Source organism: Weissella diestrammenae, from assembly GCF_014397255.1.
Classification (GTDB): Bacteria; Bacillota; Bacilli; order Lactobacillales; family Lactobacillaceae; genus Weissella; species Weissella diestrammenae.
This window is the reverse complement of sequence record NZ_CP060724.1, coordinates 288,358-346,028: the sequence shown is the minus strand read 5'-3', so window position 1 is coordinate 346,028 and position 57,671 is coordinate 288,358. Positions and strand designations below refer to the sequence as shown.

The window sequence follows — 57,671 nt, the reverse complement described above, 5'->3', positions numbered from 1 at the left end:
CAGAACCGTTTGCATCATTGAATGTCACTGATGAGGAAGGCTGGGTTGTGACAAACGATCAAATGGAAACAACACAACCAGGTGTTTTTGCTTTGGGCGATATTCGGCAGAAGACTTTACGACAGATTACAACGGCTGTTGGTGATGCAGCAATCGCTGGACAGAATGCATACGCATATTCTGAAAATGTAAAAATGGCAAAATTGACTGCAAAATAAAAAGGAAAAAGGCATCTACACATGACGCAAGGAACGAAAATTGTTGCTTCGGCGCACTATGTGCCAAAAGATATCATCTCAAATGATGATCTAACGGCAATTATGGATACCAGCGATGAATGGATTCAAGCACATACTGGTATCCAAGCGCGACATATGTCGTTGCAAGGAGAGAATACATCAGATTTAGCAACGCAAGCGGCAAAACAGGCACTTGATAATAGTGATTTAACCGCAGATGACATTGATTTGATTATTGTGACAACTTTTACGCCGGATGGGTTGGCACCGTCGACGGCCGCACTCGTACAAAGAAATTTAGGCGCGCATCATGCTTGGGCATATGATATTTCAACGGCGTGTGCAGGCTTTGTTTTTGGTATGAGTACCGCGGATAAATTTATTAAAAGTGGGCAATATAACCATGCGTTAGTCATTTCGGCAGAAGTGAATTCTAAAATGATGGATTTTAAGGATCGGACCTCAGCTGTATTTTTTGGAGATGGCGCAGGGGCAGTTATTTTATCTGGGACTGACATGGCCAATAATCAAGTCATTGGGGAGCAAATGCGGACAGTCGGTAATGCTGATGTTGTTCATTCTGGTCGGATTGCACCAATGAGACAGTTATCAGCTGACAATTACCCCACGATTGATGCCTTTCAGCAAATCGGGCGACAAGTGTTTGATGAGGTGATTTCAATCATTCCAGATCATGTTGAAACATTTTTAGCCACTAAGAATTTAGAACCAGCTGATATTGATTTTTTCATTACGCATCAGGCAAATTTGCGCATTATTGAACAAATTGCAGCGGCAATCAATCAACCAATGACAAAATTTTCAACCAATGTTGTGTACTATGGCAATACATCATCAGCAGGTATCGCAATGGCGTTTGATGAGTTAGCAAAAAAGGAAAAATTAATCGGGAAAAAAGTACTATTGACTGGATTTGGTGCAGGCTTTACCTATGGTAGTTTGTTATTGCAATTTTAAAATTGATACGATGAAATAGTAAAGGAGCGGTGACAGTGGATTATTATGAAATATTAGAAGCGCTTCGATTGGGCGAACGGCAAGAATTTGTATTGTCACATGATGACTTTCCATTATTTTATGAAGTATGGCGAAATTATCCATACCAAAATACGATTCGAGGCATCGCCGCACAAGGTGGGCAAGTGACCTATGTCCGGGCAGATGAAAAAGAGTAATCATCGATGGCTAAATTTTTATCGTTTGACGATGGTAAATTTGATCGTCAAAGCAAGCATTGCAGCTTGCTTTTTTTATAAGTGGGCGACGGTCATATGCGATGATGAGAGCACTGAATACAAAATAAATTGCTCTGAAATGTAAGCGTAAAAATGTCAAAGCTAGACTAAAGATTAAGTGTTTTTATGAAATCAAGTTGAGATACATGGTAAATGAGTGAACGTGAGATTTCTAAAAAATACGATTAAAAGATGATGAAAAAAGGCGTGGTTAAGCGCTATTCAATGCCGATTGTTCGCGTTTATTGAACATTTATCGAATAATATTGTAACCGTTTGCAAATAGCCAGCGATATCGGTATAATGATAGATATAAATAGAGCCAACGCTCTAGTTATTATAAAAAATTGTAATAATTACAAAAATCAGAGGAGCATGTCTATCATGGAATCACGTGAATTTCACATTGTAGCAGAAACAGGTATCCACGCACGCCCAGCAACTTTGTTGGTTCAAACTGCGTCAAAGTTCGCATCAAATATCACTTTGTCTTATCAAGGTAAGGATGTTAACTTGAAGTCAATTATGGGTGTTATGTCATTGGGCGTTGGAGAAAACGCTGACGTAACTATTTCAGCTGATGGTGATGACGCATCGGATGCGATCGCAGCTATTTCTGAAACAATGTCAACAGAAGGTTTGGCATAATATTTAATTGTCTTTGTTAATACCATACGAACAAATGAGGAGAATCTGATATGGCGCAAGTTATTGAGGGAATTGCTGCATCAAATGGTGTTGCGATTGCGAAAGCCTATAAGCTAGTGGATCCTGATTTGTCTTTTGATCAAGTCACAATTGATGATGTTCAAGCAGAAAAGGACCGCGTTAGCGCGGCCTTTTCTGTATCTAAGACAGATTTGGAACAAATTCGGGATAAAGCTGTTCAAAATATGGGCGCTGATGAGGCTGAAGTGTTCACGGCTCACATCATGGTTTTGGAAGATCCTGAGTTAATTGGTGGGATTGAAAATGCTATTGAAACAGATAAGATTAATGCCGAAGCAGCGTTGAAAAATGTGACGGATATGTATATCAGTATGTTCGAAGGAATGGCTGATGATAATCCATACATGGCTGAACGTGCGGCAGATATTCGAGATGTGACAAAACGTGTGCTATCACACTTATTGGGAAAATCATTGCCAAATCCAGCGCTAATTAAAGAAGAAGTCATTATTGTCGCCAAAGACATGACTCCTTCAGATACAGCACAATTAGATCGTCAGTATGTTAAAGGCTTTATTACAGACTTAGGTGGTCGTACGGCACACGCGGCAATTATGGCACGGACGCTGGAAATCCCAGCAGTTGTTGGGACGGGAAATGCATCATCATTAATTAATGACGATGATCAAATGATTTTGAATGGTTTAGACGGGTTCGCTATTGTTGACCCGACGGATGTCCAAACGCAAGAAGCCCAGGCTAAGGGAGCTGCTTATGAAGCTCAAAAAGCAGAGTGGGCTAAGCTAAAGAATGAACGCTCAGTTTCGGCTGACGGCAAGCAGTTTATTGTGGGGTCAAATATTGGAACCCCTAAAGATTTAACTGGTGTGCTTGAAAGTGGTTCTGAGGGGATCGGACTTTATCGAACAGAATTTTTGTATATGGATTCAGCCGAGTTGCCAACAGAAGAAGACCAGTTCCAAGCATATAAAGCTGTTTTAGAAGGTATGTCGGATAAGCCGGTGACTGTTCGGACGATGGATATTGGCGGCGATAAGAATTTGCCATACCTACCATTGCCAAAAGAAGATAATCCATTTATGGGTTATCGTGCTATTCGGATTTCATTGGATCGGACTGATATTTTCAAGACTCAATTACGTGCATTATTGCGCGCATCTGTTTATGGTGAACTTTGGATTATGTTCCCAATGATTGCCACAATTCAAGAATTTAGAGCAGCGCGTGATATTTTTGAGGCTGAAAAAGCTAAGTTGATTGCCGAAGGCGTTGCAGTATCTGATGATATTAAACTAGGAATCATGATTGAGATTCCGGCCGCTGCTTTGTTGGCAGATCGTTTTGCTCAAGAAGTTGATTTTTTCTCGATTGGGACAAATGATTTGATAGCTTATACAATGGCTGCTGATCGTGGTAACGAAAATGTGTCATACCTTTATCAGCCATATAATCCATCAATTCTACGAATTATCAAAATGGTCATTGATGCCGCACATAAATATGGCAAGTTTGTTGCAATGTGTGGTGAAATGGCTGGTGATCAAATTGCCGTGCCAATCTTAGTTGGAATGGGTCTAGACGAATTTTCAATGTCATCAACGTCTGTTTTGCAGACACGCGCACTGATGAAACGTTTAAACACAGTTCAGATGGCAGAACTTGCTGGACGGGCTTTGAATCTTGATACGAATGATGAAGTCAAAGCATTGGTTGAAGCTGAGGTTTATGCAAATTAAAACCAAAACTAAAACGATTGAATTTCGATTCAATCGTTTTTTAAAAAATAAATAAGCGTTTGGACGCACAAATTTAATTACTACATTAGTCGAAAGTGACATAGTGGTGAAGAATAGGCCGTGTGCGGTGGCACATCCTGTGGGGGAAATTAATCATGGAGATGATGAAACGACGACCATTAGTGGTAGCAAATTGGAAAATGAATAAACTACCAAGTGAATCGTCAGCATATATTAAACATATTGAAAAAGAGCTAATCCGGTATCCGGATGTCATTTCTGTTTTGGCAGGACAAGATGTGTTATTGCCAGCAATGTTAAAGGCAGCTAAAGAGACGTCAGTTGCTATTGGGGCTGAAAATATGTATTGGCAGGAAAAAGGGGCCTTTACTGGAGAAACATCGCCAGCTGCATTGGAGGACCTAGGTGTGACTTATGTTATTATAGGTCACTCAGAGCGCCGTAATTATTTTCGAGAAACCAATGAGATGGTGAATTTAAAGGCAATTGCAGCGATTGCGCACCGATTAATTCCAATTATTGCAATTGACGAACCCATTGTCCAAGGGGATGATAATGATCGTTCGCATTGGGTAGTGAATCAAGTCATCGAATCACTAGAAGGTATTTCAGCGCAACAAGCCCAACATGTCATTCTCGCGTATGAGCCTACCGCGGCCATTGGGAGTGGGCAGCCCATTACGCCAGAATTAGCTGAGTTTAGTCTACGACGGATTCGACTTACTTTAGCAGATATGTATGATTGGCCAACGGCAAATGCCATTCGAATTATGTACGGTGGGTCCGTTAAACCAAATAATGCACTTGAATTAATGCGCCAACCTGATATTGATGGGGTACTAGTGGGGGATGCAGCGCTGAATCCGGATACATTTCTTGAATTATGCCGATTAGCAAATGAAGCACTATTGGAAAAAATAAGTCAGCTAGACGAAATATAAATGTTAATTATATGGTATAATTTTCATGTGATGAGCTATCTGGCTCAAATAAAATTACTATTTTGAAGCGCGTAAGGAGAAGACAAAATGTCTGCAATTACTGATATTTACGCACGTGAGGTTTTGGACTCACGTGGTAATCCTACTGTTGAAGTTGAAGTTTACACTGAATTAGGTGGCTTTGGTCGTGGTATCGTGCCATCTGGTGCATCAACTGGTGAGCACGAAGCTGTTGAATTACGTGACGGTGACAAAGGACGTTTCCTTGGTAAAGGAACTTTGAAAGCCGTTGAAAATGTTAACACAATCATCAAAGAGAAGTTGGTCGGTATGGATGTTACTGATCAAGTTTTGCTAGATAAGACGATGATTGCTTTGGATGGTACACCAACTAAAGCTAAGTTGGGTGCAAATGCCATCTTAGGTGTATCAATTGCTGCTGCACGTGCCGCTGCTGATGAATTAGGAACACCATTGTACAACTACCTTGGTGGGTTCAATGCACACACGTTGCCAACACCAATGATGAACGTTATCAATGGTGGTGCGCACGCGGCCAATTCTGTTGACTTCCAAGAATTCATGATTATGCCTGTTGGGGCTAAGACTGAAGCTGAAGCTGTTCGGATGGGATCAGAAACTTTCCATGCTTTGCAAGCTTTGTTGAAGGAATCAGGTCATTCAACTGCTGTTGGTGATGAAGGTGGATTTGCACCTAACTTTGCTTCAAATGCAGAACCATTTGAATATTTGTTGAAGGCGATTGAACGTGCCGGCTACAAGGCTGGTAAGGATATTGCGATTGCCTTTGACGTTGCATCTTCAGAATTCTTTGATGCAGAACGTGGATTGTATATCTTGGATGGGGAACCTGAAAAGAAGGAGTACACAACTGACGAATTTATTGACTACCTATCAGCATTGGTTGATAAGTATCCAATCGTTTCAATCGAAGATCCACTTGATGAAAATGAATGGGATGCTTGGGTTAAGTTGACAGACAAGCTTGGTGACAAGGTACAACTTGTTGGTGATGATTTCTTCGTTACAAATACAGAGTATTTGAAGAAGGGAATCGATATGGGCGCAGCCAACGCTATTTTGATCAAGGTTAACCAAATTGGAACTTTGACTGAAACGATGGAAGCCATTGAGATGGCCAAGGAAGCTGGATACACAGCTATCGTTTCACATCGTTCAGGTGAAACTGAAGATACAACTATTGCTGACTTGGTTGTTGCTACAAATGCTGGTCAAATTAAGACTGGATCATTGTCACGTACTGACCGAATCGCAAAGTATAACCAATTGATGCGCATTGAAGATTTGTTGACGCCTACTGTAGCTGACTACAAGGGAATTAACAGCTTCTACAATATTGATAAGAGTGCTAAAGAAGCAATTATCAACTATTAATTAGTGAATTAAATTGATTTAAGACAGTCACGGATCAACCGTGGCTGTTTTTTTAATACTCTGTTTTCTTTTTTTATTGCTTAATCGTTGGGTGCGGTAAAGCGAGGGATAGCGTATAATAAAAAAATAATTTCAAAAATGGAGTGGCAAGCGTGATGCGCAAACAAAGACGAAGGCAAACCCAAACAACCATATGGGGCACGGTATTGGTAGTTGTAGTAGCAATTTTACTAAAAACTGTTGATGGGGAATTTAATTTTAGTAATAAAAATCGTTCAACAACTAATTACGCCACAAATCAATCGATTCGAGTTAATCAGGATATTGATTATGGATCGACCAGTGATTTGAAACCAGGTGAACAACTTGCGAGTTCTGTTTTATCAGATGAAGTAAAAAAGCAGTTAAAGGCGAAACAGATTCAGTTCAATGGTTCTGGGGCGTTTATCATTAATCAGAATCAAACCACATTGAAAACGGCTGTTAATTCAGCACCGTATGTCCAATTGAGTGCAATCGATTCGCTTCAAAGGCCTAAGGTTGCCAATGCTTGGTTGAACCAGACAACACGTCAATACCAAAATCGCCAAGCGACTGGCAATAATCGAACGATTCAGCCGGTTGGTTGGCAACAGATAAAACTTGGGGGACGTTATCAAGTTTTATATAACCGTGGTCATTTAATCGGATATGCAATTGCAGGTAATGCCAAAGGGTTTGATGCAAGTGAGGCCAATGTGAAAAATATTGCGACCCAAACAGCATGGGCCAATCAAGCATCTAATGGCGATAATCAAAATACCGGACAAAATTATTATGAAATATTAGTCCGCCGCGCACTTGATCAACATAAAAAAATTCGTTACCGTGTGACACCAATTTATGAACAAGATAATTTAGTACCGTCGGGTAATCAAATCGAGGCTAAATCATCTGATGGCACTTTAGTTTTTAACGTGTTTGTGCCAAATGTTCAACCTGGCGTTGCAATTAATTATCTGACTGGTGAAGGGAAAGTAGTCTCAGTCAAATAAAAAAACACTAGTCCGAATTGCTTTGGACTAGTGTTTTTAAATGATTGATGGAATATTAATGGCTAATAGCAATATTCATTGCGTCGCGTTCTGGGTACCCAGAAGAGCGTTTGTACAGATAAATTGCCATCCGATACAATCCACGCCAGAAACGTCGTGTAGCTTGTACAAAAAGGGTGAATAATGTAACGAAGCCAATGATTGTCAAAATAAGAAAGAACGAAATAATAAATAAAATTGCTGATGTTGAATACATGTGGTTGACCTCCGAAAAATTTCAAATTTAATAGTTAATGTTTAGCCTAATTAATTAGGTATGACTCAATTATATATTAGGTTAAAACTAAAATCAAGTGTTTGTTAAGTTTAACCTTGAAACGTGTTAAGTTTCAGTTTATAATGCTAAGTAATAACTGGATAAACAAATAAAGGGGTAAACTATGGCAGACTTAGACGGTAAAATTATTATGGGGCAAAATATTAAACGATTGCTCAAAGAAAATAATATGACGGCAGTTAAGCTAGCTGGTGTTGTTGGGGTTTCAACAGCAACCATTTCAGATTGGTCAAATGGTAAAACATATCCACGAATTGAAAAATTAGAGTTAATGGCAAATTTCTTTGGCGTTACTAAATCTGATTTGGTCGAAAATCAAGTGCGGACAGAGACAAGTGAATCTGCCGAAGAGCCAACGTTAATGGCTGCACATTGGGGCATTGATTTATCGGGATTGCCTTCAGATGAACGCCAACGTGTCATTGATCGGGCGAAGTCATATATTGAAGGTTTAATTACTGATTATGAGGATCATCATGCATAGCACTGCGTATGAAGATTTATTAATTCGAATTGAGAACGATTTAACACGAACAGGGCTCAATCCTGTTATTTCTGACACAGTCCCTTTACATGCAGAGACTGAGCTCGATGGTGTAACCTTTATAAAAGGGGAAAATGTTTTTATTTTTATTGATAAAGATTTAGATTTATTTTCTAAAGCGAAAACATTGGTCGAAGAGTATTTTCATGCCATTTCAGATATTGGCAATCATTTAGATTATGATAGTATTCGGGCTCACAACGATGAGGTAGAGGCCCGTGAATCCGTTATCACGTACATGACAGATGAAAAACAAATCATGACATTGGCACGTCGTTACGCTGATCAACAGTTTGGGGCGTGGGTACTGGTTGAAGAACTAGGCTACGACCCAAATTTTGCGAATGAGACAATTAATTATTATCAAACACGAGGCGTGATACCTTTTTAAATGTGATAGAATATTTTGGGATAAATGTGATATACTGTTATGTGTTGTAAAGCGCGCCTAGTGTAATGGATATCACGTGAGATTCCGGTTCTTGAGATGAGGGTTCGATTCCCCCGGTGCGCATCATATATTTTTGAAACCCCGTTGTATCAACATTAACGCTGATACAACGGGGTTTCTTTGTACCTATCAATTTCATACAATCTCACTGAATATCATCAAATACACATCTGATGTGTATTTACATGTGTATTTGAGAACGTCCTTTTTAGAAGTTTACCAAGCTCGTAAATATATCTGCGGTGGTATCTTTCATCTCCTGTGTGACGGCCGTATAGATTGATAGGGTGGTTTGCACATCATCTTGCCCAAGTTGAGATTGTAGCGGGGCTAACAGCCAACCTAGCTGAGCTGATAATATGACGAAGGTGCACCTGTTATATTAGATCATCAGGAGTGCACTAAAAAATGATCTAAAGTATGCCCGCTGTCTTCAGCAATTTTTTCTCGATTGCAAATACTTCGAATGCTATAATCATTAGTGAGGTGGCGTTGGCCAAAATAACACACGACCGTTAAATATGACTTAGGATATGAATTACTAGGCAGGTTGCAGGTGTGATTTTGTCAGCTGAGGGGCTGGTGACCATTTGGTGGTGATCGTCATAAAAATAGATCGATTTGACATGACAGGATTAATTTTAATCGTTAACAGATAAACGAATAGGTCAGTAATTTTAAAAGGAAAGAGATTTAATAATAAAATGAAAATATCAAATTTAATCGGTATGATGGCAATTTTTGCTGGACTATTGGCTTTTTTGATCGATAATATGGTTTGGGCATCAAGTGACGTTGAGGGTGTTTTAAATGGCTATTATATATTAATTCCATCAGGTGTAATTCTAATTATCGGCGGGCTTGCTGTTTTGGTTTTAAATTACATTCGTCACAAGAATGACTGAGATTCATGTGAAATGAGAAAATTGATGAATTACAATGAGAATAGTGGCGAATAACGTTGATTTGACTTGACTATTAACTGTTTTAATAATTTTAGATGCAACGCCCTTATATTGATTAAATATTAACTATGATGTGAATTTATGACAAAATTGTGAGAAAGATACATTCTGATAACATTTGCGTAAATGGACAGATGGGCGTAAAATATATAGATGTAAAAACGTTTACAAAAAATACTTGGAGGCATCTTAAACATGACTGTTAAGATTGGTATCAACGGTTTCGGCCGTATCGGGCGTTTGGCGTTCCGCCGTATCTTGGAATTGAAGAACACTGCGGATGATATTGAAGTTGTTGCAATCAACGATTTGACTAACCCTGCTATGTTGGCATACTTGTTGAAGTATGATTCAACACACGGAACTTTGAATGCTGAAGTTTCAGCAGACGAAACTGGTATTATCGTTGATGGTAAGCACTATACTGTTTATGCAGAACGTAATGCTGCTGATTTGAAGTGGGTTGCAAACGACGGTGTTGAAATCGTCTTAGAATCAACTGGATTCTACACTTCAGCAGAAAAGTCACAAGCGCACTTGGATGCAGGTGCTAAGAAGGTACTTGTTTCTGCACCTGCAGGTGATGTACCTACAGTTGTTTATGGTGTTAACCAAGACACTTTGACAACTGAGGATAACATTGTGTCTGCTGGATCATGTACAACACAATCATTGGCACCTTTGGCCAATGCGTTGAACAATGAATTCGGTATTGAAATTGGATTGATGACTACGGTTCACGCCTTTACATCAACACAAATGATTTTGGACGGACCTAAGGGGTCAAAGTTCCGTTCAAACCGTACAGCTTCAGCAAATACAATCCCTCATTCAACTGGAGCAGCTAAGGCCATTGGTCTTGTTGTACCAGAATTGAAGGGTAAGTTAGACGGTCACGCACAACGTGTTGGCGTTGTTGACGGATCAGTGACAGAATTGACAACTATCTTGTCAAAGAAGGTTACTGCTGAAGAAGTTAACGCTGCTGTTAAGAAGTACGTTAACGATTCATTTGGTTGGAACGAAGATGAAATTGTATCTTCAGATATCATCGGTGATACACACGGTGCAACATTTGACCCAACTTTGACTAAGGTTATCACTGTTGGTGACAAGCAATTAGTTCAAACTGCATCATGGTATGACAATGAATACGGATTCACTTCAAACATGATCCGTACTTTGTTACACTTAGCAACATTGTAAAATAGTAAAAAACAGGTGGTTGGGGGCGACTCGGCTACCTGTTTTTTATTTTTAAAACCGGATAAAAATGTTATATAATAATTCATGTAGTTAATAATTAAAGAAATAGAGGATTCTCCAAATGGCTAAGTTGACTGTTGAAGACTTGGAATTGAAGGGTAAGAAAGTTTTGATGCGCGTTGATTTCAATGTGCCACTCAAAGAGGAAAACGGTGAAGTGATTGTTTCAAACGACAATCGTATCGTTGCTGCCTTACCTACAATTAAGTATGTACTTGAAAAGGGTGGACGTGCAATTCTTTTCTCACATCTTGCTCGAATCAAGAGTGAGGATGATAAGAAGGGGCTTTCAATGAAGCCGGTTGCTCAAAAATTGGCTGATTTATTGGGTCAACCAGTTGTGTTTGTACCAGCAACAGAAGGTCCAGAATTAGAAGAAGCCATTAATAATCTTGAAGATGGGCACGTATTGGTCTTTGAGAATACACGCTTTGAAGACGTGGTTGATGGCGTAGAAGTTAAGCGTGAGTCAAAGAATGATCCTGAATTGGGAAAGTACTGGGCTTCATTAGGTGACGTATTTGTTAACGATGCGTTTGGAACTGCCCACCGTGCACATGCTTCAAATGCTGGAATTGCTGCTAATATTGCGCAAACAGCTGCTGGTTTCTTGATGGAAAAAGAAATTAAGTTCTTGGGTGGTGCTGTTGAAGCACCTGAGCGACCATTCGTTGCCATCATTGGTGGCGCAAAAGTTTCAGACAAGATTACCATCATTCAAAACTTACTCCAAAAAGCTGATAAAGTGATTGTTGGTGGTGGTATGGCTTATACGTTTGATGTTGCAAATGGTAAGTCAATTGGAAATTCGTTATTTGAAGAAGATAAGGTTGAATTAGCTAAGCAATTAATTGCTGAAGCAGGTGACAAACTTGTCTTGCCAGTCGACGCAATTGCAGCTGACGCATTCAATAATGATGCCGACACTTATGTTGCTGGGGATGAAGGTATCAAAGATGGTTATATGGGCTTAGATATTGGACCTAAGTCAGTTGAATTGTTTAAGTCAGTCCTAGCTGATGCCAAGACAGTAGTTTGGAACGGTCCAATGGGTGTCTTTGAAATGCCAAACTTTGCTAATGGTACATTGGCAATTGGTGAAGAACTTGTCAAGGTAACTGAGGAAAATGGGGCAACCACAATTGTTGGTGGTGGTGATTCAACAGCAGCGGTACAACAACTTGGCGTTGCAGATAAGTTGACTCACATTTCAACTGGTGGTGGTGCATCATTAGAATACTTGGAAGGTAAGACTTTACCAGGTATTGCTGCAATTTCAGAAAAATAAGAAGTATCGCGTTTGGACGTCTGATGCTTTGAAGTAAAATAAAACGCTTAGTGATGAACTCACTAAGCGTTTTATTTTATTGGCTAATATTTATTGTTGTGCCAGATTTAAGATTAGTTACCCCTGGATTGAGTGCTTTAAGTTGTGCTGTTGTCATGCCATTATTGTAAGCAATGCGATACCAAGTATCACCTGCTTGTACGACGTATTTGGTGCTTGCAGTTGTTGTCGTCGTTGTGCTTGCTGCAGCAGTGTCAGCGCTGGCATTATTAGCAACCTTGATCGTTGCACCTGCTTTTAACGCTGACCAAGTTACTTTAGGATTGAGCTTTGTTAATTCAGATAATGTCATATTATGAGCAGCGGCAATGCTAGCACCAGTATCACCTGCTTGCACTAAATAAGTTGTACTGGTCGTTGATTCGGTTGCACTGGGTGCCTTCTTGGACGCACTGCCACTAGTTTTTACGCTTTTCTTTTTTGAGGAAGAAGTTGCTTTTGAAGTGCTTGTAGCGGATTGGCTTGTTGAATGGTGATTAAGTTTATAAAAACCCCAAGTTAAGAGGAACGCGCCACCAGCTGTAACAATGAACACGGCAAGTCCAAGTCCAATCTTTTTTAAGCTATTGATGATAGTTTCTTTCATATTTTCGTATTCTCTCTTATTTTATTTTCTATAAGTTTATCATTGAATCTTTTTTTTAGCAGTCCGAATGGGTCAGCCTTAAATTGAATTTAAAGAACTTGATGAAATGCTAGCTATCTAGTGGGTTTAATCTAGCGTATAATTAAGGTAAAATAGACTAATTAAACAGAAAGTTTGGAGCTTTGGCATGACCGAAAAATTTACACCAACATGGTTGGTAAGCGCCATTTATAATTTAACACCAGAGCAGTTGAAAGCCCAGGGTATTAAAGCTGTGTTGACCGATTTGGATAATACGTTAATTGCGTGGAATAATCCAGATGGAACCGAAGAATTACGACAATGGTTAGCGGCAATGGCTGCCGCTAAGATACCAGTGATGATTGTTTCAAATAATTCGGCGACACGAATTGCGCGTGTTGCTGAACCTTTAGGATTACCATTTGTCTCGCGTGCATTAAAACCAATGACAAAAGGATTGAATTTGGCATTGAAGATGTTAAATCTTAATGCTAATGATGTCATTATGGTGGGGGACCAGCTGATGACTGATATTTGGGCGGCAAATAATGTTGGTGTTCGTAGCGTTCTCGTTCAGCCACTAATCGAAACAGATCAATGGAATACCAAAATTAATCGTTTTATTGAAAAAGGTGTTAAGAAGAGCATGTTGAAAAATCACCAAGAATTGAATTGGAGGGAATCTATTGATAACTGAAACGGAAGTGCAAGCACTTTTAAATGATGACTTAAGGTGCATCGGATGTGGTGCGTTGATTCAAACAACTGATAAAACGGCATTGGGATATACACCCATGTCTGCCTTGATTAAAGGCTTTGACCAAGAAGAAGTCCTATGCCAACGGTGTTTTCGCTTGAGACACTACAATGAAATACAACCGGTTGATTTGACGGATGATGATTTTAGGCGCTTGTTAGAACAAATTTCGGAGACAGATGCCCTCGTTGTCTATGTGATGGATGTGTTCGATTTTAGTGGATCCTTGATACCTGGGTTGCATCGTTTTGTTGGAGATAACCCAATCTTATTGGTTGGGAATAAAGTTGACGTTTTGCCACACTCGATTAATCGCGCCAAGATTCGTGACTGGATGCGCCAACAAGCTAATATAGCCGGCCTACGTCCAATTGATGTTCTGTTGACGTCTGGTAAAAATGGGGATGATGTACCTGCATTAATGACAGCGATTGAAAAATATCGTCAGAACCGATCGGTTTATGTGGTTGGCGTGACAAACGTTGGTAAATCAACATTAATCAATCAAATCATTAAAGATGTGACAGGTGATCGAAAAGAAGTGATTACAACGTCACGTTTTCCAGGAACGACCCTGGATCGCATTGAAATTCCTTTGGATGAAACAACTAATATTATTGATACGCCAGGAATTATTCATCAAGATCAAATGGCACATTATTTGGCATCTAAGGATTTAAAATTCGTGTCACCACAAAAAGAAATTAAACCACGGACTTATCAATTAAATGAGGCGCAAACATTATTCTTTGGTGCGCTTGGTCGGTTTGATTATTTGAAGGGGCCTAAAAGTGGTATCACAGCGTACTTTGAGAACAATGTGCCTTTGCACAGAACAAAGTTGAGTAATGCGGATCATTTTTATCAGCAACATGCTGGTAAGTTACTAACACCACCAGTACAAGAAAATTTGAGCTTGTTACCACCACTACGACGGTATGAGTTCAAAATAGCTGAAAAAAGTGATGTTGTGATTGATGGGTTGGGCTGGTTAACAGTCCCTGGAAATGTTGTAATTGCAGTATGGGCGCCACAAGGTGTATCCGTGCTCACTCGAAAGGCGATGATATAAAAAATGATTGAATTACGTGGTAAACAAAAACGCTATTTGCGTGCAGCTGCACACGATATGCGGCCATTATTTAGTGTGGGTAAACAAGGTTTAACTGAAAACTGGTTGGATCAGCTTGGGGAGGCCATGGAAAAACGCGAATTATTTAAAGTTAATATCTTAAGTAATTCAGACGTTACGCCTGCTGAAGTGAAAAGCTTTATTGAGCGGCAAACAACAATTCAAGTGGTTCAGACGATTGGACACACCTTAGTTTTGTTTGACCAAGCGACTCAAAAAGAAAATCGACACTATTCTGTCGCGGTACAAAAAATTTAAATTCATATCATACTGAGGTGGATGACATGTTAGAAACGGTGAAATTAAGCGATACTCAAATTCAAGTGAAGGTACAGCCTGATTTACAGTTCGGACAAGAACGCAAAAAAATTGGACTGTTGGGTGGCACATTTAACCCACCACATCTGGGCCATTTGGTAATTGCTGAACAGGTCGCATCTCAACTTGGACTCGATAAAGTCTATTTCATGCCGAATGCAAAACCACCTCATGTTGATGAGAAAAGTGCAATTGATGCTTGGGATCGCGCAAAAATGGTGAAAGCTGCAATATATGGCAATCAGCGGTTTGGTATCGAATTGTTGGAAGTTCAACGCGGTGGAAAAAGTTATTCGTATAATACTTTGCTCCAATTACGAATCGAACATCCGAATTATGATTATTATTTTATTATTGGTAGTGATGAAGTTGCATATTTACCGACTTGGTATCGAATTGATGATTTAGTTAAAATGGTTCAATTTGTTGGTGTTAATCGGCCAACGCAAGCAATCCCTGATACACCTTATCCAGTTGAATTTGTCACTGTTTCAAATTTAGATATTAGCTCAACAAATATTCGGCAGCGGATTGCAAAACATCAAAGTGTTCGCTATCTAGTGCCAGATTTAGTTGCTGCTTATATTGTAGAGAATGGATTGTATAGCAATGAATAAAGAATTAATTTATCAAACGCATTATTATCAAGGTACTCGCGATGAATTGAAAACAATTGTGGCTGCACACATGTCGCAAAGACGCTTTGAACATGTTTTAAGAGTAGAAGCGATGGCGTGCCAGCTAGCAAAACGGTGGCAAGTATCGATTGAACTAGCATCAGTAGCTGCCTTAACGCATGATTATGCCAAGGAACGATCGGATGCAGACTTCAAACAGATGATTATGCAAGAACAGTTGGATCCTGATTTGTTAAATTGGGGTAATAATATTTGGCATGGCATTGTAGGTGCTGAAATGGTAAAACAAGAGTTGGGTATTTTGAACCCAGACATTTTAGAGGCAATTCGGCAACATACGACTGGTGGTGTCGAAATGTCACCGCTATCACAGGTGTTATATATGGCGGATTATGTTGAAGCGGGTCGTGATTTTCCTGGTGTGTCAGAAGTACGCGCACTAGCAATGACGGATTTAAAAGCAAGTGTGGGCTGGCAAGCAGCACATACGCTCGCTTATTTAATTAACCAACGGGTAAGTGTTTATCCTATGGCATTATTAACATATAATGCATGGTCAATAGAAAAAAGGTAGATAGGGAAAAGAATGACAATTAAAAACATGTTAGAAGTAGCTGTAAAGGCAGCTGATGCAAAACGCGCTGAAGATATTGTAGCCATTGATATCCATGAGGTATCATTGGTAGCTGACGCATTCTTGATTTTAGATGCACCGACAAATCGACAAGTGCTTGCAATCGTTGATGAGATTGAGGATCAAATGGCCAAGTCGGGTTGGCAATTAATTAATCATGAAGGTCGCCATGAGGGTGATTGGGTTTTGATGAATTTTGGTGATTTAATTGTCCATGTCTTTAAAAAAGATGTGCGTAGTTTTTACGGCCTGGAAAAACTTTGGCTAGCACAAGGTCAGGAAATTAATCTTGATGACTGGCTAATTGAGGAAACGTATTAATGGCAAATTATCATACCTTTGCGAAATTATATGACGAATTATTTGATGATGATGCCTATGCTGATTGGTTTGAGTATGCAACGACACATATCAAACAACCCACAGGGAAAATACTGGAATTAGCCGGAGGCGCTGGACGTTTGGCGATTCAGTTAATTCAAGCAGGGTATGATACGACGGTATTTGATTTGTCTGAGGATATGTTGGCCCTTGCTATGCAACATGCCCAAGATGCAGATGTTGATCTCCCTTTGATTCAAGGTGATATGCGCGAATGGTCAGATTTTCAAGAGAAGTTCACAACGATTACATCATTTGCGGATTCATTTAATTATTTAAAAAATGAACAGGAAATGTTAATGGCTTTTCAACAAGTTGCTGCTCATTTAGAGGATGGCGGACAGTTTTTGTTTGATGTTATTACACCATATCAAACGGACGTTTATTATCCCGGGTATATGTACAATTATCATGATGATGAAACTGCATTTTTATGGCAATCGTATGGGGTTGACGGACAAGCTCACACGGTTGAACACGAATTGATTTTCTTTGTTTACGAACCTGAGATCGATGGTTATCGCCAATTGACAGAAATTCACACTGAGCGTACCTATGATTTGGCTACATATCAACGCCTCCTTCAAACAGCTGGGTTTAGTCAAGTGAACGTTACGAGTGATTTTGGGCGGCAATCTGATTTGAATGATAAAACGGCGCGCTGGTTCTTTAGTGCGACCAAAGCATAATCAAGCTTAAGAAGTGTGTGTTAAAAAGGGAGGTGTGTCAATGACGGTTGTTGGATTAATTACAGAATATAATCCATTTCACAATGGACACGCTTACCATTTGGCACAAGCAAAAAAAATAACCGGTGCTGACACGGCAATCGCTGTTATGAGTGGTAATTTTGTCCAACGTGGGATGCCGGCTAATTTTGATAAGTGGCGACGTGCCGAAACAGCAATCTTAAATGGGGTCGATTTAGTTATCGAATTGCCGTTTGCTTTTGCTGTTCAACCTGGCCATATCTTTGCCAAGGGGCGGTTAATATTTTAGCAAATGTTGGTGTTGACGTGATTGTTTGCGGTGCAGAACATGCAGAATGGGACTTTATTGCATTAGCGAAGATTGCGCAACAGGCAACACATGATAATGATGTTTTTCATGACTATCAAAACACGTATGCGTCAACATATAGTGCGATATTAAAAGCTGAAACGGGGTTAGTAGTTGATCACCCCAATGACTTATTGGCCCTCAGTTATGCGATGGCAATTGTCACACTAGGATTGGTTAATGATATTCGTATACAACCAATTCAAAGGCGGACGGCGGCGTACCACGAAACGCAGCTTGGTTCAGATGCGATTGCGAGTGCAACGGCAATTAGACAGGCGTTAACGAACGGAGAAACCAAACAAGTACAGGTCCACGTGCCAACAGCGACGAAAAAAATGATTGCTGCCGGGCTGCAAATTGCTGCTCCCGAAAGCCAGTTATGGTCGCTATTAAAGTATAAAGTAGTGACAACGCCGATTGATGAATTAGAACGTCTATATCAATTAAACAATGGGTTGGCTTATCGCTTGAAGATGCAGGTTGAACATGCGATGGTGGATCCGACGATGACCTGGACGACGTTTTTGAAACAATTTAAATCAAAACGTTACACTTTGAGCCGGATACAAAGAAGTCTTTTATATACACTTTTGAATATTACGACGGATGAAATGCTATATGCTGAAAATCATCTGTATATTCGTGTCTTGGGCAGCAATCAGACAGGTCGCCGGCATCTTAAACAACAGCGAGATACAATTGAATTGCCAATGATTCATCATGTTGATCAAAAAAAACTGCAGACTATTTTAAAATTGGATTATCGGGCAGGGCATCTTTATGAATGGCTAACAACAACCGATAAGCAAGCATTACGTCAAGACACAGGTCGCATTCCATTTATGTTATGAGGTAAAAAAATGAAGTGGTATTTGAGTGAATTATTAAAATATAAAAATGAGCCTTTTGAATTTTCAGAAACGCTTGATTTAGAACAGGCATTATTAGCTGATTTTGGGGATGTCATTTTGGCAGCAACCCCGATGCAAGTGACTGGTACAGCACGGGCAGAAAATGAAGATATTATTATTCATGCCAGTGTCCGGGGAGAAATTGTGACCCCATCAACTCGCTCAGCACAACCTGTCCATTTACCATTGGACTTTGAAATTGATGAAGTCTATATTCAATCGGCTGATCATACCGATCGTTATGAAATTGAAGATTCGGTTATCCTGGTTGAAGATGATGTGTTAGATTTCAAACAAGTTGTAATGGAATATATCTTTTTACAAGTACCATTACAAATCTTAGCCGAGGGTGAAGCGGCTGCAAAAATGCCATCGGGCGAAGGTTGGGAAGTTATTGCCGAAGATGAATTTGATGCCCAACAAGCGAATCAACCAATAGAAAAGCATACCCCAATGTCAGGACTAGCTGACTTATTTGCGCAGACTTCAGATGATGAGTAATAGATAAATGAGGAGATGGTAAAAATGGCCAAGCCAAAAGAAACCCCAATGATGCAACAATATAATCAGATAAAAGCACAGTATCCTGATGCTTTTTTGTTTTATCGGCTTGGCGATTTTTACGAACTTTTCAATGATGATGCTGTTTTAGGGTCACAACTCTTGGAGTTAACGCTAACGCAAAGAAATAAGAATTCAGATGTGCCAATTCCAATGGCGGGTGTGCCACATCATGCTGCGCAAAATTATATCGACATTTTAGTCGATAAAGGCTATAAAGTCGCTGTTGTTGAACAAATGGAAAATCCTGCGACTGCTGAGGGAATGGTCAAGCGTGAAGTTGTTCAACTTATCACGCCTGGTACGCGGATGCAAACTGGCGCCGATTCAGCTAAAGAAAACAATTACCTTGTCAGTGTGATTGGTGCTGAAAATGGCAGCTATGGATTGGCATATGCTGATTTATCAACAGGAGAATTATCTGCAACTCAGTTGGTTGCTATGAACACAGTGATAAATGAAATCGTGCGGTTAGAAGCTAAAGAAGTGGTCAGTAATGGCACATTACCGGCGGACTTAATCGCGAACCTCACTAATTTAGGGGTTATGATATCAGAGCAGGACCAAATTGATCCAAGTGCAGATATTTCATATTTGGTTCAGGCGCTTCAAGCCGCCGCGCTAACAGCTGCAAAATTATTGTTGGCGTATTTGTTTACAACTCAAAAAAGATCATTGGATCATTTACAAATCGCAAAGCACTATGAAATTGCTCAATTTTTAAAATTAGATCGCAATTCACGAGCTAATTTGGAGTTAACGGTTAATTTACGCACGCAGCAGCGTGGCGGTACATTATTATGGTTATTAGATGAAACGCAAACTGCCATGGGTGGTAGAATGCTAAAACAATGGCTTGAACAACCGTTACTTGATCAAGATGATATTTTGGCTCGATATGATAAAATTGACCAATTTAAAACACAATTTTTGATTCGTAATGATTTACAAACGGCATTAAAAGGTGTTTATGATTTAGAACGGCTAGTTGGTCGCATTGCATATGGCACAGCGAATGGACGAGACTTGTTACAAATTCGAAATTCATTACGTCAAATTCCAAACATTGTAGCGCTACTCTCGGATTTAGATAGTGCGGTAATCGGTGAATTGCAAAGTCGCATTGATCCTGTCACAGAATTAGAAACGCTTATTACGCAAGCTATCACAGATGAGCCACCAATTTCGATTAAAGATGGTGGCATTATTAAAGATGGCTATCATAAGCAACTGGATGATTATCGACATGTGATGCGCAATGGGAAGCAATGGCTTGCTGAAATGGAAGCGACAGAGCGGCAAGAGACTGGAATTAATAGTTTGAAAATTGGTTACAATAAGGTTTTTGGCTATTATATAGAGGTCACCAAGGCAAATATTGATAAGTTAGATGCCACGCGATACACGCGCAAACAAACGTTAGTAAACGCTGAACGCTTTGTTACACCTGAACTCAAGACACATGAGCAGCAAATTTTAGAGGCTGAAGAAAAGTCTAGTGCTTTAGAGTATCAAGTGTTTACTGAGATTCGTGAACAAGTTAAAGTGAATATTACACGACTCCAGAACTTAGCAAAAAGTTTATCTGAATTAGATGTCTTGCTTGCATTCACATCTGTTGCAGAAAAATATCATTTTGTTCGACCGGAACTAACAACTGGGCATGAATTGAAAATTGTGAATGGTCGACATCCTGTTGTTGAAAAGGTATTAGGTCATCAAGCTTACGTTGCGAATAATATTGAGATGGCTGTTGATCAAACGGTCATGCTAATTACTGGGCCAAATATGTCAGGTAAATCAACTTATATGCGGCAATTGGCCTTGACGGTTGTTTTGGCACAGGTGGGCTCATTTGTGCCGGCCGAGTCTGCAAATTTGCCCATTTTTGATCAAATATTTACACGAATTGGTGCGGCAGACGACTTGATTTCTGGTAACTCAACATTTATGGTTGAAATGGCAGAGGCCAATACAGCTTTGTCTGATGCAACAAGTCATTCATTGATTCTGTTTGACGAATTAGGTCGTGGAACGGCAACTTTTGATGGCATGGCACTTGCACAGGCAATTATTGAATACGTGCATGATCATGTGCATGCTAAAACGTTATTTTCGACGCATTATCATGAACTAACAACGTTAGCTGATGAATTACCCCAATTATTTAATATGCACGTCGGCGCGCATGAAGAAGCTGGGAACTTAATTTTTTCACATAAGGTTTTACCTGGACCAGCTGACCAGTCATACGGAATTAATGTGGCAAAATTAGCGGGATTACCTGAACTTGTCATTCAAAGAGCAACCAAAATTTTAAAGCAATTGGAAGCCGAATCAGCGCATATCGCACCTAATAATCAGACGTTTGAATCACCTGAAAATAGCTCAGAACAACAATTGACGCTGTTCGATAATGCATTGATGACGCCAACAATGAGTGAAGCATTAACACGATTACAAACAGCTGATTTGGCTAATTTAACGCCAATACAAGCCATGATTTTAATGAATGAGATTCAAGAAGCCTTGAAGGAATAAATGTTGTATATTTCACAAACTTCTCGACTTGTGCTAAAATGATGGCAGAATAAAGCAAATGAAAATTAGAGATAAAGTGAGACAGAAATGGCAGATCAGAAGATTCCACGGGCAACGGCAAAACGATTGCCGATCTATTATCGGTACTTAAAGTTATTATTAGATGACGGTATTAACCGAATTTCATCGGTTGACTTAGCAGAAATTGTTAAAATTGATGCAGCTACCATTCGTCGTGATTTTTCTTGCTTTGGTGCATTAGGTAAACGTGGTTATGGTTACGATGTTGAAGCATTGCTAGAATTTTTTGCTGGCGAATTAAATCAAGATAATTTGGCTTCGGCAGCATTAATTGGGCTTGGAAATTTAGGTCATGCGTTGTTGAATTTTAAATTTCAAAAAACTTCAAACGCCCGTATCTCTGCAGTCTTTGAAGTGAATCCAGACTTAATCAATACGATTCAAGACGGGGTTCCGGTCTTTTCAATGGATGATCTCGAAGAACAAATTGCAGAACAACGAATTGACGTGGCAATTATGACTGTGCCAGCTGATGTTGCACAAGATATTGCAGCACGTTTAGAAAAAAGTGGCGTTAAAGGTATTTTGAATTTTACGCCATTACGCCTAAATGTCTCACGTGCAATTCATGTTCAGAATGTTGATTTAACGAATGAATTACAGACATTGTTATATTTTATCGACAATGATATTAAGAATTAAAAAAATGCCGCCTAGTGCGGCATTTTCAATATGAGGTAGTAAGTTATGATTATTTTACAAGCCAATGATGTGGCTCGTCGCTTTAGTGGGGTGACATTCTTTGAGTACTTTTCATTGCAAATTCAAGACAAGTCACGGATTGGATTGGTTGGCCGAAACGGAGCTGGTAAATCGACTTTATTAAAGATGATTATCGGCGAAACACAGCCTGATGAAGGGACGATTGCGGTCAAAAAAGGGCTGAAAGTGGCTTATTTGGCACAGAATGCAGGCCTTGATTCTGAACTGAGCGTTTATCAGGAGATGTTGGCGAGTTTTTCAACCGTCATTGCCGTTGAAAAGAAAATGCACCAATTGGAGACAAAAATTGCAGCAACCAATGACTATCAAAGTGCAGGATATCAAGACCTTTTAGCACAATATGATCAAATTCAACATGATTTTGAAGCGATGAATGGTTATGGTTATGAAGCCACAATTCGAAGTGTGTTACATGGTTTTGGTTTTGATGAGTCATTTTATGCCCAAAAAGTGTCGGCATTATCGGGTGGTCAGCGCACTCGTTTAGCCATTGCAAAACAACTGCTTGAAATACCTGATTTACTGGTGTTAGACGAACCAACGAATCATTTAGATATGCAAACGTTGGCGTGGCTAGAGAAATATTTACAAAATTATCAAGGTGCGTTATTAATTGTCTCGCATGATCGATATTTCTTGGATCGTGTAGTTAATGAAATTTATGAAGTTCATGCAGGGATGATGGATCATTACATGGGTAACTACAGCCGATATATTGAGCAAAAAACGGCGAAAATCTTGGCGGAACAAAAGGCATTTGATAAGCAGCAAACTGAAATTGCCAAGCTTGAAGATTTTGTTAATCGCAATATTGTTCGAGCATCGACAACGAAACGGGCGCAATCACGGCGTAAGCAACTGGAAAAAATGACTGTTTTGTCAGCACCGACCAATGAATCTGGCGTTGCACATATTACGTTTCAGGCCAAAACATCATCAGGTAATGAGGTATTACAAGCGCATGATGTGAGTTTGGGCTATGATGCAGAACAACCTTTGGCACAACATATTAATTTTGATGTCAAAAAGCAACACGCTGTCGCGCTGGTTGGACCGAATGGCGTTGGTAAATCAACGCTGATTAAGACATTGCTGGGGCAATTACCAATTATTGCTGGCTCATTTAAAATCGGGGCTAATGTAACTATTGGTTATTATGATCAGGAACAAGCGACATTGAATCCAACAAAGTCGCTGTTGAATTCCGTCTGGGATTTACATGCGAGTTTACCTGAAAAAGATGTGCGTAGTATTTTAGGTTCATTCATGTTTACTGGTGAGGATGTCGACAAAAAAGTGAGTGCATTATCTGGTGGTGAGAAAGCCAGGTTATTATTAACCGTTTTGTCAATGAATGAGGATAATTTTTTAATTCTGGATGAACCGACTAACCATTTAGACATTGATTCACGTGAGGTTTTGGAAACTGCATTAAATGAGTTTAACGGCACAATTTTCTTTGTATCACATGATCGTTATTTTATTAATGAAGTAGCAACGGAAGTGCTTGAATTATCAGCTGATGGGGTGACTTTCTTTGATGGTAACTATGATTACTATTTGGGAAAAACTGCTCAAATTAATGAACAAAAAGAACAAGTTAATCAAGAAAAATCTCGGCCACTGGCAGAAACTAGCTATCAAGCAAACAAGGCACAACAACGTGAACTGAGACAATTAGAGCGTGCTGTTGACGCAACCGAACAAGAAATGAATGACTTGGTAGCGCAACAATTGGAATTAACACAGCAATTGAATGATCCGTCAATTGGATCAAACCTCGACAAGCTTCAGACAATTAATGAACAACTGCAAGTAATTGAACAAAAGTTAGGTGTGGTTGAAGAACATTGGACGGAAGCATCAGTTGCTTTAGAATCAGCACAAAACAACCACTAGGCACAATAGATGGCTTGAGGTAATTGGCTTCTCGTTCTGAAGGTTGACTGATTATTATGGTGAAAAACACAAAGAAAAGTTGTTTGTTGTAACATACAAAATGTTGACATATAGCTTTCAATGGTGCAGTGACGATTGATTTTTATGTAACAGCGAATGATCGAGTTGAAAGGTAGAAATGATGGCAAAAGTGACACGTGTCACATCAACACGTAAACCAGGACGATACAATATTTATTTGGATGATGAATTTGCCTTCGCTGTTGATGAGAAGATTTTGACATCATATCAATTATTTAAAGATACGGTGGTATCTCCTGAGTTGCGAGAAGAAATCATTGCAGCGGAATATGAACAAAAAGCTTATCAAACGGCGCTAGTCTATGCTACTGGGGCAATTCATTCAGCCTATCAAGTGCGTTTGAAATTAATCGAAAAAGATTTCCCTGACTTTGTCATTAATCAGGCGATTGCACGATTAATTGATTTAAGTATTATTGATGATCAGCACTTCGCCGAAGTATACGTTGACGAACAAATGCAATCAGGTAAATTTGGGCCTCAAGGTGTAAATTTTAAGTTACGCCAGATGGGAATCGACGCATTGATGATTGAAGATGCTTTAGTTAAATACGATGATGAAAGTCAACGCGCTCATGTGTCACGCCTGGTAACGAAACTATTTGATAAGTATGATCGCGAATCGACAAGTATGGCTCGTCAGAAAGTAATGAAGAAGCTGTATCAGCAAGGATTTAGTCAAGCCATTATTGAAAAAGAAATCGCACAATATCAATTGAACAATCCTGTTGATGATGATGAGATGTGGGAAAATTTATCTCGTGAAGCTGAAAAAATTGTCCAACGTTATGATCAACTTGAAGGTTGGGAATTTGAAAGACGGGTTAAATCTGGCATGTATCGCAAAGGATTTGACTTAAATCAGGTCAGTTCGTGGCTTAAGGATTATCAGCATCGGTAAATGGAATTTTAGTGTTGAACAACTTGAGAAGCGCGGAAAGCGGAAATTATGGTATACTTTTAGAGAAAAGTTCGTGGTCTATGCCCGAAAGAAGGAAAGTTATGCAAGATAGTCGTTTACCGCGCGAGGGTGACTATATAACGATCAAAAGCTACAAACACGATGGGAGTCTTCACCGAACTTGGCGCGAGACGATGGTTTTGAAAACGAGTGAGAATGAAATTATAGGCATTAATGATCATACGGTTGTCATTGAAGATGATGGCCGTCGGTGGGTAACCCGTGAACCTGCAATTGTCTTTTTTCATCGAAAGTACTGGTTTAACATCGTCGCGATGATTCGAGATAATGGGGTGTCATATTACTGTAATTTGGCGACACCGTTTGTTTTAGATAAAGAAGCATTGAAGTATATTGATTATGATTTGGATGTTAAGGTTTATCCAGATGGTGAAAAGCGGTTACTCGATGCTGATGAATATCAGATGCATAGTGAAAAATGGCATTATCCGGATGATATAGACTTTATTTTAACTGAGCATGTTAAAATTTTGGTTGATTGGATACAAAACAAACGTGGCCCATTTTCAGATGCCTATGTTAATTTATGGTACCAGCGTTATCAGGAGATTAAACATCGAACCGATCGGTAGAGATAGTTGTTTGAGCCATATAGTAAAAAACCGAGCCATGAATGGCTCGGTTTTTATATTGTTCATTTAATCTAATATATTTGCCCATTGGAAACAAGGCTTTGTTGCACCATATAAAGCATAGTCTTCACCTGAACAAAAAGCCCAGTTTTGATTGCCGTAATCGAAATGCCACCACTCATTTGAAAAATTGGTAAAACCAACGGTAGTCATAATGTTATATAATAAGCGGCGATTATCGCGTGCTTGTATTTCAATAGCGGATAAGTCAGTACGCTGCTCTAAAAAGGCGGCACTGGAATGAGATGTGATGTCATCAAATGGTGACTGCATATCTAACACAAGTCCAGTTGCATCGACAATAGTTAAATCGATGGCACCGCCAGTATTATGGGGTGATGGTTTGTGTTGATCGCGTGATGGTAAAGCAACAGTCTCGAGTGTGGCTTGACGTAATTTGTTGAGAGACCAGTCAGGATGGTCAATTGCTAGTTTGCGATTAAGGGAATGAAATAATGCGGCTTGGGTTGACACAGAACGCCAAGCATCAAAGACCACAAATTTATAACCGGTGGGTAAAAGCTTGGTGGCCTCATATAACCGCTGTTGTACTGAACGTCGCGCGTACAATTCAGGCAGGGCGCCAGATAAGCCTTGAATAAAATAATCGGGTTTAATGAGAACTTTTTCTGGTAGGAAGCTAAGCGGGACGAGATCCTCGTTAGACTCGACAATTTCTTTTTGCATTACAGGTTCCCAACTCCAAAGCGGAGTGTCGCTTGGAATGGGCTGATTTAATAAGTTAGTCATTTATGTCCCTCGATTAGTACGATTTAGTGTATCTACTGTATAATGAAAATCATTAGAAATAAATAATAATTAATTGACGTCTCTTATATGTTCGCGAGGTATCAACTAATCTACTTCTATTTTAATATAGATAAAAAAAATATGTGAGAAAAGTTAGGGGAAATCAATCAAATGACAGATTCATTTATTCAACCATTGAATACGCGTGTGACTGAAATGACAATGGATGGTTTGACAAATTTTCAAAAACGAATTTCAGGGATTAAGGATATTGTACGGCTAACTTTTGGGGAACCAGGTTTTCCGGTAGATGATGTGGTTAAAAGCGCAATTATTGAAAGTGTGACAAATGATCAGTCTCACTACAGTGTTGCCGAAGGTGATCCAAAATTACGCCAAGCAGCAGTAAACTATTATAATGAAAAGTTCAATATGAATTTTGAAGGCGTTGACAATGTAATTGTTACATCTGGGGTTTCTGAAGCAATTTATGATACGTTTCAAACTTTACTTGATCTAGGCGATGGTATTATTATTCCGGAACCGGCATATCCACCTTATTTTGCAGCCATTGAATTAATCCATGGCAAGCTTTATAAGGTCGATACGAGCCAGACACATTTTAAGCTGACACCGGAAGCGGTTGAGCACGTGATGTCAACGACCAGTCAGCCAATTAAAGCCGTCCTTTTTAATTATCCTAGTAATCCAACTGGTGTGACTTATTCAAAAGACGAATTGGTGGCTTTGGCGGCGGTTTTTAAAAAATATAAATTGTGGGTGATTTCGGATGAAATCTACGCTGAATTGACGTATGATATGCCACATGTGTCAATGGTGACCTTATTACCAGAGCAGACAATTTTAATAACTGGATTATCAAAATCTCATGCTATGACAGGATATCGTATTGGCTTTATCATGGCCTCTAAAGCATTTATTACTGAAGCAGCTAAAGTACACGATACGATTACTTTTTCCTTGCCAAAAATAACACAAGATGGTGCGACAGCCGCTTTGACTTTGGCAAAAGATGCGCCGCTTGCAATGCGTCATATCTATCGTCAACGTCGGGATTTTGTTGTGACAGCGATGACAGAGATGGGCTTTGACATTGTTGACCCGCAAGGTGCATTCTATATTTTTGCTAGGATTCCGGCTGATTTTAATGCCGGAGAGGATGGCTTAAATTTTGCTTGGCAATTGGCAAATGAAGGTGGTGTGGGTGTCACACCCGGTATCTCATTTTCACAGCACACACGAGATTATATCCGCGTGTCGTATGCAGCTGATGATGAGGTGCTCACTGAAGCGATGCAACGGATGCATGATTGGATAACAGATATTCGAGACAAAAAATAGGGCATCGAATTAGTAGCTATGTAACGGATTAAATCAGGCATCATAATAAATGGTCAGCTAAACGATTGAGAGGAACAGAAAATGCAACAGACAAACGCAACGAGAAAATTAGTCTTAACGGCTATGTTTATTGCACTGATATTATTACAATGCTTCGTACCGTGGTTAGGATATATTCCAATTAACCCGGTTGTACAGGTAACGATTATTCCATTTACGATAGCGTTAGGTGGGATGGCACTTGGCCCAAAAGTTGGTGGTATGCTTGGTTTCATTATGGGCTTGTATTCTTTGTATAATGCCTGGACAATGCCAGTTAGCATTGGGGCGTTGATGTTTCGAAACCCTATCACAGCCATTGTCCCACGCATCTTGGTCGGGGTCATTGTTGGAATCGTCTATGCCAACTTTATTCGTAATCGCACGTTTAAAGTCAAAGCGATTAGTCTATTTGGCTTAGGAGCTTTGGCAGCGCTAACAAATACATTCTTTGTGATGGTTATTACGTGGGTCGGATTTAGTTTAATGCATACAACATTTACTGGTTTGCCTGATAACGTTGGAATTGTTTGGCTATTTACATCATTGGCTGGATTTAATGCGATTGTTGAGTTAGTAGTCGATGGTATTTTAGGGTTGTTAGTTGGCATGCCAGTCCTGACTTATTTAGCAAAATTTACAGCATAGTTAAATGACGCCTGTGGGCGTTTTTTATTTATTTAATTAATGAAAAACAATTCATATGATGTGGTAAACTGATAATAAAGTTTGAGAGAGACGAGGATTAAGGAATGGCTCACCAACACGAGATACCAGATGCAACAAATAAGCGTTTTTTGATTGCAACTGTTATGAACGTCATCATTACAGTTGCTGAATTGTTTGGGGGAATTATTTCTGGGTCATTAGCTTTAATTTCAGATGCAGTACATAATTTCACAGATGTTTTGTCTTTGATCATTGCTTGGATTGCACAACTTATTTCAGGAAAAAGGACGAGTGAACGTAATACCTTTGGTTATCGACGCGCACAAATTATTGCAGCATTCGTTAATTCTATTTTTTTGATGGTCATTTCAATTGTGTTGCTTATCGAATCAGTGCGCGGCTTTATGGCACCGCATCCAATTAAAGGGATGTTGATGTTGATTATTGCAATCATTGGTTTGGTGGCTAATGTGGTGACCGGTCTAATGTTAATGGGTGGTAAAGCAAATTTAAATACTAAGGCAGCATTGTTGCATGTCCTCGGTGATGCGCTTTCTTCAGTCGGCGTCATCTTTGCAGCGATTATGATTTACTTTTTCAATTGGATTTTCTTGGATCCATTAATGACTTTAATTGTTGCAGGTTATATTATATTTGCTACTTATCCGGTTTTAAAAGATGCGACACAGATTTTAATGCAGGCGAATCCAATTTTGAATTTTGAACAAATTAAAGCGGATATTCTCACTTGCCCTTATGTGTTAGGCGCACATCATTTTCATGCGTGGCAAATTGATGAAGAACATACAATGCTATCATTCCATGTCACGATGCGAAATCAATTGTTGTCCGAAGTAGAAAAAAGTAGTGATGAGATGCGACGTGTGATTATGGAAAAATATCATGTATCACATGTGACAATTCAGCCTGAGGTTGATCACGAACAAGAAACAGTGGTCGATTATGATGAATAATTAGGGAAAAACACTTGAAAGCTAGTCAGAAATGTTAGACAGAATGACGGTGAGAAGTAAGTCATGCCTTGTGTGAACGGGGGATATTATTGAAACCGGTATAAAAGTAGAAAGTGTGAAATTTGAGATGAACTGGCAGATAATTAAACGTGGTATGGTTGTTGGCATCGGTGGGTTTATCGGTGGTGGTTGTCGGCAAGCTATCGAATTGTTATTCGCGCAACAGTTTCCAGTGGGGACGATTATCATTAATTTGAGCGGGACATTCTTATCAGTTTTACTGGTAACAATCCTATCGAAATATTGGCATGTTGCACAATGGGTTGCTGATTTTTTATTAGTGGGTGTCCTAGGCGCTTATACGACCTATTCAACCGCTATGTTAGATATAGTGAAGGTCCCGTTAATGATTGCGATTGCATATTGGCTAATTAGTGTTATCGGTGGCGTGACTATGGTTTACTTGGCTCGCTGGGCCGTTCGAGATAAAGGTGGCGTGAAATGATTTGGATGGTTGGAATTGGTGCTGGAATCGGGTCGATTGCGCGACTCTATCTCTTAGAAGTGGCACCAAAAATTTTTGGTCAGGGTCGCAATTGGATGGTTATGTTAATTAATCTCCTTGCGGCATTATTGATGGGCTTTCTCTTCGGCTTACATCTTAATCAGGCGAGTAGTCTGTTTTGGATGACAGGGATTTTAGGTGGGTTTTCAACTTTTTCTGCCCCGATTGTCGAATTGGCAGATGGTTTGTTAGAGCAATCACAACGGATGGGTGTTTTATTAAAAACAGGATTAGCATTTATTGGCGGTATTCCAATTTTAGTATTGGGTTATTGGCTTGCCCAAATTCTAGTTTGAGATAAATTTGACAAATTCAAAGGAAATATTAAATATTTTGTAAAGTTAAAGGGCTGAACTGTTTAACTACTGTAATATTTTTGTTACTTACCTCTGGTATATTTATATCTATAGTAATTCACGTAGGAAAATTGCGTTGATAAACACAGTTAAAGGTGAGAATAAAAATTATGAAGAATGTAAAGAAAATTTTTGGTACAGCAATCGCAGCAGCAGCTGCAACAGTTCCATTTTTAGGAGGCCATGCCTCAGCCGATCAAGCACAATCATTCCGCGATACGTCAGTTGATGACGCTAAGAAAGTCGCAGATGAGGCAGCCAATACACCAACCTATACGGTCCAATCTGGTGATACTTTAGCAAGTATTTCAGAAGTTACTGGTGTTTCTGTTACTGATCTACAACGTTTTAATAAGTTGGGAACAAATAGTTTGATTGTTACTGGGTCACAGTTGAAGTTGTCAGACGGAACGGAAAGTAGTACGACACAAAATACTGCTGCCGCACAGACAACGGCGACTGCTAGTACGAATTCAACAGCCGTTGATTCAAATGATTCAACTTTGGCTGCTTTGAATGCTATGCGAGCAAATGCTGGTTTGCCTCAATTAACTTGGGATGCCAGTTTAGCTGCCAAAGCTCAAGGGCGGGCTGCATTAGTTGCTGCGTCTGGTATTCCAGCAGATCATTTCCGGCTTAGTACTGAAGTGATTGCTATTGGTTGGTCAGCAGGTTCATCTGTTATTTCTGCATGGTATAACGAAACGAACATGGTGGGTGCCGCCAATGGTCATCGTAATTGGGAAATGAACGCATCATTTACGCACGTTGGATTTGGATATGTCAACGGTGTGATTGTTGGTGAAGCTTATTAAAGGTATTGATAAAAAACCGGTTGCTACCGGTTTTTTTGTTTCTAATCGCGTATAGTAATAACAAGAGATGTTATTAATGAAAAAGTGAGAAGTGAGATTATGTATCAATTTGTCGAATTGAATGAAACTGAATATGACAATTTTGAACGTCAACAGATAAATGGCACTTTTGTGCAATCTGCGCGTCAAGCTGAATTATTAAAAAGCCGTGGGTATGACGTTTGGTTATTAGGCGTAAAAGACAAGCATCAAATTGTTGCTGCGGCTCTGGTACTTCGAGAGAAAATTCATATGGGCTATGTTTTTTCAATTGACCATGGCCCCTTGTTGAATTTTGATCAACCGATACTTGTCAAATTTTTCATAAATGGAATCATTAAATTTGCCCGTCAACATCAAGGCCTTTTCATTGAATTACGACCTAATATCACGTACCTCGAAACCGATAATCATGGTAATTTATTACGTCCAAGTCACGATGCGGCTATCAGTATGTTTGAAAGCTTGGGATTTAGTCATCAACCATTTACCCTTGGCATGTCAACTGATGGTTCACCGGAATGGGAATATGTCAAAGATTTATCAGACATTCATGATGATAGCGCTTTACGGGACTCTTATGATAAAAAAGTTAATTATTATTTGAAGAAAAATGCCCAATTTGGTGTGACTTTACGTTATTTAAAGCGCGCTGATTTGATAGAATTTAAAACATTAACTGAAACAACGGCCAAGCGGTTGGCGTACCACGATAAGGATTTGGACTTCTATCAAAAAGCATACGATATTTATGGAGACGAAGTGACATATGTCGTTGCTGAACTTGACTTTGCGGCATATTTGGCTGAAGAACGGCAACATGTTGAGTTGTTATCGCAAAAGATTACCAAAATTGAAGACAAAATGGTGAAGTATCCGGATAATCCGAAGTTTAAACGCCAACAAGCTGAATATATTAGTCAAAAAGAAGCACATGATAAACGCATTGCGACTGCTTCAGATCAGTGGCAAGCCGCAGGACAAGATCAAGTAATTGTGGCTGGCGCGATGTTTATTGAGCAACCACAAGAGATAACCTATTTATACTCTGGTACGTATGAAACATATATGGAATATTATGGCCCCTATCAGATTCAAGATGCAATGTTGAGGCACGCAATTAGCAAGGGAATTAAACGTTTTAATTTCTACGGAATTGCTGGTCGATTTGATGGGAGTGATGGGGTATTAAAGTTTAAAACGGTCTTTAATGGTCATGCGCGTCAATTAATTGGAAAATTTATCTTACCGGTTCATCCGTTCAAGTATCGAATTTATCGGACTTTAAAACATATGCTTAGACGATAATCGGTGCAATGATTATATCTTTTCAAGTAATCAGCATCCTGCTTTTTGGATGCTTTTTTGTTGTATTTTTAAACGTTTTCATGAAAAAATGAAATAAAAGGATTGCATCCTTTGTTAAATTACTTTACAATGTTTAAATACTAAAAGCTTATCAATATCTAGGAGGACAAAATGACAGAGAATACTAATCAAGCATTAGATATTCATGGAAAGCCATACTCACGTGTGACATTAATCGTGATTATTTTATTTGCAACATTTGCTGGAATGCTCAACCAAACATCGTTAGGGACAGCATTACCCACATTAATGAAAGATTTTGACATTACAATGGCGACTGCGCAACAGGCAACAACGTGGTTTCTATTGGTAAATGGGATTATGGTGCCAGTATCGGCATTCTTAATGACTAAGTTTCCAACGAAGTGGCTCTATCAGTCTGCTTATGCTTTATTATTTGCTGGAATGTTGCTATCAGCATTAACGCCGGCTGATAAAGACTATTGGATGATGTTTATTGCTGGACGTGCCCTACAAGCGATGGCTGTCGGTATCACAATGCCGTTGATGCAATTAGTCATGGTTAATGTGTTCCCACCCGAGAAGCGGGGTGCCGTGATGGGATTAGGTGGCTTAGTCATCGGAATGGCCCCAGCGATTGGTCCCACGTTATCAGGATGGATTTTGGAAAAGGATCATACCATTTTAGGGCTGACATTATCTAATTCATGGCGTTCAATCTTCGTCTTTCCACTAATCGTATTAGGATTGGCATTAGTACTTGGTTTCTTTTTCCTTAAAGATGTTATTCCAAATCGAAACAGTAAGCTTGATTGGTTATCACTTGCTTTGTCAACATTAGGCTTTGGAAGCTTCTTGTGGGGCTTCACAAATGTTGCCTCAGATGGTTGGGGTGCTGGTCAGACTGTTATCCTACCTATACTATTTGGAATTGGGATTATCGGACTATTCATCTGGCGTCAATTAGTAATGCCTGTGCCATTCTTAAATGTCCGTGTCTTTATGAATAAGCAATTTACGTTGACAACATTATCAGTATCATTAGCAATGATGGCGATGATGGGTGTTGAAATGATGTTACCGCTATACATGCAAAATGTGCACGGCTTAACACCATTAGAATCGGGAATTGCGCTTTTGCCAGGTGCATTAATGATGGGAATTATTTCGCCAATTGCAGGTATTGCATATGACAAGGTTGGCGCTAAGCGTTTGGCACGTGTCGGGTTCTTGATCTTAGCAATCGGTACTTTGCCATTCCTATTCTTAGGAATTGATACGCCAGTGCACTTTATCACATTATTGTATGCACTGCGCATGTTTGGTATTGCCATGGTGATGATGCCGTTGACAGCTTCAGCGATGTCAGCATTACCGATCGAACAATCTGCAAATGGTACAGCTTCAAATAATACGGCCCGGCAAATCGCTTCTGCGGTGGTTGTGGCGTTGTTAACATCTGTTACTCAAAATATTATTTCACATCAAACGCCAGTGCATAGCTTACAGGTTGAAAATCCGATTAAATATGCTGCAAAAATGGCGCAAGCATCACTCGATGGTTTCCATGTTTCTTTTGCAATTGGACTTGGTTTTGCACTCTTAGGATTTCTAGTTGCGAATTTCTTAGCCGGTATGCATAAGTCACAGGTGGTTGATTTACAAACTACTGAGGAGGGAGAATCATTATGATGATTTTGGTCATGGCAGTTTTAGCCGTCTTCACCTTTTACGCATTTATATTTGTCAAAAATCAAATTGCGCGAGAAGTATTAGGATTTACGGGTGTTCTGTTATTGTTAGGTGCAGTTGGATTAACAACCTTGAATTTTAATGCACATTGGGGAATGAAAAAAGTCACCACGACTCAGACTAAAAATATTTACTCGGCGGCACCAGATCAGTTACCGGTTAAATTATTGATTACGCAAGAAATCGGCACTAAAGCTGATGATTATGTCATGGTTTATCGTGATAATGCCAATGATAAGCAAGCTAAAGCACATTTTGTGCCGAATAAATCTGATATGAATCAATTGATTCATACGATAGCACGATACGAATTTAAAGCAGTTAATCAAGCTACGGTCACGACAGAGACTACACGATGGCGCTTTGATTCAGATCTATCTCGTTGGCTATTTGGATTTACTGGTATCGATGGGAGTCTTGTGAAAAAAGAGCATCTTGTTACCTTGCCTAAGCAAGGGTGGCAAGCAATGACAGCAAAAGAAGCGCAGGCGATGCAAGCTCAAATGGCAGCCAAAATGGCGCATTAATTAGGATCATAGTAAAACGTCAAGATACTTATCTTGGCGTTTTATGTTATGCTGAGAAAAAGATAGAATGGAACTAAGAACGATGGCGCAGCAAATATTATTTGAAGATGAATCAATTTTGGTGATTAATAAGGCAGTGGGTGAAAGCATAGTCGGGGGTGTACTGGCATTACCCAATGATGTATCAGGGATTGAAATTAGCATGAAACCAGGCTATCAAGCTGATTTATTACAGTATCGAGTGACATACTTGGCCTGGATTGAAGGTCATTTGCCGCTCGAAAATGAACGGTTTGATGATTGGCAATGGACAAAGGTGCATACGGTTTATCAAACGACACTTGTTCGTATGACGACCAATCATTTGTCGGCAGTTGAAATTCAATCAGCATGGCAATCATTTGGACATCCGATTATTGATGTTGAAAATAATCAGGGGCAGCACATAGCTAGTTCCCGATTATTACTCCATGCTAGCGCGATACAACTGAGATTACCAATAACCAAGCAGCAAATTGAAATTGGTGCCCCGATACCAAAGAATTTCCCGCGTAATTTTAAGCCTAATCAGGGCGCTAGTCGGTAAGTATCGATTACGCCTTTGAGGTCATTTATATTTTATTTTAATAACAAAAAAACATGTATCGACATTGATGATACATGTTTTTTTTAATCACAAATGAGGTGATGTAGATACTTATTTTGGAAGCATACTAAAATAATAGATATTAATCAATATAATAATGACAGTCAACATGATAACTTGCCAAAGTGGCAGAACGTCGGGGTCAGGTTCTGAGCGATTGAAACCTTCAGAAAAGCCATGAGAAGTCATTGCCTCAGCTAAGTCAGTTGACCAGTTTAGTGCGCTGACGATTGCCTTGAAATATAAGTGCGGATGCCATAAATGATAGGACAAGCCGCGGAGCTCAGCTGCATATTGAATTGTCTTTAATTGTTGTTTGACTCTCGGCAATAGGTTAAATGCAGCCAATAAACCAAATGTAAATGTATTTGGTAGTTTTACGTGCTGATGAAGACTCAAAAGTAATGGTTGAATATTGGTTGTCAGCGTAATGGCGGCGCCCAATAAAAGATAAGCGTAGAGTCGTGTTGTGTAGACTGCTGCTAAATAAATCGGCTGTGTCGTACTAAAAAGCCAAAATGAGAGCCAAGTACCAATTGCAAAAGGTAGTGAGACGAATAGCATCAGGAGTAATGTTTTGTATTTAACCTTGGTTAATAGCAGGTAAATGAGTGCTAATCCAATCAGAATCAAGTTGAGACTAATACTTTTAATAAAGGAAATCTCTAAAGATAACCAGAGGACAAAGAGCGTTAATAAGGTTGGATTGACATGCCACCATTTAGTCATGAATGCTATCCTCCCCCAATAAATGTAGTTTGTGATTGGTCATCGTTAATTCAAAATCGATAAAATTCTCTAAACCATGACGTTGATGTGAGATGAGTAAAATACTATGACCAGTTTGATTAACGTAATTTCGCATTAGTGTTAAAACTTGATTCAAAGAGTCCTTGTCTAATCCAGCAAATGGTTCATCAAATAATAGAATTGGCAGATTTAAAATAAGTAACGACAAAATTTGTAACTTCTTTTGTTGACCACCAGATAAGCGGTAGACAACATGTGATAATAAATCGGACAACTGCAATTGTTTTAATGATTTCTCAATCCGAGTTGACGTCCAAAACTCAGATGATTGTGTCTGCTTTTTGCTCAATAGGATTTCTTCTTCAACTGTCATAGTAACAAATTGGTCAGTAGCAGTTTGAAAGCCATACCCAATAACTTTTGCTCGTTGTTTAGGCCTTAATTGACTAAGGCTTTTTTGGTGCCAAGTAATTTGCCCAGTATAGGCGATTTGTTGCGTCAATGCTTTAAAAAAAGTTGTTTTTCCTGCACCGTTAGGACCTGAAATGATACCGATTTGACCGTAAGGTATGCTGAATTCATTAGCTTGAATGAGTAAAGTATTTGATAGTTGAACCTGTAGATTTTGCCATGATAAAGGACTTACCTGTTGATTCATTCGATTTTCAAATTGGACCGTTGTTGGTTGCGCCTTGAGTAGGTTCAAGCTTGCTTCATTGAGTTGGCCATTGGCATGCAGTTGATATAGACAATCGACAAGACCATCATAGCCGCTTAAATCGTGATCCGAAATAAAAATAGTTTTTCCACGTGTCTGCTGTAGTTTTTGGAGTGCAGTGAGTAATGACTGACGCGCCATAGGGTCAATATTTGCGAATGGTTCATCCAATAAAATAATGTCGGCGTCCATGGCAATGATGGTTGCCAATGCGACTTTTTGTTGTTCGCCACCAGATAAATGGCGAATTTGATGATGTGCTAAATGTGTAATACCAACAAATGCAAGTGCCGATTGAATTCGGTCAGGCATTTCGTTTGGGTCAAATTGTAAATTACCTAGTGCAAATTTGACTTCCTCATATGGTGTTGCCATTGCAAATTGGCGCAGTGGATTTTGAAATAGCATGGCAACATGCTGTGCACGTTCATAAGGTACGATATCTGCAACCGGTTGTGCATTGAGTAAGACTTCTCCAGCAGTAATTTTTCCAGCAAATTTTGGATATAATCCAGCTAATAGTTTTAACAAAGTTGATTTACCAGAACCACTGACACCAATCAATAAATTGAAGCTGTTTGGATTAAGGGTTAATGAAATGTTGTTGAGAATTGGTTGTTGATCAGATTGATAAGTAAAATTGAGTTGATGTGTACTGAGTGTTGTCATCATTATCGATTTAAAATACCAGATTGACTGACCAATTGATTAATCCAGTACACTAAAATACCAGCAAAGAAACCAATTGATAAGAAGCGGACAATAAATAACAAGATGAGTAGGTTGAAATGATAATCGAGATACCCACTTTGGAATAGATCCCAGATAAATGTGATGATTGTGGCTGAAATTGTTGAGAAAAATAGGGCTATTTTTGACCAATTTTTATAACCCGTGACAGCAAAGCCTAATTCAGATGCAAAGCCTTGAATAAAGCCGCTGATAATATTGGCAGCGCCCCATTGGGAAAACAAAAACATTTCGACGACGGCTGCTAATAGTTCGCCAATTAGTGTTGCACCAACTTTTTTAAGCATTAATCCAGCCAGTGGACCAGCCATTAACCAAACACCAAGGGTTATATCGTTTGCAAATGGCTTAAGTGGTGTAGCGGCAATCACATTATATGAAAGGCCCCAAACTTCATAGATGACACCAAAGAAAATTGCAATAATTGCTAAGAAGATAACGTCTTTTAATGCCCAACGTTGTTTCTTGTCTGAAATAGTTTGCATAATACAAAAAGGCTCCTAAAAATAGTATTTTGACATTTCAAACAAACAAAAAGCCACTCTCAAAAAAGCTTTTGAGGGTGGCTAATCTACTTAAGAGTAAATAACCAAGCTCCCTGCGTCGGCATTAACCGTATCAGGTTCAATGGGTTTTGTCTCAGCCAATTGTTGGCACCCCAGCTTGTTTGATTTGTCTACCACAGTGTAGACGACATCTGTAGATTTGACAAGTCTATATTTTATTTTTATGAAAATCGAATGACATAAAATTTGATTGATCCTGTCGTGCTTATTATGCAGATTTTTGATAAAATGAAAGCATAATAAGGATTATCTGGAGGATTAACCTGTGGAAAGTGAATTAAAGCTTATTGGTTTACGAACTAATAATGCCTTGGCACAAAAAATTGCTGATGAAATGGGTATTCCTTTGATGCCCATTACGATAACAAGTTTTGCGGATGGCGAAATCTATGAACGGGTACTAGAAAGTGTACGTGGTGATGATGTCTATCTCATTGCACCTATTGCAGGCGAAGTTAATGATAGTTTTATGGAAATCATGATTGCTGTTGATGCATTACGGCGTGCATCAGCTTATCGTATCAATCTCGTACTACCATATTTTGGCTACGTTCGGCAGGATCGTAAAACGAAATCTCGAGAACCAATCACTGCGAAAATGGTGTCATCATTAATCGAAATGAACGGTGTTGCGCGTGTTTTGGCAGTTGATCTCCATGCTGATCAGGTGCAAGGTTTTTTTGATATACCAGTTGATCAGTTATTATCAGCACCGCTTTTAACGGAGTATTTCTTTGGACGCAATTTAACAGATGATATGACCGTTTTTGCACCCGATCATGCTGGGGCTGGTCGTGCCCGCCAATTTGCAGCAATTTTAGATACGCCATGGGGTGTTATTAATGACCGCGCCGTTCAAAGCGACATTACTAGTCCAAATGGGATTGTTGGCGACGTGAAGGGCCGTCGCGCAATCGTTGTGGATGACATTATCGATACTGGGCGTCGGATGATTACTTCGGCTAGAGCTTTAAAACATGCAGGTGCGACTGAAGTTTATGTCGTTGCAACGCATGGTGTTTTCTCAGATGGCTCAGTGGAAGCGCTAGCAACTTGTGAAGAAATCGCCAAAGTAATTGTCACTGATTCAGTCGAAATTCCGACTGAAAAGCAATTTGCGAAACTCGAAATAATGACTGTAGCACCATTGGTAGCAGAGGCGATTAACCGATTACGCAATGACCAAGACTTGTCTGGTCTTTTACGATCACGACATAAACCAGATGTAAAAATCTAAACGATAAATAACGTAACAAAAAGAAATGAGGAATATGAAGATGGTATATGCAGCTGCAAATAATCGTTATGAACAAGTGCCATATCGGCGAGTATCTGACTCAGGGCTGATTTTACCGGCACTGTCTTTTGGTCTTTGGCGGAATTTAGGAGATCAAAAGCCCCTAGCTAATTCAAGAGAAGTAATTTTAAAAGCATTTGATCATGGTATATTTTCGTTTGATAATGCCTCAAATTATGGTCCTTCAAACGGTACGGCTGAGGAAACGTTTGGTGCAGTTTACCAATCTGATTTGAAACCCTATCGGGATGAATTAGTGATTACAACAAAGGCCGGATATCATATGTGGCCAGGCCCACTTGGTGAATTTTCCGGTCGAAAGACACTGCATGCGGCATTAGATTTATCATTACAACGGATGCATTTGGATTATGTTGATATTTTTTATGCACACCGATGGGATCCTAACACAAATTTGGAAGAAACAGCCGTGGCTTTAGACGATTTAGTTCGTCAAGGAAAGGCTTTGTACGTTGGTGTTTCTAACTATACGGCGGAACAAACGGCTGCGATTATTGATATTTTCAAGACCTTACACACACCATTTGTTTTGAATCAAGTTTCATATAATATGTTGCATCGACAAGAGGCAGAGGATCATCAAATGTTACAATTACTTGATGATAATCACGCTGGATTGGTTGCCTATGGGCCATTAGCTGAAGGGTTATTAACAGATCGTTATCTAAACGGATTCCCAGCGGATTTTCCATTGCATCGTAGCAATGCACACATTGCTGATGATCCAGAGGCAACGGTTCGTCAATTAAATGCATTGAATGCTGTGGCGGCTGATCGTGGACAAACCTTAGCACAATTAGCAATGGCTTGGTTATTAAAAGACCGACGTGTTGCTTCAATTGTTTTTGGCGCTTCATCAATTGATCATTTACTAGACAACATTAAAGTGGCTGATAATTTACAGCTTTCTGATGAAGAATTACAAAAAATCGAGTCGATTTTAACCAAGTAGATATGACTAAATACCATAAAGACGCCATTCTTTTGATGGCGTTTTTTTGCGCAATCTCACTAATAAGTTTGATATAATGCTTATTAAGTTAAATGACAGGAGAAAAGTGATGGGACGCAAATTGATTGGAATTGATTTAGATCATACAACGTTGAATGAGACCGGGACGGTGTCAAACCGGACTCGGGAGGTCTTACAGGCCGCACAGGCAGAGGGCCACATTATTTCAATTATTACCGGACGTCCAACCCGTCTTTCAACTGATATTTATGATGAAATTGGACTCAAGTCACCAATGATTAATTTTAATGGCGCGTTAGGCATTGTGCCACGTACTTATTGGCAAGATGAATACTCATATCAGATTAACCATGAAATTGCCTTTGATATGCTAGAACAGGCAGCTGATTTAGGAATTGACACCGTTGTGGCCGAGAATCAGGATGATGTTTGGGGCAAAGAAATAAGTGATCATAGGCCAAAAGATTCGCTATTTTTTCCACGGGACGAAGATGGTAAAAAAATGCTCGATCGATTTTCATTACAGACTGATGTGAATGCTATTTTGTTGCACAGCGCTAATCCGCGCCATCAAGCGCAAATTAAGCGGTTTTTACTTGACCGCTATGGTGAAGATCAAGTCAACGTTAAAACATGGGGTGGCGACTCACCAGTGCTTGAAGTAGCACCGGCTGGCATTTCAAAAGATACAGGGTTAGCTATCTTGCAACAGTCTTATCAAATTAATGCTGATGATATTTATGCGTTTGGGGATGAGATGAACGATTTGGAAATGATTGAGTTTGCAACACATGGTATTGTCATGGCCAACGGAAATCCGGAATTAAAGGCCATTGCCAATGATGTCACACCATTTACAAATGAGGAGGACGGATTAGCCAGATACTTGGAAAACTTATTAAAATTGGCATGAGGTATGCGGGCTGATTTGGGAGTGGTGTAAGGGCAAAAAGGGAATCGACATCATATATGAGTTTTTGAATGGTATTAAATGGCAAATTACCAATTTAAACTTCAAAAATTTAACAGGATTGCCTCTGTTGTTGTGTTCAAATTTTCGATATAATTAAAACACAACAGACTGTGTGACAGCTTGGGAATTGAATAGAACTATAGGGGATAATTTGATATGACACAACGTGTATATTTAGCAGGACCATTTTTTTCAGATGCTCAAAATGAACGACTAAACAAGGCTAAAGCATTACTAGAACAAAATCCGACAATTGGATACATTTATGAGCCTCGTGAACATCAACAAGCAGAAATTGTTGCGAAATTTGGTGGGAATTTGGAGACGGCAATGCATGAACGTGAGTGGCAAGATGCAACTTATCGGGCGGACGTTCAAGCAATGACTCAAGCGGATGTGATTGTTGCAACTTTTGATTTTGATATTGAAAGTGGTAATGCTCGGCCTGATGAAGGGACAATCTTTGAAATTGGTTATGCCATTGCCATTAATAAGCCGGTCATTATTTTACAACATCAAGTTGATGATGAACCTTTGAATTTGATGCTAGCGGCTTCATATACTGGTTATTTCTGGGGTGAAAAAGAGATTGAACAAATCAAGGACTATGATTTCATCAATTTACCTGTTCATAATACTGACAAAGCTGTCTTTTAATGCTGTAGGCATATAAATGGTTCCACTTCAATCCGTGATTAATGGATAAGTGGCTTTTTTTAATTATTATTTTGAAAGTGGAGGATTGGGAAATGGTGGCATTACCTACTGCATTTATTGAGAAATATCAAAAGTTATTGGGCTCAGAAGCAGATGATTTTATTGCGTCTTTTCAACACCCAATTACTAAAGCGTTTCGAATTAATCCGTTGAAGACCAGCCAAACTTTGTATGATACAAAAAATGATGGCAAAACGGCTTGGGGCACATGGGGGCGTTTTGGGAGTGTTTCTGGTCATTCAGTGGATCACACAACTGGTTTGATTTATTCTCAAGAACCTAGTGCTCAACTAGTGGGAGAAATTGCGCGACCACTCCCCGGTGAACGCGTATTAGATTTGGCGGCAGCACCTGGCGGTAAAACGACGCATCTTGCATCGTTTATGCAACAGCAAGGGTTGCTGGTTTCAAATGAAATATTTCGTAAACGGGCCAATATATTGAGCGAAAATGTTGAACGTTTTGGCATTCGAAATGCAATCGTTACAAATCATTCACCAAGCGAATTGGCGCACCATTTCCCAAAATATTTTGATCGCATTGTGTTAGATGCGCCGTGTTCAGGTGAAGGTATGTTTCGAAAGGACCCCGATGCAATGCAATATTGGGATATTAACTATCCTGATCGTTGTGCTAAATTGCAACGAGAAATTCTAATAGAGGCAATGAAGATGCTACGCCCAGGTGGTGAACTCATTTACTCGACTTGTACTTTTGCGCCTGAAGAGGATGAACAGGTCATTGCTTGGTTATTGTCAAATTATCCTAACTTATCAATGGTAGCAATTGAACGTCCTCAAGGCGTTGATGCAGGGCGACCAGAGTGGGCTGATGGTAATCCAGAATTAGCAAAGGCTGTGCGTCTATTTCCACATCACTTGTCAGGTGAGGGCCATTTCATTGCTAAATTGAAGTTGGCTGAGATTGAAGATGAGACTGATAACGTATTACTTTCTGAGGCTGAATCGAATTTGTCGCAACCTCAACAAACGTTGTGGCAACAATTCAGAGATGACATTGGGTTGACAACTATATTTGGGCCTTTGATGGCATGGGGCGATCAACTCTACGCACTACCTGACCATACGCCAGATTTGAAAGGTATTAAGGTGCTGCGTGCTGGTGTCCATCTGGGAACTTTTAAAAAGAATCGATTTGAGCCGGCCCTGGCCTTGGCGCTAGCTGTTAGCCCGGATGATTTTGCCCGACAATATCCAATGCGTGATGATGAATGGGCTAAGTATGTGCATGGTGAAACATTTTTTGTGACGGATCAAACGAATGGTTGGTATTTACTGACGATTAATAGTAATGGCGCTGGCTTTGGCAAGTTGACCAATGGGCAAATGAAGAATTTTTACCCGAAAGGGTTACGCTTTCAAGTGAAATAATGGATGCAAATTAACGATTATAATCACAAATTTATCGGGTAATGCGTCTCAAAGCTAGGCTATGTATTTGTGATTGGTTTGTAAAATGAACTCATTATGCCTCAACTGTTGAGACAATGGTAAAATAAAAACATAACATTCTGAAGGGAAGAAACAAATGGCAGATAGTAAAATTACTGAGTCTGAGGTATTACACGTTGCAGCCTTAGCAAAGCTTGCACTTTCAAAATCCGAAGCACAGACTTTCACAGCCCAGTTAGAAAAGATATTTGATTTGGTAGATATGATGGCTGAGGTCGATACTAGCGGTGTCAAACCAACGTATACAGTGGCAGAATTAGAAAACAATTTACGTGAGGATCAACCAGAACAAGCAAATCAGATGGAAGCCTTATTAAACAATGCACCAGAGCGACAAGAAACACTGATTAAGGTACCGGCAATTCTAAGTGAAGGAGAGACAAAATAATGAATTTTTTGACAACGACCATCACTGAATGGCATCAAAAATTAGTGAGTAAAGAGATTTCTGCTACTGAATTAGCAGAACAAACTTTGACAAATATTCAGGCGACAGATGGCACATACGATGCATTCATCACGGTCATGGTAGATGAAGCTAAAAAGAAAGCCCAATTAGTTGATGAACAGGGTATTGATGCGCAACAAATGCTGCAAGGTATTCCTTATGGTATTAAAGATAATTTAGTGACCAAGAATGTTACTACAACAGCTGCCTCACATATGTTGTCAGGTTTTAAACCAATTTATGATGCGGCTGTGATTGAAAAATTAAATGCCAATGGTGCAGTAGGTGTTGGTAAGTTGAACATGGACGAATTTGCCATGGGCTCAACGACTGAAACCTCATACTACAAGCAGACAAAAAATGCTTGGGATCAGACGAAGATTCCTGGGGGCTCTTCAGGGGGCTCGGCAGTAGCGGTAGCAGCTGGTCAAGTGCCATTTGCCCTGGGGTCCGATACTGGGGGTCAATTCGTCAGCCGGCAGCATTTAACGGCATTATTGGCTTGAAGCCAACTTATGGTCGTGTGTCACGTTGGGGCCTAATTGCGTTTGCATCATCATTGGACCAAATTGGTCCTCTGACACGAACAGTAAAGGATAATGCGTTAGTTTTGAATGCAATTGCAGGAAAAGATGACCGTGATCAAACAAGTTCTAAACAAGCTGTACCTGATTTTTCAGCTGGATTGACTGGTGATATTAAAGGCCTTAAAATTGCTGTCCCAAAGGAATACTTTGAAACTGGGGTTGATGAGGCAGTTAAAGCCACTGTTGCAGCAGGAATTAAGCAATTAGAGCTATTAGGCGCAAGTGTCGAAGAAGTTTCTTTGCCTCATACGAAATATGGCGTCGCTGCTTATTACATTTTAGGTTCTTCTGAGGCATCATCTAATTTACAGCGCTTTGATGGTATTCGTTATGGATTCCGCGCGCAAGGAGCGAAAACATTGGATGAATTATATGTGCAAACAAGGACACAAGGTTTTGGTGATGAAGTGAAGCGTCGGATTATGTTGGGAACATTCTCGCTCTCAGCTGGGTCATATGATGCATACTTTAAAAAAGCTGCTCAGATTCGCACATTAATTAACGCAGAGTTTCAACAGGTCTTTTCACAATATGATTTGATTGTGGCGCCAACGACGCCTAATGTCGCTTATGGATTTGGGGAAAATCAAGATGATCCGCAGGTTGCCTATATGAACGACGTCTTAACGATTCCTTCAAATTTAGCTGGCTTGCCAGCATTGTCGATTAATGCGGGATTTGTTGATGGTTTGCCAGTTGGTATGCAATTAATTGGTAATCGCTTTGCAGAATCAACGCTATATCAAGCGGCGTATGCTTTTGAACAAGCAACGCGTTTGTTTGAAAAAGTACCTGGGGGTGTGAAGTAATGGCAATTTCAAACTTTGAAACGACAATTGGACTTGAAGTCCACGTTGAATTGAAAACACGGTCAAAAGCAATGTCACCTTCACCTGTAGCATATGGGGCAGTACCAAATGCCAACACTAATGTGATTGACTGGGGTTATCCTGGAGTTTTGCCCCAAGCAAATCGTGGTGCGTTGGAATATGGGATGCGAGCCGCACTGGCGCTACATGCTGATATTACACGCCAATTACATTGGGACCGGAAGAATTATTTCTACCCGGACAATCCAAAAGCATATCAAATTACGCAACAATTCGAACCAATTGCTAAACAAGGCTGGTTGGAAATTGAATTAGATGGCGTTAAAAAACGGATTGGGATAACAGAAATGCACGTCGAAGAGGATGCAGGTAAAAATACGCACGGCAATGATGGATATTCATATGTTGATTTAAATCGACAAGGCACACCGTTGATTGAAATCGTTGGTGAACCGGATATTACAACGCCTGATGAGGCGTATGCGTATCTTGAAGCACTTAAAGAAGCCATCCAGTTTACTGGCATTTCAGACGTTAAAATGGAAGAGGGCTCAATGCGTGTTGATGCCAATATCTCGATTCGACCGGTTGGTTCAAAAACGTATGGCACTAAAGTTGAATTGAAAAATCTCAACTCATTTAATTACGTTCGAAAAGGGCTGGAATTTGAAGAGCAACGTCAATCAAAAATTTATTTAGCTGGTGGTACGATTAAGCAACAAACACGGCGTTTTGACGAGAATACTGGTGAAACTGTTTTGATGCGTGTCAAAGAAACAGCAGATGATTATCGATATTTCCCAGAACCTGATTTGGCGCCAATTCAAATTGATCAAGCTTGGATCGACGATGTCGCACAACAGTTGCCTGAGTCAGCACCTAAACGCCGGGCACGATATGTTGAAACGCTTGGGTTAGATGAGTATGATGCACAAGTGTTGACGCAGACGTTGGCTATGGCCGACTTTTTCGATGCGACAATCGCTGCGGGAGCAGATGCAAAACGTGCAGCCAATTATTTGATTGGGGACGTTAACGCTTATTTGAATGCAAATCATGTTGATTTACAAGCTACCAAACTCTCGCCAGAACATTTAGCCGCGATGATTAAATTGATTGATGATGGTATTATTTCGACTAAGATGGCTAAAAAAGTCTTTGTAGCAATTACAGATGGTCTAGAGCCCGTTGCATTTGTTGAGGAACAAGGATTAAAACAATTATCCGATCCAGCACAATTATCACCAATTATTACAGCGGTACTCGACCGTAACGAACAATCTGTTCAGGATTATCTGGGTGGCAAGGAACGCGCAACCAAAGCGCTAATTGGCCAGATTATGAAGGCAACACAAGGTAATGCTAACCCTAATGTGGTTAACCAGTTGCTACTTGAATCATTGGAAGCCCGGAGGTAAAGATTGTGACGAAAAGGGCACGAATTATTTACAATCCGACATCAGGGCGGGAAGCAATCCGACGTGATTTGGTCGATATCTTGGCGGTTTATGAAAAAGCTGGGTATGAAACGTCTGCCTTTGCAACAACGGCAGAAGCCAAATCGGCAGAGAATGAGGCGCGTCGTGCGTCATTAGCTGGGTTTGATTTATTAATTGCAGCTGGTGGTGATGGCACAATTAATGAAGTTGTTAATGGGATTGCACCATTGACGAAACGTCCTAAATTAGCTATTATTCCTGCTGGTACAACGAATGACTACGCACGTGCGTTGCGCATTCCGCGCAATGAACCACTTGAGGCTGCTAAAGTGGTTTTGCAAGGTCAGTCAGCGTTGATGGATGTTGGTAAGGCCAATGACACTTATTTTATTAATATTGCAGCTGGTGGTTCACTTTCAGAATTAACGTATTCCGTCCCTTCTAAGCTGAAAACGATGTATGGTTATTTGGCCTACGTCGTTAAAGGTGCAGAATTGATTACACGGGTTAAGCCGATGAATTTGCATGTTAAATTTGATGAAGGCGAATATCATGGAACAGCTTCAATGTTTTTCTTAGCATTAACTAATTCGGTTGGCGGATTTGAGTCAATCGTACCAGATGCAAAGTTGGATGACGGTAAGTTTACAGTTCTAATTGTGAAAACGACAAAGTTACCTGATATTATGGCTTTAATGACAGAAATTATTAATGGTGGTCGACATGTAGATGATCCTAATTTGATTTATGTTAAAGCATCTCATGTTGAAGTTACATCAGCAAATGATGAGCAAGTTATGGTTAATCTTGATGGCGAGTATGGTGGGGATGCCCCGATGGTATTTGATAATTTCCAAAAACACTTGGAAATTATTGCTAATTTAGATGAAATGGATGATGACATTTTAATTGGTTCCCCAATTGACTAAATGTGGTTAATAATATAATAAATAAGTTGTAGCTTAAATTTTAAGACTGTAAATTGTTGATTCCATATCGGCATGTTTACAGTCTTTTTTATTGATCGAAGACTGTAGATTTAATATCAGAAGGGGGTTTTGTTTGAAGTGTTTGATACGTACATTGATTAAATGGGAAATTGATTTCAAAGTGGTTGTAGATTAGAACAAAAAAGTTGTTGACAATTAATGGGATATTCTGTAAAGTATTATATGTTGTTAAGGCAACGATTTAACGTTGCGGATGTAGTACAATGGCTAGTGCTCCAGCCTTCCAAGCTGGGAATGCGGGTTCGATTCCCGTCGTCCGCTTCAATTTCAGAATTGAAGTTTTGATTATGAAATTGTTTAAGAATAGTGTTGACATTTGTTGAAAAAATCGATATTATTATTTATGTTGTTATCGCAACAAAGCAGAGATGCGGATGTAGTACAATGGCTAGTGCTCCAGCCTTCCAAGCTGGGAATGCGGGTTCGATTCCCGTCGTCCGCTTAGACAAAACCAACCAGCGATGGTTGGTTTTTTTGTTTTTTAAAAAATACGCCCGTTATTCCGACGATGACTAAATAATAAAGCGGTTTCATGACCATTGTGCATGGTATAATCGAAAAGTAAATATAAAATCATAAAGAGGTAAAGTCATGGCAATTGAAAAAGTACTGTTTGGGACGTATACAAAGCGTGTTTCTAAAGGACTATATGTTGCAGATTTTGATGCAAGTCAGGGCGTGCTTGAGAATGCGCACCTATTGACAAACATTGGGAACCCAACTTATACCATTAAGGGTAATGATTCGACTATTTATAGCGTTGATAAGCATGAAGATGATGGTGGTGTGGCTGTTATTAATTTGGCAACTGGCGTAATTCAACAAGAAGTATTGGCAAATGGGGCATCACCTGCATATTTAGGTTTTGATGCTCAGCGTCAACTCCTATTCTCTGGTAATTATCATAAAGGCACGGTTGATGTGTTTTCAGTTGGTAGTGATGGACAATTGACATTAAAGGACTCATTTAAAAACGAAGGTTCTGGGCCACGTGATGAACAAAAAAGTTCACATGTGCATTTTACAAATTTAACGCCAGATCAACGATTAGCTGTTGTGGATTTAGGTGCTGATGAGGTACTGATTTTTGATGTTGACGTAGAAGGTAAGTTGCATCTGTTTTCAAAGTTTCAAACAGAGAAAGGGTTTGGACCAAGGCATATTCGTTTTAGTCCGGATGGCAAGCAAGCATATCTACTTGGAGAGCTCTCTTCACAGTTATCAATCTTAGATTACGCTGATGGACAACTAAGCTTAAAGGCGACGCTAAAGACGATTCCTTCAGATTGGCATGACCATAATGGTAGTGCGGCGTTGCGTGTCTCGCAAGATGGCCGTTTTGTTTATGCGTCAAATCGGGGCCACAACTCAGTAGCCGTATTTAGTGTTGCTGAGCAACCGGAACGTATTCAAGTCATTTCAACGGCAGGTGATTTTCCAAGAGATATGGCATTGAGTGCGAATGATGATTATTTGATTGTGGCAAATCAAAATACAGATAACGTTTCAGTTTATCGACGTGACCCTGAAACTGGACAATTAGAATTGACGCAAAAAGATTTCAAAATCCCAGAAGGTGTTCGCGTTGAATTTATATAATTAAAGGAAGTATTGATGGTAGAAAAAGATAGGCATGAAAAATCATGGGCATGGCGTTGGGTAGCAAACAACCAACTTGTAGCCGCATTACTAGTTGTATTGTTAATTTTGATTATCATTTTTATGACCAATCAGGTCCGTTTCATATTTAAACCGTTGTTATCGCTTTTTTCTGCGGTGGGTGCCCCCATTATTGTGGCAGGTGTGTTTTACTATCTGATGAACCCAATGGTCGATTATCTTGAAAAAAGATGGCATGTTCAACGGGTTTTAACAATCACTGGTCAATTCATCGTCTTAGTGCTCCTTATTGCATTAGGAGTGATAGCGGTCATTCCTTGGGTACGTGAACAATCTTTGAGTTTAGTGCATAATTGGCCAAGATATTGGTCCGCTGTCATGGATGTTGTAGAGAGAATAACAAAGGATGACAATTTCAAGGCGCTCAATCAATGGTTTGATTCGACTAATTTGTCGGTTGAGCATGCGGTAAAATCTTTCTCTAAAGGTGGCTCTCAAAATATCTCATCAATTTTTGGCACAGTGACCTCATTTGGCATTACACTGGTAACGTTTCCCTTAATTCTTTTTTATCTGTTAAAAGATGGGCATCATTTACCAAAATATATGGCGCATTTTTTGCCAAAACGTTTACAGGGGTCGTTCATTGAGACTTTGACAGAAATTAATATGCAAATTTCAAATTACATTCGCGGACAATTGTCAGTTGCATTAGCAGTGGCAATTATGTTTGCGATTGGGTATACCGTTATTGATTTGCCATATGGTTGGCTAATTGCCATTGCGGCAGGATTTTTAAATTTAATTCCATTTCTAGGATCATTTTTGGCGATGGTGCCAGCAATTGTGGTTGCCATTTTCGTGTCGCCTATGATGTTATTGTATGTTTTGATTGTATTTGCTATTGAACAAACATTGGAAGGTAAGGTGATTGCACCTAAATTATTGGGCAATTCTTTGCGCATTCATCCAGTGACGGTGGTAGTGATATTACTTTCGGCAGGTAACATGTTTGGATTATTCGGGGTGGTATTTGGGATTCCTGGATATGCTGCTGGAAAAGTACTAATTTATCGTTTGTATCAATGGTGGCAAAAAGCATCTGATTTGTTTGAAGATCCTGTTGTTCCATCAATTGACAGTGATAGTGAGTAAAAAAAGGCGTGCCACCGGCACGCCTTTTTTTATTTTTTTAATCTTTTTTCATTTTTGCTTCTTTTTTTGCAGCTAATTGAGAGCGTGCATCTGCAATAATTGCAGGCAGTGCAGTGACAACTAAGATACCGACAATAACGAGTGAAAAGTGTTGTTGAATAAAGTCAATGCCACCGAAATAGTAACCAGCTTCAACAGCGATGAAAACCCAGAGCGTAGCAGCGATGATGTTTAAGCTAAGAAACTTTCGATATGGGAAACCAGAGATTGACGCAACGAATGGGGATAAGGTCCGAATAATTGGTAGAAAACGAGCAAAAATAATTGCCATTGCCCCATGCTTGACGTAAAACGCATTGGCTTCGTCTAATTGTTTTTGTTTAATGAATCGACCTAAAAATGGATGGTTGATTAATTTTAAGCCAATGGTACGCCCAAGAAAAAAGTTGAGTGAATCGCCAGCAACTGCAGCAACCCAAAATAGAATGATTAGAGAATAGTGGTTTAAGTGACTACCAGGAATGGCCGAAATAGCACCAGCGGCAAATAGCAGCGAATCACCTGGTAAGAAAGGTAAAATGATTGCCCCTGTTTCAATAAAAATAATCGCAAATAAAAGGGCGTATGACCAAGGACCTAAGATATTTACCCAGTGAGCGAGATGCTTATCCAAATGCAGCATCACTTCGACACCGGTTTGTAGAAAGTTCATTAAATTTCTCCTCTAATTGATATTACAATATTCCTAGTTTAACATTATTAAATAAAAAAATTGAAAAAGCGGGTTGTGTTATAATAAACTTTAAAATTATATGTAAAGAGAGTGAAAAAATGTTACCTCAATTTGATTTAGAAAATGTCAACGGTCCAATCGCAGTATTCGAAACAACACAAGGTACTGTATCGTTTAAATTATTTCCTGAACAAGCCCCTAAGACGGTAGAAAATTTTGTTGGGTTGATTGAACAGGGTTATTATGATGGTATTATCTTCCATCGTGTCATCCGTGATTTTATGATTCAAGGTGGTGATCCAACTGGTACAGGTATGAGTGGTGAATCAATTTTTGGTGAGGCTTTTGAAGATGAATTTTCAAAGGAATTGTTTAATTTCCGAGGGGCACTATCAATGGCCAATGCTGGTCCTAATACCAATGGGTCACAATTCTTTATTGTAGAAGCGTCACGAGTGCCAAATGATATGGTGAAGCAAATGCAAACTGTTTTGCCAAAAGAGGTGGTTGAAAAGTACGCGCAAGATGGCGGAACACCTTGGTTAGATGGAAAACATACGGTTTTTGGACACGTGTTAAAAGGATTTGATGTTGTTGAGAAAATTGCTAAAGTTGCGGTTGATTATGCGGATAAACCAGTTGAACCAGTGGTGATTACTAAGGCAACCGTCGTTAACCAATAAAACATTAGCCGGATATCGATTGTTAGATTATATAGAAAGGCGATAGTGATGGGTTATCAAATTGGTCAAATAGTGATGGGCACTGTCACTGGTATTCAACCATATGGTGCGTTTGTGCAATTGGATTCTCGAACGCAGGGGTTGATTCATATTTCTGAGTGTCGGTCTGCTTTTATTAAATGTGTTGATGACGAGTTGGCAGTTGGTATGACCATCCAAGTGATGATTTTAGATATTGACGAGTATAATGGCAAAGTCTCTTTGTCACGACGCAGTGTTGTTGAAAACGGACAAAAATTATTGTCAGTCAGTGGCATTAGAAACACTAAAGGCCGTAATCACTATTGGACCAATCAATATCTTGATTTTGGATTTAGTACAATTGCTAAAGCTAAAAATGAGATGTTAAATGAGGCATTAAATCGATTAAGAGCATAATCATTTGAGGAAAGCAGGCGTATATCATGTCATTAATTGCTGGTACTGTGTATTTTACGCAAGAAGATAAAACCTTTTTTCTTGTGACAGATCAACCACATTCTAAGTTTTTCACTGTTAAAATGCATAAACATCAAGGCGACACAGCGCTGGGATCACTTTTAAATGGCATTAAGGGTGAACTAGGGATTGATCCCAATGATTTACGGCTTGGTGAACTAGGTGCGTGGCATATCAAAGGTGGAACTACCGCCGAAGATTTAATTTCTTTGTATACACTAGAATTAGTTGAACCAAATCGTGTTGACTTAAAACGACTATCAGATCTTGGTATGTCTTTTGCTAGTGCAGCGAACCTTTCAGACTTATTAACTAGTGTGGATGTCACAGGTGTGGCTGCACTCGATTAAGACTTTGAGAAAATAAAGGATATGCTGTCACAGGCATATCCTTTTTTGTTGGTTTTTAGTTGGCGAAAAGCGTTGACACATTATGAAATATTCGATATGATATTTAAGTTGTCTTTTGCAGTAACTATTCTGTAAATCACAAGCGTAAAACATCGTTAAATAATGTTGTTGACATTGTTCTTAACATGCTTTATAGTAGTTAATGTTGTTGCTGAGAAGCAATACGATATAGTTCTTTGAAAACTAAATAACGTTTCGATGAAACAAATGTGCAAGTGTATCACGTAAAAATGATACAAACATTTGCGAAGTCAATTTCGCTAGTAAATTCGTTTAACATCTGTTAAACAACAAAAAAAGATTGAGTTATACTCAAGCTGATCAATTTAAATTGAGAGTTTGATCCTGGCTCAGGATGAACGCTGGCGGCGTGCCTAATACATGCAAGTCGAACGCACTGTGGTTTGATGAAATGAAGAGCTTGCTCAGATTTGATTCAGACATTGCAGTGAGTGGCGAACGGGTGAGTAACACGTGGGAAACCTACCTCTTAGCAGGGGATAACATTTGGAAACAAATGCTAATACCGTATAACAATGAGAACCGCATGGTTCTCACTTAAAAGGTGGTCATGCTATCACTAAGAGATGGTCCCGCGGTGCATTAGTTAGTTGGTAAGGTAATGGCTTACCAAGACGATGATGCATAGCCGAGTTGAGAGACTGATCGGCCACAATGGGACTGAGACACGGCCCATACTCCTACGGGAGGCAGCAGTAGGGAATCTTCCACAATGGACGAAAGTCTGATGGAGCAACGCCGCGTGTGTGATGAAGGGTTTCGGCTCGTAAAACACTGTTGTAAGAGAAGAATGACATTGAGAGTAACTGTTCAGTGTGTGACGGTATCTTACCAGAAAGGAACGGCTAAATACGTGCCAGCAGCCGCGGTAATACGTATGTTCCAAGCGTTATCCGGATTTATTGGGCGTAAAGCGAGCGCAGACGGTTATTTAAGTCTGAAGTGAAAGCCCTCGGCTCAACCGAGGAATTGCTTTGGAAACTGGATGACTTGAGTGCAGTAGAGGAAAGTGGAACTCCATGTGTAGCGGTGAAATGCGTAGATATATGGAAGAACACCAGTGGCGAAGGCGGCTTTCTGGACTGTAACTGACGTTGAGGCTCGAAAGTGTGGGTAGCAAACAGGATTAGATACCCTGGTAGTCCACACCGTAAACGATGAGTGCTAGCTGTTTGGGGGTTTCCGCCCCTAAGTGGCGAAGCTAACGCATTAAGCACTCCGCCTGGGGAGTACGACCGCAAGGTTGAAACTCAAAGGAATTGACGGGGACCCGCACAAGCGGTGGAGCATGTGGTTTAATTCGAAGCAACGCGAAGAACCTTACCAGGTCTTGACATCCTTTGACCACACCAGAGATGGTGCTTTCCCTTCGGGGACAAAGTGACAGGTGGTGCATGGTTGTCGTCAGCTCGTGTCGTGAGATGTTGGGTTAAGTCCCGCAACGAGCGCAACCCTTATTGTTAGTTGCCAGCATTTAGTTGGGCACTCTAGCAAGACTGCCGGTGACAAACCGGAGGAAGGCGGGGATGACGTCAAATCATCATGCCCCTTATGACCTGGGCTACACACGTGCTACAATGGCAAGTACAACGAGTCGCCAACCCGCGAGGGTGCGCAAATCTCTTAAAGCTTGTCTCAGTTCGGACTGTAGGCTGCAACTCGCCTACACGAAGTCGGAATCGCTAGTAATCGCGGATCAGCACGCCGCGGTGAATACGTTCCCGGGTCTTGTACACACCGCCCGTCACACCATGAGAGTTTGTAACACCCAAAGTCGGTGGGGTAACCTTTTATTAGGAGCCAGCCGCCTAAGGTGGGACAGATGATTAGGGTGAAGTCGTAACAAGGTAGCCGTAGGAGAACCTGCGGCTGGATCACCTCCTTTCTAAGGAAAATCGGAAACTTGCACATCGTTGAAACGTTATTTAGTTTTGAGAGAACTATCTCTCTAAAATTAGTTCTTTGAAAACTGAATCATATTAGTAAATTTAAAATTTCAAATTATTGAAAATCAATAAATTGAACCGAGTAATCAAGAGTTGATTGTCGCAAGACAATTGACAGTGTATTACACCGCGTTATTTTGAGTTTTTATACAAGTTCATCACGATAGCAATATCGTGATAATCGCAAGTGACTGAAAGATGTCACATACTCAAAACTTAAATCATCAACGTCAGTTGATAGGTTAAGTTATTAAGGGCGCATGGTGGATGCCTTGGCACTAGGAGCCGATGAAGGACGGGACTAACACCGATATGCCTCGGGGAGCTGTAAGTAAGCTTTGATCCGGGGATTTCCGAATGGGGGAACCCAACTTGTTATGCAAGTTATCACTAGTTGAATCTATAGACTAGTTGAAGGTAGACGCTGTGAACTGAAACATCTCATTAGCAGCAGGAGTAGAAAGAAAAATCGATTCCGTCAGTAGCGGCGAGCGAACCCGGAAGAGCCCAAACCAAAGTGCTTGCACTTTGGGGTTGTAGGACTACCGTTGTGGAGTTACAAAATTGTATGTTAGTTGAAGTGGTTGGGAAGCCACGCGAGACAAGGTGATAGCCCTGTAAACGAAAGCATGCAATCTCCCGTGTAGGATCCTGAGTACGGCCGGACACGTGAAATCCGGTCGGAATCTGGGAGGACCATCTCCCAAGGCTAAATACTACCTAGTGACCGATAGTGAACCAGTACCGTGAGGGAAAGGTGAAAAGCACCCCGGAAGGGGAGTGAAAAAGTTCCTGAAACCATGTGCCTACAAGAAGTCAGAGCCCGTTAAGGGGTGATGGCGTGCCTTTTGTAGAATGAACCGGCGAGTTACGATTACATGCAAGGTTAAGGTGGAAAGACCGGAGCCGAAGCGAAAGCGAGTCTGAAATGGGCGTCATAGTATGTAGTTGTAGACCCGAAACCAGGTGACCTACCCATGTCCAGGGTGAAGGTGTGGTAAGACGCACTGGAGGCCCGAACCTGTGCATGTTGAAAAATGCTAGGATGAGGTGTGGGTAGCGGTGAAATTCCAATCGAACTTGGAGATAGCTGGTTCTCTCCGAAATAGCTTTAGGGCTAGCCTCGGAATGTAGCGTATTGGAGGTAGAGCACTGTTTTGGTGCGGGGCCCATCTCGGGTTACCAAATTAAGATAAACTCCGAATGCCAATTACGTATGTCCGGGAGTCAGACAGTGAGTGATAAGATCCATTGTCGAAAGGGGAACAGCCCAGATCGTCAGTTAAGGTCCCTAAGTGTGTGTTAAGTGGAAAAGGATGTGGAGTTGCATAGACAACTAGGATGTTGGCTCAGAAGCAGCCACCATTTAAAGAGTGCGTAATAGCTCACTAGTCGAGTGATTCTGCGCCGAAAATGTACCGGGGCTAAACACACCACCGAAACTACGGGTGCCAACTAAGTTGGCGCGATAGGAGAGCGTTCTATGGGCGATGAAGTCAGACCGTGAGGACTGGTGGAGCGCATAGAAGTGAGAATGCCGGTATGAGTAGCGAAAGACAGGTGAGAATCCTGTCCACCGTATGACTAAGGTTTCCTGGGGAAGGCTCGTCCTCCCAGGGTTAGTCGGGACCTAAGGCGAGGCCAAGAGGCGTAGTCGATGGATAACTGGTTGAGATTCCAGTACCAGGTGAACATGTTTGAACGATGGAGGGACGCAGAAGGCTAATGGATCCCAGCGAATGGAAATGCTGGGTTAAATCGTAAGTTTTGGGAGTAGTTAAATGCTTATCCCTATAAGAACAAGCGATGATGAGGATCGAAATTAAGTAGAGAAGTCCATGATGTCACGCTGCCGAGAAAAGCTTCTAGTTAGTGTTTACCTGCCCGTACCGCAAACCGACACAGGTAGTCGAGGAGAGCATCCTAAGGTGTGCGAGTGAACTCTCGTTAAGGAACTCGGCAAAATGACCCCGTAACTTCGGGAGAAGGGGTGCTCAGCGCAAGCTGAGCCGCAGTGAATAGGCCCAGGCGACTGTTTATCAAAAAC

56 protein-coding genes, 3 tRNA genes, 2 rRNA genes, 2 pseudogenes and 1 riboswitch (2 of these 64 only partly in view) are annotated in these 57,671 nt (G+C 40.0%); of the genes and pseudogenes, 56 read left to right on the top strand and 7 right to left on the bottom strand.

Translation table 11 applies throughout. The annotated features are described in order from the left end of the window. From trxB to H9L19_RS01775, 8 genes are all read left to right on the top strand, one after another. Nucleotides 1-218, top strand: partial view of a thioredoxin-disulfide reductase gene (gene trxB, locus H9L19_RS01810; protein ID WP_187529468.1) — the 3' end only. 730 nt of this gene lie to the left of the window's left edge; only the last 218 of its 948 coding nucleotides appear in the window; its start codon lies beyond the left edge, outside the window; the stop codon is at nucleotides 216-218. A 21-nt stretch (nucleotides 219-239) separates the two neighbouring features. Beyond that, nucleotides 240-1,217: a beta-ketoacyl-ACP synthase III gene (locus tag H9L19_RS01805; protein ID WP_187529467.1), complete on the top strand. Its 978-nt coding sequence runs from the start codon at nucleotides 240-242 to the stop codon at nucleotides 1,215-1,217. 35 nt (nucleotides 1,218-1,252) lie between these two features. Continuing rightward, nucleotides 1,253-1,435, top strand: a complete 183-nt coding sequence (locus H9L19_RS01800) for a hypothetical protein (RefSeq protein ID WP_187529466.1) — start codon at nucleotides 1,253-1,255, stop codon at nucleotides 1,433-1,435. Between the two features lie 444 nt (nucleotides 1,436-1,879). After that, nucleotides 1,880-2,143 carry a phosphocarrier protein HPr gene (locus H9L19_RS01795; RefSeq protein WP_187529465.1) on the top strand — a complete coding sequence of 88 codons (264 nt, stop codon included), beginning with the start codon at nucleotides 1,880-1,882 and terminating at the stop codon, nucleotides 2,141-2,143. A 50-nt stretch (nucleotides 2,144-2,193) separates the two neighbouring features. Continuing rightward, a complete protein-coding gene (ptsP, locus tag H9L19_RS01790; RefSeq protein WP_187529464.1) occupies nucleotides 2,194-3,921 on the top strand; it encodes a phosphoenolpyruvate--protein phosphotransferase in 1,728 nt (575 codons plus the stop codon). Between the two features lie 155 nt (nucleotides 3,922-4,076). Next, nucleotides 4,077-4,883: a triose-phosphate isomerase gene (gene tpiA, locus H9L19_RS01785; RefSeq protein ID WP_187529463.1), complete on the top strand. Its 807-nt coding sequence runs from the start codon at nucleotides 4,077-4,079 to the stop codon at nucleotides 4,881-4,883. An 87-nt stretch (nucleotides 4,884-4,970) separates the two neighbouring features. Then, nucleotides 4,971-6,299: a phosphopyruvate hydratase gene (eno, locus tag H9L19_RS01780; protein ID WP_187529462.1), complete on the top strand. Its 1,329-nt coding sequence runs from the start codon at nucleotides 4,971-4,973 to the stop codon at nucleotides 6,297-6,299. A gap of 155 nt (nucleotides 6,300-6,454) precedes the next feature. Beyond that, nucleotides 6,455-7,333: a DNA/RNA non-specific endonuclease gene (locus H9L19_RS01775; RefSeq protein WP_187529461.1), complete on the top strand. Its 879-nt coding sequence runs from the start codon at nucleotides 6,455-6,457 to the stop codon at nucleotides 7,331-7,333. A gap of 55 nt (nucleotides 7,334-7,388) precedes the next feature. On the opposite strand, the gene H9L19_RS01770 is transcribed toward H9L19_RS01775, so the two are convergent. After that, entirely contained in the window at nucleotides 7,389-7,589 is a 201-nt protein-coding gene (locus H9L19_RS01770; protein WP_187529460.1) for a hypothetical protein, read from the bottom strand. A 184-nt stretch (nucleotides 7,590-7,773) separates the two neighbouring features. On the opposite strand from H9L19_RS01770, the gene H9L19_RS01765 reads away from it, so the two are divergent. The 6 genes from H9L19_RS01765 to H9L19_RS01740 all read left to right on the top strand — a co-directional run bounded on the left by H9L19_RS01765 (nucleotide 7,774) and on the right by H9L19_RS01740 (nucleotide 12,184). Beyond that, nucleotides 7,774-8,154, top strand: a complete 381-nt coding sequence (locus H9L19_RS01765; protein WP_187529459.1) for a helix-turn-helix domain-containing protein — start codon at nucleotides 7,774-7,776, stop codon at nucleotides 8,152-8,154. After that, complete coding sequence (locus H9L19_RS01760) at nucleotides 8,147-8,605, top strand: hypothetical protein (protein WP_187529458.1); 459 nt, start codon at nucleotides 8,147-8,149, stop codon at nucleotides 8,603-8,605. Before H9L19_RS01765 ends, H9L19_RS01760 begins: the two co-directional genes overlap by 8 nt. A gap of 51 nt (nucleotides 8,606-8,656) precedes the next feature. Then, nucleotides 8,657-8,728, top strand: a tRNA-Arg gene (locus tag H9L19_RS01755). Nucleotides 8,729-9,369: 641 nt separating this feature from the next. Then, entirely contained in the window at nucleotides 9,370-9,570 is a 201-nt protein-coding gene (locus H9L19_RS01750) for a hypothetical protein (protein ID WP_187529457.1), read from the top strand. Between the two features lie 255 nt (nucleotides 9,571-9,825). Further along, nucleotides 9,826-10,836 (top strand): type I glyceraldehyde-3-phosphate dehydrogenase, encoded by a 1,011-nt coding sequence (gene gap / locus H9L19_RS01745; RefSeq protein WP_187529456.1) that lies wholly within the window; start codon nucleotides 9,826-9,828, stop codon nucleotides 10,834-10,836. A gap of 121 nt (nucleotides 10,837-10,957) precedes the next feature. Beyond that, nucleotides 10,958-12,184: a phosphoglycerate kinase gene (locus tag H9L19_RS01740; RefSeq protein WP_187529455.1), complete on the top strand. Its 1,227-nt coding sequence runs from the start codon at nucleotides 10,958-10,960 to the stop codon at nucleotides 12,182-12,184. A gap of 76 nt (nucleotides 12,185-12,260) precedes the next feature. Here H9L19_RS01740 and H9L19_RS01735 read toward each other — a convergent pair whose 3' ends face one another. Beyond that, nucleotides 12,261-12,830: a LysM peptidoglycan-binding domain-containing protein gene (locus tag H9L19_RS01735; protein WP_187529454.1), complete on the bottom strand. Its 570-nt coding sequence runs from the start codon at nucleotides 12,828-12,830 to the stop codon at nucleotides 12,261-12,263. 187 nt (nucleotides 12,831-13,017) lie between these two features. On the opposite strand from H9L19_RS01735, the gene H9L19_RS01730 reads away from it, so the two are divergent. The 14 genes and pseudogenes from H9L19_RS01730 (at nucleotide 13,018) to H9L19_RS01665 (ending at nucleotide 26,124) form a co-directional block, all read left to right on the top strand. Continuing rightward, nucleotides 13,018-13,548, top strand: coding sequence for a YqeG family HAD IIIA-type phosphatase (locus tag H9L19_RS01730; RefSeq protein WP_187529453.1), 531 nt, complete (start codon nucleotides 13,018-13,020; stop codon nucleotides 13,546-13,548). Then, nucleotides 13,541-14,680, top strand: a complete 1,140-nt coding sequence (yqeH, locus tag H9L19_RS01725) for a ribosome biogenesis GTPase YqeH (protein WP_420832612.1) — start codon at nucleotides 13,541-13,543, stop codon at nucleotides 14,678-14,680. Before H9L19_RS01730 ends, yqeH begins: the two co-directional genes overlap by 8 nt. A gap of 3 nt (nucleotides 14,681-14,683) precedes the next feature. Further along, nucleotides 14,684-14,998, top strand: coding sequence for a ribosome assembly RNA-binding protein YhbY (yhbY, locus tag H9L19_RS01720; protein WP_187529451.1), 315 nt, complete (start codon nucleotides 14,684-14,686; stop codon nucleotides 14,996-14,998). A gap of 26 nt (nucleotides 14,999-15,024) precedes the next feature. Continuing rightward, a complete protein-coding gene (locus tag H9L19_RS01715; protein ID WP_187529450.1) occupies nucleotides 15,025-15,675 on the top strand; it encodes a nicotinate-nucleotide adenylyltransferase in 651 nt (216 codons plus the stop codon). After that, nucleotides 15,668-16,270 carry a bis(5'-nucleosyl)-tetraphosphatase (symmetrical) YqeK gene (gene yqeK, locus H9L19_RS01710; protein ID WP_187529449.1) on the top strand — a complete coding sequence of 201 codons (603 nt, stop codon included), beginning with the start codon at nucleotides 15,668-15,670 and terminating at the stop codon, nucleotides 16,268-16,270. Before H9L19_RS01715 ends, yqeK begins: the two co-directional genes overlap by 8 nt. Nucleotides 16,271-16,282: 12 nt before the next feature. After that, nucleotides 16,283-16,651, top strand: a complete 369-nt coding sequence (gene rsfS / locus H9L19_RS01705) for a ribosome silencing factor (protein ID WP_187529448.1) — start codon at nucleotides 16,283-16,285, stop codon at nucleotides 16,649-16,651. Further along, entirely contained in the window at nucleotides 16,651-17,400 is a 750-nt protein-coding gene (locus H9L19_RS01700) for a class I SAM-dependent DNA methyltransferase (RefSeq protein WP_187529447.1), read from the top strand. Before rsfS ends, H9L19_RS01700 begins: the two co-directional genes overlap by 1 nt. A 40-nt stretch (nucleotides 17,401-17,440) precedes the next feature. Beyond that, nucleotides 17,441-18,624 (top strand): annotated as a pseudogene (locus tag H9L19_RS01695) (nucleotidyltransferase). Nucleotides 18,625-18,633: 9 nt separating this feature from the next. Further along, on the top strand, nucleotides 18,634-19,185 hold the full coding sequence (locus tag H9L19_RS01690) for a YceD family protein (protein ID WP_187529446.1): 552 nt from the start codon (nucleotides 18,634-18,636) through the stop codon (nucleotides 19,183-19,185). A 24-nt stretch (nucleotides 19,186-19,209) separates the two neighbouring features. After that, nucleotides 19,210-21,786 carry a DNA mismatch repair protein MutS gene (gene mutS / locus H9L19_RS01685; RefSeq protein WP_187529445.1) on the top strand — a complete coding sequence of 859 codons (2,577 nt, stop codon included), beginning with the start codon at nucleotides 19,210-19,212 and terminating at the stop codon, nucleotides 21,784-21,786. Between the two features lie 87 nt (nucleotides 21,787-21,873). After that, on the top strand, nucleotides 21,874-22,509 hold the full coding sequence (locus H9L19_RS01680; protein WP_187529444.1) for a redox-sensing transcriptional repressor Rex: 636 nt from the start codon (nucleotides 21,874-21,876) through the stop codon (nucleotides 22,507-22,509). Between the two features lie 45 nt (nucleotides 22,510-22,554). Beyond that, entirely contained in the window at nucleotides 22,555-24,489 is a 1,935-nt protein-coding gene (locus tag H9L19_RS01675) for an ABC-F family ATP-binding cassette domain-containing protein (protein ID WP_187529443.1), read from the top strand. Nucleotides 24,490-24,667: 178 nt separating this feature from the next. After that, nucleotides 24,668-25,471 (top strand): RecX family transcriptional regulator, encoded by an 804-nt coding sequence (locus H9L19_RS01670; RefSeq protein ID WP_243198195.1) that lies wholly within the window; start codon nucleotides 24,668-24,670, stop codon nucleotides 25,469-25,471. Nucleotides 25,472-25,572: 101 nt separating this feature from the next. Next, nucleotides 25,573-26,124, top strand: a complete 552-nt coding sequence (locus tag H9L19_RS01665; protein WP_187529442.1) for a DUF402 domain-containing protein — start codon at nucleotides 25,573-25,575, stop codon at nucleotides 26,122-26,124. 66 nt (nucleotides 26,125-26,190) lie between these two features. Here H9L19_RS01665 and H9L19_RS01660 read toward each other — a convergent pair whose 3' ends face one another. Further along, nucleotides 26,191-26,934 (bottom strand): M15 family metallopeptidase, encoded by a 744-nt coding sequence (locus H9L19_RS01660; protein WP_187529441.1) that lies wholly within the window; start codon nucleotides 26,932-26,934, stop codon nucleotides 26,191-26,193. 171 nt (nucleotides 26,935-27,105) lie between these two features. On the opposite strand from H9L19_RS01660, the gene H9L19_RS01655 reads away from it, so the two are divergent. From H9L19_RS01655 to H9L19_RS01610, 10 genes are all read left to right on the top strand, one after another. Further along, a complete protein-coding gene (locus H9L19_RS01655; protein WP_187529440.1) occupies nucleotides 27,106-28,296 on the top strand; it encodes an aminotransferase class I/II-fold pyridoxal phosphate-dependent enzyme in 1,191 nt (396 codons plus the stop codon). Between the two features lie 81 nt (nucleotides 28,297-28,377). Next, nucleotides 28,378-28,983 carry an ECF transporter S component gene (locus H9L19_RS01650; protein ID WP_187529439.1) on the top strand — a complete coding sequence of 202 codons (606 nt, stop codon included), beginning with the start codon at nucleotides 28,378-28,380 and terminating at the stop codon, nucleotides 28,981-28,983. A gap of 104 nt (nucleotides 28,984-29,087) precedes the next feature. Beyond that, a complete protein-coding gene (locus H9L19_RS01645) occupies nucleotides 29,088-29,978 on the top strand; it encodes a cation diffusion facilitator family transporter (RefSeq protein WP_187529438.1) in 891 nt (296 codons plus the stop codon). A gap of 127 nt (nucleotides 29,979-30,105) precedes the next feature. Continuing rightward, on the top strand, nucleotides 30,106-30,483 hold the full coding sequence (locus H9L19_RS01640; protein WP_187529437.1) for a fluoride efflux transporter FluC: 378 nt from the start codon (nucleotides 30,106-30,108) through the stop codon (nucleotides 30,481-30,483). Further along, entirely contained in the window at nucleotides 30,480-30,839 is a 360-nt protein-coding gene (locus H9L19_RS01635; RefSeq protein ID WP_187529436.1) for a fluoride efflux transporter FluC, read from the top strand. The genes H9L19_RS01640 and H9L19_RS01635 overlap by 4 nt, the downstream gene beginning before the upstream one ends. A gap of 170 nt (nucleotides 30,840-31,009) precedes the next feature. Then, entirely contained in the window at nucleotides 31,010-31,714 is a 705-nt protein-coding gene (locus H9L19_RS01630) for a CAP domain-containing protein (RefSeq protein WP_187529435.1), read from the top strand. Between the two features lie 96 nt (nucleotides 31,715-31,810). Next, a complete protein-coding gene (locus H9L19_RS01625; protein WP_187529879.1) occupies nucleotides 31,811-33,061 on the top strand; it encodes a peptidoglycan bridge formation glycyltransferase FemA/FemB family protein in 1,251 nt (416 codons plus the stop codon). A 171-nt stretch (nucleotides 33,062-33,232) separates the two neighbouring features. Beyond that, entirely contained in the window at nucleotides 33,233-34,774 is a 1,542-nt protein-coding gene (locus H9L19_RS01620; protein ID WP_187529434.1) for an MDR family MFS transporter, read from the top strand. After that, nucleotides 34,771-35,361: a DUF4811 domain-containing protein gene (locus H9L19_RS01615; protein ID WP_187529433.1), complete on the top strand. Its 591-nt coding sequence runs from the start codon at nucleotides 34,771-34,773 to the stop codon at nucleotides 35,359-35,361. Before H9L19_RS01620 ends, H9L19_RS01615 begins: the two co-directional genes overlap by 4 nt. Nucleotides 35,362-35,443: 82 nt before the next feature. Continuing rightward, nucleotides 35,444-35,947 (top strand): RluA family pseudouridine synthase, encoded by a 504-nt coding sequence (locus H9L19_RS01610; protein ID WP_187529432.1) that lies wholly within the window; start codon nucleotides 35,444-35,446, stop codon nucleotides 35,945-35,947. A gap of 111 nt (nucleotides 35,948-36,058) precedes the next feature. On the opposite strand, the gene H9L19_RS01605 is transcribed toward H9L19_RS01610, so the two are convergent. Genes H9L19_RS01605 through H9L19_RS01595 form a run of 3 tightly spaced genes read right to left on the bottom strand, consistent with a single transcriptional unit; the run spans nucleotide 36,059 to nucleotide 38,710 of the window. Beyond that, entirely contained in the window at nucleotides 36,059-36,736 is a 678-nt protein-coding gene (locus tag H9L19_RS01605; RefSeq protein WP_187529431.1) for an energy-coupling factor transporter transmembrane component T family protein, read from the bottom strand. Continuing rightward, nucleotides 36,729-38,147 (bottom strand): ABC transporter ATP-binding protein, encoded by a 1,419-nt coding sequence (locus tag H9L19_RS01600; RefSeq protein ID WP_243198193.1) that lies wholly within the window; start codon nucleotides 38,145-38,147, stop codon nucleotides 36,729-36,731. Before H9L19_RS01600 ends, H9L19_RS01605 begins: the two co-directional genes overlap by 8 nt. Then, entirely contained in the window at nucleotides 38,147-38,710 is a 564-nt protein-coding gene (locus H9L19_RS01595; protein ID WP_187529430.1) for an ECF transporter S component, read from the bottom strand. Before H9L19_RS01595 ends, H9L19_RS01600 begins: the two co-directional genes overlap by 1 nt. A gap of 93 nt (nucleotides 38,711-38,803) precedes the next feature. Continuing rightward, nucleotides 38,804-38,896: riboswitch (TPP riboswitch) on the bottom strand. Between the two features lie 160 nt (nucleotides 38,897-39,056). Between H9L19_RS01595 and H9L19_RS01590 the strand changes: the two genes are divergently transcribed. The 13 genes and pseudogenes from H9L19_RS01590 to H9L19_RS01530 all read left to right on the top strand — a co-directional run bounded on the left by H9L19_RS01590 (nucleotide 39,057) and on the right by H9L19_RS01530 (nucleotide 51,333). Continuing rightward, on the top strand, nucleotides 39,057-40,028 hold the full coding sequence (locus tag H9L19_RS01590) for a ribose-phosphate diphosphokinase (protein WP_187529429.1): 972 nt from the start codon (nucleotides 39,057-39,059) through the stop codon (nucleotides 40,026-40,028). Nucleotides 40,029-40,068: 40 nt separating this feature from the next. Then, complete coding sequence (locus H9L19_RS01585) at nucleotides 40,069-41,061, top strand: aldo/keto reductase (RefSeq protein ID WP_187529877.1); 993 nt, start codon at nucleotides 40,069-40,071, stop codon at nucleotides 41,059-41,061. 109 nt (nucleotides 41,062-41,170) lie between these two features. Next, on the top strand, nucleotides 41,171-41,995 hold the full coding sequence (locus tag H9L19_RS01580; protein WP_187529428.1) for a Cof-type HAD-IIB family hydrolase: 825 nt from the start codon (nucleotides 41,171-41,173) through the stop codon (nucleotides 41,993-41,995). Nucleotides 41,996-42,211: 216 nt separating this feature from the next. Then, nucleotides 42,212-42,712: a nucleoside 2-deoxyribosyltransferase gene (locus tag H9L19_RS01575; RefSeq protein WP_187529427.1), complete on the top strand. Its 501-nt coding sequence runs from the start codon at nucleotides 42,212-42,214 to the stop codon at nucleotides 42,710-42,712. A gap of 92 nt (nucleotides 42,713-42,804) precedes the next feature. Further along, nucleotides 42,805-44,163 (top strand): RsmF rRNA methyltransferase first C-terminal domain-containing protein, encoded by a 1,359-nt coding sequence (locus H9L19_RS01570; protein ID WP_187529426.1) that lies wholly within the window; start codon nucleotides 42,805-42,807, stop codon nucleotides 44,161-44,163. A gap of 157 nt (nucleotides 44,164-44,320) precedes the next feature. Then, nucleotides 44,321-44,632 carry an Asp-tRNA(Asn)/Glu-tRNA(Gln) amidotransferase subunit GatC gene (gatC, locus tag H9L19_RS01565; protein WP_187529425.1) on the top strand — a complete coding sequence of 104 codons (312 nt, stop codon included), beginning with the start codon at nucleotides 44,321-44,323 and terminating at the stop codon, nucleotides 44,630-44,632. Further along, nucleotides 44,632-46,088, top strand: a pseudogene (gene gatA / locus H9L19_RS01560) (Asp-tRNA(Asn)/Glu-tRNA(Gln) amidotransferase subunit GatA). The gene gatC and the pseudogene gatA overlap by 1 nt, the downstream one beginning before the upstream one ends. Next, on the top strand, nucleotides 46,088-47,527 hold the full coding sequence (gatB, locus tag H9L19_RS01555) for an Asp-tRNA(Asn)/Glu-tRNA(Gln) amidotransferase subunit GatB (protein ID WP_187529424.1): 1,440 nt from the start codon (nucleotides 46,088-46,090) through the stop codon (nucleotides 47,525-47,527). Before gatA ends, gatB begins: the two are co-directional and overlap by 1 nt. Before the next feature lie 5 nt (nucleotides 47,528-47,532). Beyond that, the gene (locus H9L19_RS01550; protein WP_187529423.1) at nucleotides 47,533-48,477 is read left to right on the top strand and encodes a diacylglycerol kinase; all 945 of its coding nucleotides are present in this window, start codon (nucleotides 47,533-47,535) and stop codon (nucleotides 48,475-48,477) included. 270 nt (nucleotides 48,478-48,747) lie between these two features. Next, nucleotides 48,748-48,819: transfer RNA gene (locus tag H9L19_RS01545), tRNA-Gly, on the top strand. Between the two features lie 109 nt (nucleotides 48,820-48,928). Beyond that, nucleotides 48,929-49,000, top strand: a tRNA-Gly gene (locus H9L19_RS01540). A gap of 149 nt (nucleotides 49,001-49,149) precedes the next feature. Beyond that, nucleotides 49,150-50,157 carry a lactonase family protein gene (locus H9L19_RS01535; protein WP_187529422.1) on the top strand — a complete coding sequence of 336 codons (1,008 nt, stop codon included), beginning with the start codon at nucleotides 49,150-49,152 and terminating at the stop codon, nucleotides 50,155-50,157. A gap of 15 nt (nucleotides 50,158-50,172) precedes the next feature. Continuing rightward, complete coding sequence (locus H9L19_RS01530) at nucleotides 50,173-51,333, top strand: AI-2E family transporter (RefSeq protein WP_187529421.1); 1,161 nt, start codon at nucleotides 50,173-50,175, stop codon at nucleotides 51,331-51,333. A 37-nt stretch (nucleotides 51,334-51,370) separates the two neighbouring features. Here the strand turns inward: H9L19_RS01530 and H9L19_RS01525 are convergent, their stop codons facing one another. Continuing rightward, the gene (locus H9L19_RS01525) at nucleotides 51,371-52,045 is read right to left on the bottom strand and encodes a VTT domain-containing protein (protein ID WP_187529420.1); all 675 of its coding nucleotides are present in this window, start codon (nucleotides 52,043-52,045) and stop codon (nucleotides 51,371-51,373) included. Nucleotides 52,046-52,164: 119 nt separating this feature from the next. Here H9L19_RS01525 and H9L19_RS01520 point away from each other — a divergent pair, with 119 nt between their 5' ends. From H9L19_RS01520 to H9L19_RS01500, 5 genes are all read left to right on the top strand, one after another. After that, nucleotides 52,165-52,749, top strand: a complete 585-nt coding sequence (locus H9L19_RS01520) for a peptidylprolyl isomerase (RefSeq protein ID WP_187529419.1) — start codon at nucleotides 52,165-52,167, stop codon at nucleotides 52,747-52,749. Between the two features lie 48 nt (nucleotides 52,750-52,797). Further along, nucleotides 52,798-53,187, top strand: a complete 390-nt coding sequence (locus H9L19_RS01515; protein WP_187529418.1) for a CvfD/Ygs/GSP13 family RNA-binding post-transcriptional regulator — start codon at nucleotides 52,798-52,800, stop codon at nucleotides 53,185-53,187. Between the two features lie 26 nt (nucleotides 53,188-53,213). Next, the gene (locus H9L19_RS01510) at nucleotides 53,214-53,597 is read left to right on the top strand and encodes a hypothetical protein (protein ID WP_187529417.1); all 384 of its coding nucleotides are present in this window, start codon (nucleotides 53,214-53,216) and stop codon (nucleotides 53,595-53,597) included. Nucleotides 53,598-53,984: 387 nt separating this feature from the next. Beyond that, nucleotides 53,985-55,563: ribosomal RNA gene (locus tag H9L19_RS01505) — 16S ribosomal RNA — on the top strand. Nucleotides 55,564-55,864: 301 nt separating this feature from the next. Next, nucleotides 55,865-57,671, top strand: a 23S ribosomal RNA gene (locus tag H9L19_RS01500) (it continues 1,109 nt past the right edge of the window). Together the 16S and 23S rRNA genes form the textbook arrangement of a ribosomal RNA operon.

Excerpts from the sequence above, each read along its gene's own strand:
- H9L19_RS01510 (WP_187529417.1), top strand. The coding sequence starts at position 53,214 with ATGTCATTAATTGCTGGTACTGTGTATTTTACGCAAGAAGATAAAACC.
- H9L19_RS01640 (WP_187529437.1), top strand. The coding sequence starts at position 30,106 with ATGAACTGGCAGATAATTAAACGTGGTATGGTTGTTGGCATCGGTGGG.
- H9L19_RS01765 (WP_187529459.1), top strand. The coding sequence starts at position 7,774 with ATGGCAGACTTAGACGGTAAAATTATTATGGGGCAAAATATTAAACGA.
- mutS (WP_187529445.1), top strand. The coding sequence starts at position 19,210 with ATGGCCAAGCCAAAAGAAACCCCAATGATGCAACAATATAATCAGATA.
- H9L19_RS01535 (WP_187529422.1), top strand. The coding sequence starts at position 49,150 with ATGGCAATTGAAAAAGTACTGTTTGGGACGTATACAAAGCGTGTTTCT.
- H9L19_RS01515 (WP_187529418.1), top strand. The coding sequence starts at position 52,798 with ATGGGTTATCAAATTGGTCAAATAGTGATGGGCACTGTCACTGGTATT.
- gap (WP_187529456.1), top strand. The coding sequence starts at position 9,826 with ATGACTGTTAAGATTGGTATCAACGGTTTCGGCCGTATCGGGCGTTTG.
- H9L19_RS01630 (WP_187529435.1), top strand. The coding sequence starts at position 31,010 with ATGAAGAATGTAAAGAAAATTTTTGGTACAGCAATCGCAGCAGCAGCT.
- H9L19_RS01750 (WP_187529457.1), top strand. The coding sequence starts at position 9,370 with ATGAAAATATCAAATTTAATCGGTATGATGGCAATTTTTGCTGGACTA.
- H9L19_RS01600 (WP_243198193.1), bottom strand. The coding sequence starts at position 38,147 with ATGATGACAACACTCAGTACACATCAACTCAATTTTACTTATCAATCT.
- H9L19_RS01795 (WP_187529465.1), top strand. The coding sequence starts at position 1,880 with ATGGAATCACGTGAATTTCACATTGTAGCAGAAACAGGTATCCACGCA.
- H9L19_RS01645 (WP_187529438.1), top strand. The coding sequence starts at position 29,088 with ATGGCTCACCAACACGAGATACCAGATGCAACAAATAAGCGTTTTTTG.
- H9L19_RS01635 (WP_187529436.1), top strand. The coding sequence starts at position 30,480 with ATGATTTGGATGGTTGGAATTGGTGCTGGAATCGGGTCGATTGCGCGA.
- yqeK (WP_187529449.1), top strand. The coding sequence starts at position 15,668 with ATGAATAAAGAATTAATTTATCAAACGCATTATTATCAAGGTACTCGC.
- H9L19_RS01775 (WP_187529461.1), top strand. The coding sequence starts at position 6,455 with ATGCGCAAACAAAGACGAAGGCAAACCCAAACAACCATATGGGGCACG.
- ptsP (WP_187529464.1), top strand. The coding sequence starts at position 2,194 with ATGGCGCAAGTTATTGAGGGAATTGCTGCATCAAATGGTGTTGCGATT.
- H9L19_RS01805 (WP_187529467.1), top strand. The coding sequence starts at position 240 with ATGACGCAAGGAACGAAAATTGTTGCTTCGGCGCACTATGTGCCAAAA.
- H9L19_RS01585 (WP_187529877.1), top strand. The coding sequence starts at position 40,069 with ATGGTATATGCAGCTGCAAATAATCGTTATGAACAAGTGCCATATCGG.
- H9L19_RS01690 (WP_187529446.1), top strand. The coding sequence starts at position 18,634 with ATGAAGTGGTATTTGAGTGAATTATTAAAATATAAAAATGAGCCTTTT.
- H9L19_RS01615 (WP_187529433.1), top strand. The coding sequence starts at position 34,771 with ATGATGATTTTGGTCATGGCAGTTTTAGCCGTCTTCACCTTTTACGCA.
- H9L19_RS01610 (WP_187529432.1), top strand. The coding sequence starts at position 35,444 with ATGGCGCAGCAAATATTATTTGAAGATGAATCAATTTTGGTGATTAAT.
- rsfS (WP_187529448.1), top strand. The coding sequence starts at position 16,283 with ATGACAATTAAAAACATGTTAGAAGTAGCTGTAAAGGCAGCTGATGCA.
- H9L19_RS01525 (WP_187529420.1), bottom strand. The coding sequence starts at position 52,045 with ATGAACTTTCTACAAACCGGTGTCGAAGTGATGCTGCATTTGGATAAG.
- gatC (WP_187529425.1), top strand. The coding sequence starts at position 44,321 with ATGGCAGATAGTAAAATTACTGAGTCTGAGGTATTACACGTTGCAGCC.
- H9L19_RS01650 (WP_187529439.1), top strand. The coding sequence starts at position 28,378 with ATGCAACAGACAAACGCAACGAGAAAATTAGTCTTAACGGCTATGTTT.
- H9L19_RS01580 (WP_187529428.1), top strand. The coding sequence starts at position 41,171 with ATGGGACGCAAATTGATTGGAATTGATTTAGATCATACAACGTTGAAT.
- H9L19_RS01620 (WP_187529434.1), top strand. The coding sequence starts at position 33,233 with ATGACAGAGAATACTAATCAAGCATTAGATATTCATGGAAAGCCATAC.
- H9L19_RS01730 (WP_187529453.1), top strand. The coding sequence starts at position 13,018 with ATGACCGAAAAATTTACACCAACATGGTTGGTAAGCGCCATTTATAAT.
- gatB (WP_187529424.1), top strand. The coding sequence starts at position 46,088 with ATGGCAATTTCAAACTTTGAAACGACAATTGGACTTGAAGTCCACGTT.
- H9L19_RS01715 (WP_187529450.1), top strand. The coding sequence starts at position 15,025 with ATGTTAGAAACGGTGAAATTAAGCGATACTCAAATTCAAGTGAAGGTA.
- H9L19_RS01670 (WP_243198195.1), top strand. The coding sequence starts at position 24,668 with ATGATGGCAAAAGTGACACGTGTCACATCAACACGTAAACCAGGACGA.
- H9L19_RS01575 (WP_187529427.1), top strand. The coding sequence starts at position 42,212 with ATGACACAACGTGTATATTTAGCAGGACCATTTTTTTCAGATGCTCAA.
- H9L19_RS01605 (WP_187529431.1), bottom strand. The coding sequence starts at position 36,736 with ATGACTAAATGGTGGCATGTCAATCCAACCTTATTAACGCTCTTTGTC.
- H9L19_RS01735 (WP_187529454.1), bottom strand. The coding sequence starts at position 12,830 with ATGAAAGAAACTATCATCAATAGCTTAAAAAAGATTGGACTTGGACTT.
- eno (WP_187529462.1), top strand. The coding sequence starts at position 4,971 with ATGTCTGCAATTACTGATATTTACGCACGTGAGGTTTTGGACTCACGT.
- yhbY (WP_187529451.1), top strand. The coding sequence starts at position 14,684 with ATGATTGAATTACGTGGTAAACAAAAACGCTATTTGCGTGCAGCTGCA.
- tpiA (WP_187529463.1), top strand. The coding sequence starts at position 4,077 with ATGGAGATGATGAAACGACGACCATTAGTGGTAGCAAATTGGAAAATG.
- H9L19_RS01530 (WP_187529421.1), top strand. The coding sequence starts at position 50,173 with ATGGTAGAAAAAGATAGGCATGAAAAATCATGGGCATGGCGTTGGGTA.
- H9L19_RS01665 (WP_187529442.1), top strand. The coding sequence starts at position 25,573 with ATGCAAGATAGTCGTTTACCGCGCGAGGGTGACTATATAACGATCAAA.
- H9L19_RS01675 (WP_187529443.1), top strand. The coding sequence starts at position 22,555 with ATGATTATTTTACAAGCCAATGATGTGGCTCGTCGCTTTAGTGGGGTG.
- H9L19_RS01660 (WP_187529441.1), bottom strand. The coding sequence starts at position 26,934 with ATGACTAACTTATTAAATCAGCCCATTCCAAGCGACACTCCGCTTTGG.
- H9L19_RS01740 (WP_187529455.1), top strand. The coding sequence starts at position 10,958 with ATGGCTAAGTTGACTGTTGAAGACTTGGAATTGAAGGGTAAGAAAGTT.
- H9L19_RS01700 (WP_187529447.1), top strand. The coding sequence starts at position 16,651 with ATGGCAAATTATCATACCTTTGCGAAATTATATGACGAATTATTTGAT.
- H9L19_RS01570 (WP_187529426.1), top strand. The coding sequence starts at position 42,805 with ATGGTGGCATTACCTACTGCATTTATTGAGAAATATCAAAAGTTATTG.
- H9L19_RS01680 (WP_187529444.1), top strand. The coding sequence starts at position 21,874 with ATGGCAGATCAGAAGATTCCACGGGCAACGGCAAAACGATTGCCGATC.
- H9L19_RS01655 (WP_187529440.1), top strand. The coding sequence starts at position 27,106 with ATGACAGATTCATTTATTCAACCATTGAATACGCGTGTGACTGAAATG.
- H9L19_RS01595 (WP_187529430.1), bottom strand. The coding sequence starts at position 38,710 with ATGCAAACTATTTCAGACAAGAAACAACGTTGGGCATTAAAAGACGTT.
- H9L19_RS01770 (WP_187529460.1), bottom strand. The coding sequence starts at position 7,589 with ATGTATTCAACATCAGCAATTTTATTTATTATTTCGTTCTTTCTTATT.
- H9L19_RS01760 (WP_187529458.1), top strand. The coding sequence starts at position 8,147 with ATGCATAGCACTGCGTATGAAGATTTATTAATTCGAATTGAGAACGAT.
- H9L19_RS01520 (WP_187529419.1), top strand. The coding sequence starts at position 52,165 with ATGTTACCTCAATTTGATTTAGAAAATGTCAACGGTCCAATCGCAGTA.